The organism is Microbacterium aurantiacum (assembly GCF_040532595.1).
GTDB classification, from domain to species: Bacteria; Actinomycetota; Actinomycetes; order Actinomycetales; family Microbacteriaceae; genus Microbacterium; species Microbacterium chocolatum_B.
Genome location: NZ_JBEVYX010000002.1, coordinates 452,571 through 508,563, shown reverse-complemented (window position 1 = coordinate 508,563; position 55,993 = coordinate 452,571). Strand labels below are relative to the sequence as shown.

At 70.6% G+C, this 55,993-nt stretch carries 54 protein-coding genes and 1 tRNA gene (2 of these 55 only partly in view); 35 read left to right on the top strand and 20 right to left on the bottom strand.

Going from position 1 to position 55,993, the window contains the following annotated elements:
* The 3 genes in view from ABXJ56_RS14660 to tkt are tightly spaced (each overlapping or abutting the next) and all read right to left on the bottom strand, a layout consistent with a single transcriptional unit that may run on beyond the window.
* Positions 1–831, bottom strand: partial view of a glucose-6-phosphate isomerase gene (locus tag ABXJ56_RS14660; protein WP_354000454.1) — the 5' portion only. Its footprint begins 792 nt before the window's first position; the window shows 831 of its 1,623 coding nt (coding positions 1–831); it begins with the start codon at positions 829–831; its stop codon lies off the left edge, out of view.
* Entirely contained in the window at positions 828–1,943 is a 1,116-nt protein-coding gene (gene tal, locus ABXJ56_RS14655; RefSeq protein WP_354000453.1) for a transaldolase, read from the bottom strand. The genes ABXJ56_RS14660 and tal overlap by 4 nt, the downstream gene beginning before the upstream one ends.
* Positions 1,940–4,036 (bottom strand): transketolase, encoded by a 2,097-nt coding sequence (tkt, locus tag ABXJ56_RS14650; RefSeq protein ID WP_354000452.1) that lies wholly within the window; start codon positions 4,034–4,036, stop codon positions 1,940–1,942. The genes tal and tkt overlap by 4 nt, the downstream gene beginning before the upstream one ends.
* A 224-nt stretch (positions 4,037–4,260) precedes the next feature.
* Between tkt and ABXJ56_RS14645 the strand changes: the two genes are divergently transcribed.
* The gene (locus ABXJ56_RS14645) at positions 4,261–5,193 is read left to right on the top strand and encodes a heme o synthase (RefSeq protein WP_354000605.1); all 933 of its coding nucleotides are present in this window, start codon (positions 4,261–4,263) and stop codon (positions 5,191–5,193) included.
* An 86-nt stretch (positions 5,194–5,279) separates the two neighbouring features.
* Here ABXJ56_RS14645 and ABXJ56_RS14640 read toward each other — a convergent pair whose 3' ends face one another.
* Positions 5,280–5,750 (bottom strand): dinucleotide-utilizing enzyme, encoded by a 471-nt coding sequence (locus ABXJ56_RS14640; protein ID WP_354000451.1) that lies wholly within the window; start codon positions 5,748–5,750, stop codon positions 5,280–5,282.
* A 114-nt stretch (positions 5,751–5,864) separates the two neighbouring features.
* The gene (locus ABXJ56_RS14635; protein ID WP_354000450.1) at positions 5,865–7,013 is read right to left on the bottom strand and encodes a COX15/CtaA family protein; all 1,149 of its coding nucleotides are present in this window, start codon (positions 7,011–7,013) and stop codon (positions 5,865–5,867) included.
* Between the two features lie 239 nt (positions 7,014–7,252).
* Here ABXJ56_RS14635 and sufB point away from each other — a divergent pair, with 239 nt between their 5' ends.
* The 12 genes from sufB to ABXJ56_RS14575 all read left to right on the top strand — a co-directional run bounded on the left by sufB (position 7,253) and on the right by ABXJ56_RS14575 (position 18,872).
* Positions 7,253–8,671, top strand: a complete 1,419-nt coding sequence (gene sufB, locus ABXJ56_RS14630; protein ID WP_354000449.1) for a Fe-S cluster assembly protein SufB — start codon at positions 7,253–7,255, stop codon at positions 8,669–8,671.
* Complete coding sequence (sufD, locus tag ABXJ56_RS14625; RefSeq protein ID WP_354000448.1) at positions 8,671–9,852, top strand: Fe-S cluster assembly protein SufD; 1,182 nt, start codon at positions 8,671–8,673, stop codon at positions 9,850–9,852. Before sufB ends, sufD begins: the two co-directional genes overlap by 1 nt.
* Positions 9,849–10,178: a non-heme iron oxygenase ferredoxin subunit gene (locus tag ABXJ56_RS14620; protein ID WP_354000447.1), complete on the top strand. Its 330-nt coding sequence runs from the start codon at positions 9,849–9,851 to the stop codon at positions 10,176–10,178. The genes sufD and ABXJ56_RS14620 overlap by 4 nt, the downstream gene beginning before the upstream one ends.
* A 14-nt stretch (positions 10,179–10,192) precedes the next feature.
* Entirely contained in the window at positions 10,193–10,987 is a 795-nt protein-coding gene (gene sufC, locus ABXJ56_RS14615; protein WP_354000446.1) for a Fe-S cluster assembly ATPase SufC, read from the top strand.
* A 9-nt stretch (positions 10,988–10,996) separates the two neighbouring features.
* Complete coding sequence (locus ABXJ56_RS14610) at positions 10,997–11,326, top strand: metal-sulfur cluster assembly factor (RefSeq protein ID WP_053547341.1); 330 nt, start codon at positions 10,997–10,999, stop codon at positions 11,324–11,326.
* A gap of 95 nt (positions 11,327–11,421) precedes the next feature.
* Positions 11,422–12,582 carry a MalY/PatB family protein gene (locus tag ABXJ56_RS14605; protein WP_354000445.1) on the top strand — a complete coding sequence of 387 codons (1,161 nt, stop codon included), beginning with the start codon at positions 11,422–11,424 and terminating at the stop codon, positions 12,580–12,582.
* On the top strand, positions 12,579–13,955 hold the full coding sequence (locus tag ABXJ56_RS14600) for an MFS transporter (RefSeq protein ID WP_354000444.1): 1,377 nt from the start codon (positions 12,579–12,581) through the stop codon (positions 13,953–13,955). The genes ABXJ56_RS14605 and ABXJ56_RS14600 overlap by 4 nt, the downstream gene beginning before the upstream one ends.
* Positions 13,956–14,007: 52 nt before the next feature.
* On the top strand, positions 14,008–14,937 hold the full coding sequence (locus tag ABXJ56_RS14595) for a siderophore-interacting protein (protein ID WP_354000443.1): 930 nt from the start codon (positions 14,008–14,010) through the stop codon (positions 14,935–14,937).
* Positions 14,934–15,956, top strand: a complete 1,023-nt coding sequence (locus ABXJ56_RS14590) for a FecCD family ABC transporter permease (RefSeq protein WP_354000442.1) — start codon at positions 14,934–14,936, stop codon at positions 15,954–15,956. The genes ABXJ56_RS14595 and ABXJ56_RS14590 overlap by 4 nt, the downstream gene beginning before the upstream one ends.
* Positions 15,953–16,966, top strand: coding sequence for a FecCD family ABC transporter permease (locus ABXJ56_RS14585; protein WP_354000441.1), 1,014 nt, complete (start codon positions 15,953–15,955; stop codon positions 16,964–16,966). Before ABXJ56_RS14590 ends, ABXJ56_RS14585 begins: the two co-directional genes overlap by 4 nt.
* Entirely contained in the window at positions 16,963–17,805 is an 843-nt protein-coding gene (locus tag ABXJ56_RS14580; protein ID WP_354000440.1) for an ABC transporter ATP-binding protein, read from the top strand. The genes ABXJ56_RS14585 and ABXJ56_RS14580 overlap by 4 nt, the downstream gene beginning before the upstream one ends.
* A 38-nt stretch (positions 17,806–17,843) precedes the next feature.
* Positions 17,844–18,872, top strand: a complete 1,029-nt coding sequence (locus ABXJ56_RS14575; protein WP_354000439.1) for an ABC transporter substrate-binding protein — start codon at positions 17,844–17,846, stop codon at positions 18,870–18,872.
* A 68-nt stretch (positions 18,873–18,940) separates the two neighbouring features.
* On the opposite strand, the gene ABXJ56_RS14570 is transcribed toward ABXJ56_RS14575, so the two are convergent.
* Complete coding sequence (locus ABXJ56_RS14570; protein WP_354000438.1) at positions 18,941–19,576, bottom strand: biotin transporter BioY; 636 nt, start codon at positions 19,574–19,576, stop codon at positions 18,941–18,943.
* Positions 19,577–19,770: 194 nt separating this feature from the next.
* Between ABXJ56_RS14570 and ABXJ56_RS14565 the strand changes: the two genes are divergently transcribed.
* Positions 19,771–21,369, top strand: coding sequence for an ABC-F family ATP-binding cassette domain-containing protein (locus tag ABXJ56_RS14565; RefSeq protein ID WP_310891658.1), 1,599 nt, complete (start codon positions 19,771–19,773; stop codon positions 21,367–21,369).
* Here ABXJ56_RS14565 and ABXJ56_RS14560 read toward each other — a convergent pair.
* From ABXJ56_RS14560 to ABXJ56_RS14545, 4 genes are all read right to left on the bottom strand, one after another.
* Positions 21,342–22,262, bottom strand: a complete 921-nt coding sequence (locus tag ABXJ56_RS14560; RefSeq protein WP_354000437.1) for an SURF1 family cytochrome oxidase biogenesis protein — start codon at positions 22,260–22,262, stop codon at positions 21,342–21,344. The genes ABXJ56_RS14565 and ABXJ56_RS14560 overlap by 28 nt on opposite strands.
* Entirely contained in the window at positions 22,259–22,486 is a 228-nt protein-coding gene (locus ABXJ56_RS14555; RefSeq protein WP_435405008.1) for a hypothetical protein, read from the bottom strand. The genes ABXJ56_RS14560 and ABXJ56_RS14555 overlap by 4 nt, the downstream gene beginning before the upstream one ends.
* Positions 22,483–22,878, bottom strand: a complete 396-nt coding sequence (locus tag ABXJ56_RS14550) for a DUF3099 domain-containing protein (RefSeq protein ID WP_354000436.1) — start codon at positions 22,876–22,878, stop codon at positions 22,483–22,485. The genes ABXJ56_RS14555 and ABXJ56_RS14550 overlap by 4 nt, the downstream gene beginning before the upstream one ends.
* Before the next feature lie 66 nt (positions 22,879–22,944).
* Positions 22,945–23,424, bottom strand: coding sequence for a DUF4190 domain-containing protein (locus tag ABXJ56_RS14545; RefSeq protein ID WP_354000435.1), 480 nt, complete (start codon positions 23,422–23,424; stop codon positions 22,945–22,947).
* 110 nt (positions 23,425–23,534) lie between these two features.
* Between ABXJ56_RS14545 and fabG the strand changes: the two genes are divergently transcribed.
* A complete protein-coding gene (gene fabG / locus ABXJ56_RS14540) occupies positions 23,535–24,245 on the top strand; it encodes a 3-oxoacyl-ACP reductase FabG (protein ID WP_354000434.1) in 711 nt (236 codons plus the stop codon).
* Positions 24,246–24,266: 21 nt separating this feature from the next.
* Here fabG and serB read toward each other — a convergent pair whose 3' ends face one another.
* Positions 24,267–24,911 carry a phosphoserine phosphatase SerB gene (serB, locus tag ABXJ56_RS14535; protein ID WP_354000433.1) on the bottom strand — a complete coding sequence of 215 codons (645 nt, stop codon included), beginning with the start codon at positions 24,909–24,911 and terminating at the stop codon, positions 24,267–24,269.
* Between the two features lie 34 nt (positions 24,912–24,945).
* Entirely contained in the window at positions 24,946–26,190 is a 1,245-nt protein-coding gene (gene glgC / locus ABXJ56_RS14530) for a glucose-1-phosphate adenylyltransferase (protein WP_354000432.1), read from the bottom strand.
* A gap of 45 nt (positions 26,191–26,235) precedes the next feature.
* On the opposite strand from glgC, the gene glgA reads away from it, so the two are divergent.
* The 3 genes from glgA (at position 26,236) to ABXJ56_RS14515 (ending at position 28,567) form a co-directional block, all read left to right on the top strand.
* On the top strand, positions 26,236–27,429 hold the full coding sequence (gene glgA / locus ABXJ56_RS14525; protein WP_354000431.1) for a glycogen synthase: 1,194 nt from the start codon (positions 26,236–26,238) through the stop codon (positions 27,427–27,429).
* A gap of 10 nt (positions 27,430–27,439) precedes the next feature.
* Complete coding sequence (locus ABXJ56_RS14520; RefSeq protein ID WP_354000430.1) at positions 27,440–28,246, top strand: ABC transporter ATP-binding protein; 807 nt, start codon at positions 27,440–27,442, stop codon at positions 28,244–28,246.
* 69 nt (positions 28,247–28,315) lie between these two features.
* The gene (locus ABXJ56_RS14515; protein ID WP_053547359.1) at positions 28,316–28,567 is read left to right on the top strand and encodes a type B 50S ribosomal protein L31; all 252 of its coding nucleotides are present in this window, start codon (positions 28,316–28,318) and stop codon (positions 28,565–28,567) included.
* A gap of 58 nt (positions 28,568–28,625) precedes the next feature.
* Here the strand turns inward: ABXJ56_RS14515 and ABXJ56_RS14510 are convergent, their stop codons facing one another.
* Positions 28,626–29,345 carry an exonuclease domain-containing protein gene (locus ABXJ56_RS14510; protein WP_354000429.1) on the bottom strand — a complete coding sequence of 240 codons (720 nt, stop codon included), beginning with the start codon at positions 29,343–29,345 and terminating at the stop codon, positions 28,626–28,628.
* Between the two features lie 166 nt (positions 29,346–29,511).
* Here ABXJ56_RS14510 and ABXJ56_RS14505 point away from each other — a divergent pair, with 166 nt between their 5' ends.
* Positions 29,512–30,411: an alpha/beta fold hydrolase gene (locus ABXJ56_RS14505; RefSeq protein WP_354000428.1), complete on the top strand. Its 900-nt coding sequence runs from the start codon at positions 29,512–29,514 to the stop codon at positions 30,409–30,411.
* Here the strand turns inward: ABXJ56_RS14505 and ABXJ56_RS14500 are convergent.
* On the bottom strand, positions 30,371–30,925 hold the full coding sequence (locus ABXJ56_RS14500; protein ID WP_354000427.1) for a CGNR zinc finger domain-containing protein: 555 nt from the start codon (positions 30,923–30,925) through the stop codon (positions 30,371–30,373). The genes ABXJ56_RS14505 and ABXJ56_RS14500 overlap by 41 nt on opposite strands.
* A 72-nt stretch (positions 30,926–30,997) precedes the next feature.
* On the opposite strand from ABXJ56_RS14500, the gene ABXJ56_RS14495 reads away from it, so the two are divergent.
* A complete protein-coding gene (locus ABXJ56_RS14495) occupies positions 30,998–31,996 on the top strand; it encodes an EamA family transporter (protein WP_354000426.1) in 999 nt (332 codons plus the stop codon).
* Here ABXJ56_RS14495 and ABXJ56_RS14490 read toward each other — a convergent pair.
* Positions 31,968–32,441: an Lrp/AsnC family transcriptional regulator gene (locus tag ABXJ56_RS14490; RefSeq protein ID WP_354000425.1), complete on the bottom strand. Its 474-nt coding sequence runs from the start codon at positions 32,439–32,441 to the stop codon at positions 31,968–31,970. The two genes, ABXJ56_RS14495 and ABXJ56_RS14490, sit on opposite strands and share 29 nt — an antisense overlap.
* 166 nt (positions 32,442–32,607) lie before the next feature.
* Here ABXJ56_RS14490 and pdhA point away from each other — a divergent pair, with 166 nt between their 5' ends.
* From pdhA to ABXJ56_RS14475, 3 genes are read left to right on the top strand one after another with little or no spacing between them, the layout of a single operon-like run.
* Complete coding sequence (pdhA, locus tag ABXJ56_RS14485; protein ID WP_435405007.1) at positions 32,608–33,735, top strand: pyruvate dehydrogenase (acetyl-transferring) E1 component subunit alpha; 1,128 nt, start codon at positions 32,608–32,610, stop codon at positions 33,733–33,735.
* On the top strand, positions 33,732–34,745 hold the full coding sequence (locus ABXJ56_RS14480) for an alpha-ketoacid dehydrogenase subunit beta (protein WP_354000423.1): 1,014 nt from the start codon (positions 33,732–33,734) through the stop codon (positions 34,743–34,745). Before pdhA ends, ABXJ56_RS14480 begins: the two co-directional genes overlap by 4 nt.
* A complete protein-coding gene (locus tag ABXJ56_RS14475) occupies positions 34,742–36,121 on the top strand; it encodes a dihydrolipoamide acetyltransferase family protein (protein WP_354000422.1) in 1,380 nt (459 codons plus the stop codon). The genes ABXJ56_RS14480 and ABXJ56_RS14475 overlap by 4 nt, the downstream gene beginning before the upstream one ends.
* Positions 36,122–36,125: 4 nt before the next feature.
* Here the strand turns inward: ABXJ56_RS14475 and ABXJ56_RS14470 are convergent, their stop codons facing one another.
* Both ABXJ56_RS14470 and ABXJ56_RS14465 read right to left on the bottom strand, forming a co-directional pair.
* Positions 36,126–37,907, bottom strand: coding sequence for an alkaline phosphatase family protein (locus ABXJ56_RS14470; RefSeq protein ID WP_354000421.1), 1,782 nt, complete (start codon positions 37,905–37,907; stop codon positions 36,126–36,128).
* Positions 37,908–37,920: 13 nt separating this feature from the next.
* A complete protein-coding gene (locus tag ABXJ56_RS14465) occupies positions 37,921–38,535 on the bottom strand; it encodes an SACE_7040 family transcriptional regulator (RefSeq protein WP_354000420.1) in 615 nt (204 codons plus the stop codon).
* Positions 38,536–38,639: 104 nt separating this feature from the next.
* Here ABXJ56_RS14465 and ABXJ56_RS14460 point away from each other — a divergent pair, with 104 nt between their 5' ends.
* From ABXJ56_RS14460 to ABXJ56_RS14440, 5 genes are read left to right on the top strand one after another with little or no spacing between them, the layout of a single operon-like run.
* On the top strand, positions 38,640–40,244 hold the full coding sequence (locus tag ABXJ56_RS14460; protein WP_354000419.1) for a carboxyl transferase domain-containing protein: 1,605 nt from the start codon (positions 38,640–38,642) through the stop codon (positions 40,242–40,244).
* A 5-nt stretch (positions 40,245–40,249) separates the two neighbouring features.
* Entirely contained in the window at positions 40,250–42,205 is a 1,956-nt protein-coding gene (locus ABXJ56_RS14455; protein WP_354000418.1) for an acetyl/propionyl/methylcrotonyl-CoA carboxylase subunit alpha, read from the top strand.
* Between the two features lie 15 nt (positions 42,206–42,220).
* The gene (locus ABXJ56_RS14450; protein WP_354000417.1) at positions 42,221–43,387 is read left to right on the top strand and encodes an acyl-CoA dehydrogenase family protein; all 1,167 of its coding nucleotides are present in this window, start codon (positions 42,221–42,223) and stop codon (positions 43,385–43,387) included.
* Positions 43,388–43,406: 19 nt separating this feature from the next.
* Positions 43,407–43,916, top strand: coding sequence for a MaoC family dehydratase (locus tag ABXJ56_RS14445; RefSeq protein WP_354000416.1), 510 nt, complete (start codon positions 43,407–43,409; stop codon positions 43,914–43,916).
* Entirely contained in the window at positions 43,913–44,737 is an 825-nt protein-coding gene (locus ABXJ56_RS14440; protein ID WP_354000415.1) for an HpcH/HpaI aldolase/citrate lyase family protein, read from the top strand. Before ABXJ56_RS14445 ends, ABXJ56_RS14440 begins: the two co-directional genes overlap by 4 nt.
* Here the strand turns inward: ABXJ56_RS14440 and ABXJ56_RS14435 are convergent.
* The gene (locus ABXJ56_RS14435) at positions 44,722–45,315 is read right to left on the bottom strand and encodes a histidine phosphatase family protein (protein WP_354000414.1); all 594 of its coding nucleotides are present in this window, start codon (positions 45,313–45,315) and stop codon (positions 44,722–44,724) included. The two genes, ABXJ56_RS14440 and ABXJ56_RS14435, sit on opposite strands and share 16 nt — an antisense overlap.
* Before the next feature lie 21 nt (positions 45,316–45,336).
* On the bottom strand, positions 45,337–46,191 hold the full coding sequence (locus ABXJ56_RS14430; RefSeq protein ID WP_435405006.1) for a Sir2 family NAD-dependent protein deacetylase: 855 nt from the start codon (positions 46,189–46,191) through the stop codon (positions 45,337–45,339).
* Positions 46,192–46,265: 74 nt separating this feature from the next.
* On the opposite strand from ABXJ56_RS14430, the gene ABXJ56_RS14425 reads away from it, so the two are divergent.
* Complete coding sequence (locus ABXJ56_RS14425; protein WP_354000413.1) at positions 46,266–47,075, top strand: TrmH family RNA methyltransferase; 810 nt, start codon at positions 46,266–46,268, stop codon at positions 47,073–47,075.
* On the opposite strand, the gene ABXJ56_RS14420 is transcribed toward ABXJ56_RS14425, so the two are convergent.
* A complete protein-coding gene (locus ABXJ56_RS14420; RefSeq protein WP_354000412.1) occupies positions 47,044–47,901 on the bottom strand; it encodes an SGNH/GDSL hydrolase family protein in 858 nt (285 codons plus the stop codon). The two genes, ABXJ56_RS14425 and ABXJ56_RS14420, sit on opposite strands and share 32 nt — an antisense overlap.
* Positions 47,902–48,023: 122 nt before the next feature.
* On the opposite strand from ABXJ56_RS14420, the gene ABXJ56_RS14415 reads away from it, so the two are divergent.
* From ABXJ56_RS14415 to ABXJ56_RS14390, 6 genes are all read left to right on the top strand, one after another.
* Complete coding sequence (locus ABXJ56_RS14415; RefSeq protein WP_354000602.1) at positions 48,024–49,850, top strand: DEAD/DEAH box helicase; 1,827 nt, start codon at positions 48,024–48,026, stop codon at positions 49,848–49,850.
* A gap of 119 nt (positions 49,851–49,969) precedes the next feature.
* Positions 49,970–52,495 (top strand): rhamnogalacturonan lyase, encoded by a 2,526-nt coding sequence (locus tag ABXJ56_RS14410; protein ID WP_354000411.1) that lies wholly within the window; start codon positions 49,970–49,972, stop codon positions 52,493–52,495.
* 174 nt (positions 52,496–52,669) lie between these two features.
* Complete coding sequence (locus ABXJ56_RS14405; RefSeq protein WP_354000410.1) at positions 52,670–53,776, top strand: VIT1/CCC1 transporter family protein; 1,107 nt, start codon at positions 52,670–52,672, stop codon at positions 53,774–53,776.
* A gap of 70 nt (positions 53,777–53,846) precedes the next feature.
* Positions 53,847–53,931, top strand: a tRNA-Leu gene (locus tag ABXJ56_RS14400).
* A gap of 79 nt (positions 53,932–54,010) precedes the next feature.
* The gene (locus ABXJ56_RS14395; RefSeq protein ID WP_354000409.1) at positions 54,011–55,312 is read left to right on the top strand and encodes a M20/M25/M40 family metallo-hydrolase; all 1,302 of its coding nucleotides are present in this window, start codon (positions 54,011–54,013) and stop codon (positions 55,310–55,312) included.
* Positions 55,313–55,356: 44 nt separating this feature from the next.
* Positions 55,357–55,993, top strand: partial view of an undecaprenyl-diphosphate phosphatase gene (locus tag ABXJ56_RS14390; RefSeq protein WP_354000408.1) — the 5' portion only. It continues 188 nt past the right edge of the window; 637 of the gene's 825 nt are visible here — the first part of the coding sequence; the start codon lies at positions 55,357–55,359; the stop codon falls past the right edge of the window.

The following is a 55,993-nucleotide window of genomic DNA, read 5'->3' as shown; positions in this document are numbered from 1 at the left end:
GAGCTGTTCGATCCAGTCGGGCAATCCCACGATGTGCGTGCCGTCGGTGACGAGGCCGAGCTTGTCGCGCCGCGGGTCGCCGCCTGCCAGGGCTGCGGCGAGGACGAGTGCGGGGTTGTCCGGGCTGTCGATCGCCACTTCCAGAAGCGTCGCCTCGGCCTCATCCAGGAGGCCGGCGATGTCGGCGCCCGCGAGCCCCGCCGGGACGAGCCCGAAGGCGGTGAGCGCCGAGTACCGTCCTCCGACCGTCGGGTCCGCGTGGAAGACGGTGTAGCCGTCGGCCTGCGCTGCGGCATCCAACGGGGAACCCGGGTCGGTGACCACGACGATGCGTTCGGCGGGGTCGATCCCGAGGTCGCGGAACGACGCCTCGGAGGCGCGCTTCGCGGCGTCCGTCTCCACGGTTCCTCCCGACTTCGACGACACGACGAGCACCGTGTGCTCGAGGCCGCCGGATTCGGCGTCGCCGTCGATGGCGGACAGGACCTGCGCCGGTGAGGTCGAGTCGAGGACGACCAGGGGAACGTGCGCGGTGCGCGTGATGACCTCGGGTGCGAGCGAGGAGCCCCCCATGCCGGCGAGGACGACGCGCGTGACGCCGCGGGCGATCAGGCCCTCGCGCAGGGCGCGGATCTCACCGACGAGCGGGCGGGAGACCGAGACCGCCTGCAGCCAGCCGAGGCGATCGGATGCCTCGGCCTCGGCCGCCGGGCCCCACAGCGAGGTGTCGCCCGCGGTGAGGCCCGACGCCACCAGATCGGACACGAGGGTCGGCAGAGTCGCGTCGACGACCGCCTTCACGTGTCCGCTGAGGTGGATGTCGAAGGTCATGCCGATGTCTCCTGGGCGGCGCGCAGCGCCTCCGTGACCGTCTCCTGAAGCTCGTGCCAGGACGCGATGAACTTCTCCACGCCCTCGTCCTCGAGCAGCTGGGTGACCTCCACGAGATCGATCCCGGCGTCGGCGAGGCGATCGAACACCTCGTGCGCGTCGCCGTAGTTGCCGGTGATGGTGTCACCGGTGATCTCGCCGTGGTCGAACGTCGCCTCGAGCGTCTTCTCGGGCATGGTGTTGACCGTGCCCGGCGCCACCAGCTCGGTCACGTAGAGGGTGTCCGGCAGGGCCGGGTCCTTCACGCCGGTGGAGGCCCAGAGCGGGCGCTGCAGATTCGCGCCGGCGTTCACCAGTGCCTGCGCGCGGCTGGACGCGAACTCCTTCTGGAACAGCTCGAACGCCAGGCGGGCGTTGGCGACGCCGGCCCGGGACTTCAGCTGCTCGGCGTCGCCGCCGATCGCGCTGAGGCGCTTGTCCACCTCGGTGTCCACGCGCGAGACGAAGAACGATGCGACGGAGTGGATGCCGGACAGGTCGTGCCCGGCGGCCTGGGCCTGCTCGAGACCGGACAGGTAGGCCTCGATCACCTCGGCGTACCGTTCCAGGCTGAAGATCAGCGTGACGTTCACCGAGATGCCCTTGGCGATCACCGCGGTGATCGCGGGCAGGCCGGCCTTCGTCGCGGGGATCTTGATCAGCGCATTGGGGCGGTCGACGCGCGCCCACAACTGGACGGCCTGGTCGACCGTGGCGGAGGTGTCGTGCGCGAGATCGGGGGAGACCTCGATCGACACGCGCCCGTCGACACCGCCCGTGGCGTCGTACACGGGCCGGAAGATGTCCGCCGCCTCCCGCACGTCGTCGGTCGTGATCTCGAAGATGGCCTGGTCCGCCACGGCGCCGCGGGCGGCGAGCGACGCCACCTGCTCCTCGTAGGCCTCGCCCTTGGACAGGGCCGTTGCGAAGATCGTCGGGTTGGTCGTGACTCCGCTGACGTTGCGGGTGGTGATCAGCTCGGTCAGATTCCCGGACGTGATGCGCTCACGCGAGAGGTCGTCGAGCCAGATGCTGACGCCGGCGGCGGCGAGCTGTTCGGTGGGGGTGCTCATGCGTTCTCCTGGATCGTTTCGCGAGCCGCCGCGACGACGGCCTCGGCGGTGATGCCGAACTTCTGGAAGAGGGTCTTGTAGTCGGCGCTGGCCCCGAAGTGCTCGATCGAGACCGAGCGTCCGGTGTCTCCGACGATGTCACGCCAGCCGAGGGCGAGTCCCGCCTCGACCGACACGCGCGCCTTCACGGCGCGGGGCAGAACGCTCTCGCGATACGCCTCGTCCTGCTCGGCGAACCATTCGAGCGACGGAGCGGACACGACGCGTGCGTTCACGCCCTCGTCGGCCAGAGTCGCGCGGGCCTCGACGGCCAGCTGCACCTCGGACCCGGTCGCGATGAGGATGACGTCGGGGGAGCCGTTCGGGGCTTCGGCGAGGATGTAGGCGCCCTTCGCCGTCAGCTCCGCCGCGGCGAACACGTCGCCCGAGGCGGCGCCCTCGCCACGCTCGAAGACGGGGATGTTCTGGCGCGTGAGCGCGAGACCCCCGGGACCCTCGTGGCGCCGCAGCAGCTCGAGCCACGCCACCGCGGTCTCGTTGGCGTCCGCGGGGCGCACCACCGTGAAGTTCGGGATGGCGCGGAGCGAGGCCAGCTGCTCGATCGGCTGGTGGGTCGGGCCGTCCTCGCCCAGCGCGACGGAGTCGTGCGTCCAGACGAAGAGGCTCGGGATGTTCATCAGGGCGGCCAGGCGCACTGCGGGGCGCATGTAGTCGCTGAAGATGAGGAACGTGCCGCCGAACGCCCGCGTCGGTCCGTGCAGGACGATGCCGTTGACGATCGCACCCATCGCGTGCTCACGGATGCCGAAGTGCAGCACCCGGCCGTAGGGGTCGCCGGACCACTCGTGGGTCGACCACTCGGCGGGGATGAACGATTTCGCGGACTTGATCGTGGTGAGGTTCGACTCGGCCAGGTCTGCCGAGCCGCCCCAGAGCTCGGGCAGGACGTCTGCCAAGGCATTGAGGACGACGCCGGACGCGGCGCGGGTCGAGACGTCCTTGCCCGACTCGAAGGTCGGGAGCGCGTCGGCGACGTCTGCGGGCAGCTCCTGAGCCTCCAGGCGATCCCACAGCGCCTTGCGCTCGGGGTTGGCAGCGGCCCAGGCGTCCCACTTCTGCTGCCATGCCGTGCGCGCCTCCGCGGCACGGTCGGCGAGGGCGCGCGTGTGAGCGATCACATCATCGGCCACGACGAAGGACTGCTCGGGATCGAAGCCGAGCACCTCCTTGGTCGCCTTCAGCTCGTCCGCTCCCAGTGCCGAGCCGTGGATCTTCCCGGTGTTCTGCTTGCCGGGGGACGGCCAGCCGATGATCGTGCGCAGGATGATGAGGGAGGGCTTGTCGGTCTCGCCCTTGGCCGCCTCGATCGCGGCGTGCAGCTCGGCGACGTCCTCGACGTACTCGCCCGTGCGCTTCCAGTCGACGGTCTGCACGTGCCAGCCGTACGCCTCGTATCGGGCGGCGACGTCCTCGGTGTAGGCGACGTTCGTGTCGTCCTCGATCGAGATCTGGTTGGAGTCGTAGATCGCCACGAGGTTGCCGAGCTGCTGGTGGCCGGCGAGGCTTGACGCCTCGCTCGTCACGCCCTCCTGCAGATCGCCGTCACCGGCGATCACGAAGATGTGGTGGTCGAAGGGCGACGTGCCGGCTGCGGCATCCGGGTCGAACAGTCCACGCTCGAAGCGGGCCGCGTAGGCGAACCCGACCGCCGAGGCGAGACCCTGCCCGAGCGGACCCGTGGTGATCTCCACCCCGTCGGTGTGCCCGAACTCCGGGTGTCCGGGAGTCTTGGATCCCCAGGTGCGCAGCGACTTCAGGTCGTCCAGCTCGAGGCCGAAGCCGCCGAGGTACAGCTGCACGTACTGCGTCAGCGACGAGTGGCCCACCGAGAGGATGAACCGGTCGCGACCGGCCCAGTGCACGTCCTTCGGGTCGTGGTTCATCACCCGCTGATACAGCAGATAGGCCGCGGGGGCGAGGCTCATCGCCGTCCCCGGGTGCCCGTTGCCCACCTTCTCGACTGCATCCGCAGCGAGGACGCGGGCGGTGTCCACCGCGCGCCGATCGATCTCATCCCAACGCAGTTCCGACACCGGGCCGCCTTTCTCGAGAGCCGCGCCCGGACGTGGTCGATCCCCGATGGCAATTCCGTGAGGAGAAGGAGGATTCGGCGCTGGGCGCGCGTGTGGTCCTCAGCATAGCGAAGGGGTATGCGCCCACCGTCATGCATGCCTCCGTATGACGACCGGGCCCGCCGGTCCCCTCGGCGGCATGCCATAGACTTGGGAGGATTGGACATGCGGTGATTGCGGGGGAGATGGACATCACGACGACGCTCGGGACCGACGCCACGGTTCGCTCGCCGCGACCCTCCTTCGGACGCACGGTGCGCGCCTACGTGGCCCTGATGAAGCCGCGCGTGCTCGAGCTGCTTCTCGTGACGACGGTGCCCGTGATGATCCTGGCCCAGGGTGGTCTACCGAACATCTGGCTGGTCCTCGCGACCGTGATCGGCGGAACCGCCAGTGCGGGGTCCGCGGCCGCGTTCAACATGTACCTCGATCGCGATATCGACGCCCACATGCAGCGGACGGTGAACCGCCCGCTCGTGACGGGCGAGGTCTCGCCCCGCGCGGCGTTGATCTTCGCGTGGTCGCTCGCGGTGTTCTCGACGGTGTGGCTCTGGGCGACGACCAACACCCTCGCTGCCGCGCTGTCCGCCGGCGCCATCTTCTTCTACGTCGTGATCTACACGATGATCCTCAAGCGCCGCACCGAGCAGAACATCGTCTGGGGCGGGATCGCGGGGTGCTTCCCGGTCGTGATCGGCTGGAGCGCCGTCACCGGTTCGCTGGCGTGGCCGCCGGTCATCCTCTTCGCCCTCGTCTTCCTCTGGACTCCGCCGCACTACTGGCCGCTGTCGATGAAGTACAAGGACCAGTACGAAGCGGTCGAGGTCCCCATGCTCGGTGCGACGCGGGCCGGGTCTCAGGTGGGCCTCCAGGTCATCTTGTACGCCTGGGCGACGGTCGCCTGCTCGCTGCTGCTCATTCCGGTCGCGGGCATGGGAGTCGTGTACACGGTGTCCGCGCTCGTCTTCGGCGGCTGGTTCATCTACGAGTCCCACCGCCTCTACACGCGCGCGGTCCGCGGGACGGAGCCGCGCCCCATGCGCGTCTTCCATGCGTCGATCACCTACTTGACCCTGCTGTTCGTCGCGATCGCCGTGGATCCGCTTCTGCCCTGGTGATCCCGCTCGGAGACAGAGGAGAGAGGGCCGGCCATCCGTTCAGGATGACCGGCCCTCTCTCCTCTGCGGCGTCGTGACGAAGGGCGTCAGCGCGTCGCGGGGGCCTTCGTCAGGTCGGTGTCCTCCGCGGGCGCGGTCTGCGCGTCCGCGTCACGGGGAGCATCCTCCAGGTCACGGCGAGCATCGTTCGGCTCGGCATCCGTCGTCGCCGGTGCGTCGAGGTCCTCCGCCGCCGGGACGGCCGAGGTCGCTGCGGTCGGCGCGGTGTACGCCGGCGGTGAGGAGACCGCCGTACGCGGGCGGAGCGACGCGGCGGTCGCCACGGCGAGCGTCAGCAGGAGGCCGACGACGCCGGCGCCGACGAGGATCGCGCCGAGGACGGCCACGGACTGTCCGACGTAGACTTCGACGCCGGTCGCGGTGCCGTCGTTGAGAGTGGCGGTCATGATGCCGAGGCGGTCCGAGACCAGCCACGCACCGACGGCCGCCGTCGCGACCGATCCGACGAGGAGCACCCAGAAGGGGATGCTGCGGGAGAGCGGGGGTCTGGTGGTCATGCGTCATCCTCCTGATCGGGCCGTGAGGGGATCACGGCGACGTTCAGTGTGAAGGACGCCCTTCCACCGTTCGTGTGCGTCGCCGATGAATCGGCTGTGAGGGGCGGTGACGGCTCAGGCGTGGATGTCGGCGCGATCGGCCTCCGCGGCACGCGCGTCGATGTCCTCGCGGCCGGACGCCGGCCGCGAGAGGTGCAGCACCACCGCCGTCATCGCGGCCGCCGTGAGAGCGGCGAGGACCATGTGGATGCCCACGGCGAGGATCGGCAGACCGTTCCGCGCCTGGAACAGCCCGACGGCGATCTGCACCAGTTCCGCCGCCAGGAGGGTGATGCTCCATCCCGCGAGGAGCGGAGTCCGATCGCGCTGACGCCACGCGCCGATCACGAGAGCGAGCGTCAGGGCGAACAGGGCGTAGCTGGGCCAGGCGTGGATGTGCTCCAGGAGCTCGGCGTCGAATCCGCTCCGACCGGCGTCGGCGTCGCCCGAATGAGGGCCGGCGCCGGTGGTCAGGATACCGAAGACGATCGTGACGACGAGGGCGACGACCGCGCCCCGGGCCGTCCACCGCAGCCACGGCGCGACGGCGGACTCGCGGGGCAGGTCCGGGCGGTTCATCCGGACGAGGAAGGCGGCGGTGACGCACACGAGGATCACCGAGACGACGTAATGGAAGCCGACGATGAAGGGGTTCAGTCCCGTCAGCACCGTGATGCCGCCGACGAGGGCCTGCGCGACGACCCCGACGAGGACGAGCCAGGCCAGCAGCACGAGGTCGCGTCGCGTCGAGGTGGTGCGGACCGAGCGGACGGCTGCCGCGATCACCGCGGCGAGCAGGATGCCGTTGGCGACGGGCCCCGCCGGGAAGTCCAGCGCCGCGCCGAGAGCGACGGCGGCACCGGCCGCAGCGATTCCGCCGGCAGCGAACCACAGGGTCGGCGGCAGAGCCCGGCGACCGCCGGTGTGGACGATGATCCCGATCACGACGGCGAGCGCGAGGATGCCCACGAGACCGGTGAGAGTCCTGTTCCCGAACTCGATGACGCCGTGGATCCCCATCTCCGGGGTGGGCACGATCGAATCGGCCGTGCATCGCGGCCACGTGGGGCATCCGAGGCCCGATCCGGTCAGCCGGACGGCTCCGCCCGTGCCGATGATGAGCACCTCGGCGAGGAATGACAGCCAGGCGAAGACGCGCAGCGGACGACCGATCCGCCCCGGCAGCCGACGCGGACGAGAGGGGACGGTCGCGGGCGCGGACATGAGGAGACCTCCTGGGTCGGATGCCGCCCGGGCGCCGACGCGGGCCGGAGGGAAGGCGGAACCTGTAGAATCGAGGGGTTCGGTCGCGCGCCTTCGGGCGCAACCCCTTCCGAACAGTTTAGGCGCCGATTCCGACGCCAGGAGAGGGTCCACCCAGCGGCTTTCCCCGCCGGTAACTCCACCGGCGGATCAGGGGGGCCGGAGCGGATGACACCGCCAGACCCGGAGGAGACGAGACGATGTCCGATGTGCTGATCGACCGCCCAGAGCTTGACGGTCTGGGGGTCTACGAATTCGGCTGGCATGACACCGACGCGGCCGGCGCGGTGGCCCAGCGAGGAATCAACGAGGACGTGGTCCGGGGGATCTCGTCGCTCAAGTCCGAACCCGAATGGATGCTGAAGACCCGACTCAAGGGCTACCAGCTGTTCGGCCGCAAGCCGATGCCGACGTGGGGGGCCGACCTCTCCGCCATCGACTTCGACAACATCAAGTACTTCGTGCGTTCCACGGAGAAGCAGGCCCAGACCTGGGAAGACCTGCCCGAGGACATCAAGAACACCTACGAGCGGCTCGGCATCCCCGAGGCGGAGCGTCAGCGCCTCGTCGCCGGTGTCGCCGCCCAGTACGAGTCCGAGGTCGTCTATCACCAGATCCGCGAAGACCTCGAGGCCCAGGGCGTCATCTTCATGGACACCGACACCGCCCTGCGCGAGCACCCCGAGTTCTTCGAGGAGTACTTCGGCACGGTGATCCCCGCGGGAGACAACAAGTTCGCGGCTCTCAACACCGCGGTCTGGTCCGGCGGATCGTTCGTCTACGTCCCGCCCGGCGTCCACGTGGACATCCCGCTCCAGGCGTACTTCCGGATCAACACCGAGAACATGGGGCAGTTCGAGCGGACGCTCATCATCGCCGACGAGGGCTCCTACGTCCACTACATCGAAGGCTGCACCGCACCGATCTACAAGTCGGACTCGCTGCACTCGGCGGTCGTGGAGATCATCGTCAAGAAGAACGCCCGCGTGCGTTACACGACCATCCAGAACTGGTCGAACAACGTCTACAACCTGGTCACCAAGCGTGCCGTCGCCCATGAAGGCGCGACGATGGAGTGGGTCGACGGGAACATCGGCTCCAAGGTGACGATGAAGTACCCGTCGATCTTCCTGATGGGCGAGCACGCGAAGGGCGAGACCCTGTCTGTCGCCTTCGCCGGCCCCGGTCAGCACCAGGACGCCGGAGCCAAGATGATCCACATGGCGCCCTACACGCAGTCCTCGATCGTGTCGAAGTCCATCGCCCGCGGCGGCGGTCGCGCCGGCTACCGCGGCGAGGTCCGCGTCGATGCGAACGCGCACCACAGCGCCAACACGGTGCGGTGCGATGCGCTACTGGTCGACACGATCTCCCGCTCGGACACGTACCCCGCGATCGACATCCGCGTCGACGACGTGCAGCTCGGCCACGAGGCCACGGTGTCGAAGGTCAGCGAGGAGCAGCTCTTCTACCTCATGAGTCGGGGCCTCCCCGAGGACGAGGCGATGGCGATGATCGTGCGCGGCTTCATCGAGCCGATCGCGCGCGAGCTGCCCATGGAATACGCCCTCGAACTCAACAAGCTCATCGAGATGGGCATGGAAGGATCCGTCGGCTGATGACGACAGCGACCCAGGCCCCCGCCACGGCGGAGGGCCACATCGACCCTGCCGCCGCGTTCGTGCCGGTGCAGACGCGCTCGGAGCGCCTGACCTCCTTCGACCCCGAGGACTTCGGCGTCCCCACCGGGCGCGAGGTCAACTGGAAGCACACGCCGATCCGCGTCCTCGAAGCCCTCTTCGCCGACAGCGCGGGAGACGACGGCGCGATCCGCGTCGACGCCACGCTGCCCGCCGGGGTCGAGACGGCGGAGCTCGCCCCGGGAGAGGCGCCGCGCGGCGACGTCTTCCGTCCGGAGGATCGCATCGCCGCGGTGGCGTGGTCGCAGGAGCAGAGCGCTCACCTCGTCCGCATCCCCGCGGACACCGTCATCGACACCCCCGTCGTCCTGGACATCGAGGGACGCGGAGGTCGCGCCCACGCACACATCGTGCTGGAGGCGCTGCCGCACTCCCGCGCCACGGTGCTCCTCCGGCACCGCGGGTCGGCGACGCTCGCGCAGAACGTCGAGATCATCGTCCGAGACGGCGCCGCCCTCGATGTGGTGTCCGTCCAGCAGTGGGCCGACGACGCGGTGCACGCCGCATCGCATCAGGCGCGCGTCGACCGCGACGCCACGCTCCGCCACACCGTCGTGAGCCTCGGCGGTGCGCTCGTGAGGGTCAACCCCTCTGTCGAGCTCTCCGGCGCCGGTGCGGACGGGCGCCTGTACGGCCTGTCCTTCGCCGACGCCGAGCAGCACCTGGAGAGCCAGGTCTATCTCCACCACAAGGGCCCTCACACCGTCGGCGACGTCCTGTACAAGGGCGCCCTCCAGGGGGCGAGTGCGCACACGGTCTGGATCGGCGACGTCCTGATCGGTCGCGACGCGGTCGGCACCGACTCCTACGAGGCGAACCGGAACCTCGTCCTCACCGACGGCGCGCGCGCGGACTCCATCCCGAACCTCGAGATCGAGACCGGCGACATCGTCGGCGCCGGCCACGCCAGCGCCACCGGACGTTTCGACGACGAGCAGCTGTTCTACCTGCAGGCGCGCGGGATCCGCGAAGAGGAGGCCCGTCGCCTCGTCGTCCTCGGCTTCCTCGCCGAGATCGTCCAGAAGACCGGCATCCCCGCGCTCGAGGAAGAGCTGATGGCCGCGATCGAGGCGGAGCTGGCCGCGGAGGAGCAGGGATGAGCGCGCAGAAGGTGCTGAACCTCAGCGACCTCGAGCAGGACACCGCGGTGCGGGTCGAGGTCGACGGTGTTCCGATGGCCGTGGTCCTGGACGGCGACGGCGTCGTCCACGCCATCGGCGACACGTGCACCCACGGCGACATCTCGCTCTCGGACGGCTTCGTCGAAGGCGAGACCCTGGAGTGCTGGGCTCACGGATCGGCGTTCTCGCTCCGCACAGGGCGCCCCTTGAATCTGCCGGCGTACGAGCCGGTTCCCGTTTACGAGGTCACGATCGACGGCGACGATGTGCTCATCGATCCCACCGTGACCAAAGCAGTCGACTGAAGAAGGTAGCCACTATGTCTGTTCTCGAGATCCGCGACCTCCACGTGACCGTGGAGACGGATGCCGGAACCACGCCGATCCTCAACGGGGTCACGCTGACGATCAGCACCGGTCAGACGCACGCCATCATGGGCCCCAACGGCTCGGGCAAGTCGACCCTCGCGTACACCATCGCGGGCCACCCGAAGTACACCGTCACGAGCGGTTCGATCACGCTCGACGGCGAGGACGTGCTGGAGATGTCCGTCGACGAGCGGGCCCGCGCAGGCCTGTTCCTGGCGATGCAGTACCCCGTGGAGATCCCGGGTGTCACGGTGACGAACTTCCTCCGCACCGCCAAGACCGCCGTCGACGGAGAGGCGCCGTCCATCCGCACCTGGACGAAGGACGTCAAGGGAGCGATGAAGGATCTGCGCATGGACGCGAAGTTCGCCCAGCGCAATGTCAACGAGGGCTTCTCCGGTGGTGAGAAGAAGCGGCACGAGATCCTGCAGCTCGAGCTCCTGAAGCCCCGCATCGCCGTCCTCGACGAGACCGACTCCGGCCTGGATGTGGATGCGCTCAAGGTGGTCTCGGAGGGGGTCAACCGTGCCAAGGAGGCCACCGACCTCGGCGTCCTCCTGATCACGCACTACACCCGCATCCTCCGCTACATCCGTCCCGACCACGTGCACGTCATGGTCGCCGGCCGTATCGCGGAGGAGGGCGGCCCGGAGCTGGCCGATCGTCTGGAAGCCGAGGGGTACGACCGCTACCTCCCGACCGGTGATTCGGAGCCCGCCGACGCGCCCGCCGCGGCCGGCGCGTAGGATCGTTACATGACCGCAACCCTCTCGCCCGAGAAGTTCGACGAGGTCACCGAGGCCCTGAAGGACGTCATGGACCCCGAACTGGGGATCAACGTCGTCGATCTGGGACTCATCTACGACCTCGGCTGGGACGACGAGAACGACGCCCTGGTCATCCACATGACTCTGACGTCCGCCGGGTGCCCGCTCACCGATGTCCTCGAGGAGCAGACCGCGCAGTCCCTCGACAACGTCGTGGACCGCTTCCGCATCAACTGGGTGTGGATGCCGCCGTGGGGTCCCGAGCGGATCACGGACGACGGGCGCGACATGATGCGCGCGCTCGGCTTCGCCATCTGAGGGCCGTCTCGTAGGGCGCGGTGCGCGGTGCGCGATGCGTTTCGCCCCGTGACGGCTCACTCGAGCCTGCCGGGCGGGCGCTCTAGGCTCGAGCGATGGGTGTCGTTCCGCTGCAGGCTCTTCCTCTCGACCAGCTCCGTCGGCGCAGCAGCACCAAGTGGCGGAGCTATCCGGAAGACGTCCTGCCGCTGTTCGTGGCCGAGACCGACTACCCGTTGGCGCCGGCCATCACCGAGGCGCTGTCTCGCGCGGTGAGTCTCGGTGACACCGGGTACACCCCGCCCGACCCCGGTCTGGCGGAGGCGTTCGCAGGATTCGCCGGGCGCCGCTTCGGCTGGACCGTGGACCCGGCGTCCGTGTCGTCGACGTGCGACGTGATGATGGGGGTCGTCGAGATCCTGCGCCGGGTCATCGCACCGGGCGAGCGCGTGGTGGTGATGCCTCCGGTCTATCCGCCGTTCTACGACTGCGTGGAGGAGGCGGGGGGAGTCGTCGAGCGCGTTCCGCTCGCAGCACACCCCGACGGGTGGCGGATGGATCTCGACGGGGTGGGTCGCGCGCTCCGCGCGGGAGCGCGCGCTGTGCTCCTGTGCAACCCCCAGAACCCCACCGGCACCGTCCACACACGGGATGATCTGGCGGCGCTCGCTTCGCTCGCGGCCGATCACGGCGCGGTCGTCGTCAGCGACGAGATCCACGCGCCCCTCACGCATGCGCCTGCCCGGTTCACGCCGTTCCTCTCGGTCTCGGAGGAAGCGGCATCCGTCGGCTACTGCGTCACCAGCGCGAGCAAGACCTTCAACCTCGCCGGGCTCAAGTGCGCCCTCATGATCGGCGGCGCCGAACGGCAGCGCGTGCTGCTGCGGGGGCTTCCCCCGGAGGTCGGCTGGCGTACGGGCCTGTTCGGGGTGCTGGCGGGTGTCGCGGCGATGTCGCCCGAGAGCGACGCGTGGCTCGACGCGCTCCTGGCGGCGTTGGACCGTCAGCGTCACCTGCTCACCGATCTGCTGGCGACGCATCTCCCCGACGCTCGGTATCTCGAGCCGGATGCCGGGTATCTCGCGTGGGTGGATGTCTCCGCCTACGGCTGGGGCGAGAACCCCGCGCCCCGGATCCGTCGCGACGCGCGCGTCGCGCTCCATCACGGCCCGCTGTTCGGATCGGAGGGTCGCGGTCACGTCCGCATCAACGTCGGATGCGCCCCCGAGGTGCTGACCGAGGCCGTGGAGAGGATGGGTACACTGGCGAGGCGATGACCACCTCTTCCCGCTCCTCCGGCATCTGGAGCGGGCAGTACCTCTGGGTCACCCTCGGGGCCGTCGCGATGATCTTTCTGGCCGCGACCCAGGCGCTGGCCGTGACGACCGTCATGCCCCTGGTCAGTGCGGACCTCGACGGCGGGGCGCTCTACGCGGTGGCCTTCTCGGCCACCGTCGCCACGAGCGTGATCGGCATGGTCGCAGCCGGTGCGTGGTGCGACCGCGGCGGCGTGCTGGCGCCGCTGACGACCTCGGTGGTCCTGTTCGTCCTCGGACTCGTCGTGGCGGGCGCTGCCGCGAGCATGGAATGGGTCGTCATCGGCCGCCTCATCCAGGGGCTCGGTACCGGTGGGCAGACGGTGTCGCTCTACGTCGTGGTTGCTCGGGTGTATCCCGCGGTGGTGCACGGGCGGGTGTTCGCCGCCTTCTCCGCCGCGTGGGTGATCCCCTCCCTCGTCGGTCCGCTCCTCGCGGGCGCCGTCGCCGAGTTCTTCCACTGGCGGTGGGTGTTCCTCGGGGTGGCGGGACTGACCCTGTCGGCCTTCGCCCTCGTCGTCGTCCGTCTGCACGGGCTGCCACTGGACGCCCCGGAGCGCGGGGCGACGGATGTCGCTCGGAGACTGGCCTGGGCGACGGCCCTGGCGGTCTCGGCGGTCGCGCTAAGTCTCGCCGGTGAGGCGGGACCTGCGCGCGTGGTGATCATCATCGTCGCGGTGCTCGCGATCGCGGTGACGGTTCGGCCGCTGCTGCCCTCGGGAGCTCTTCGCGCACAGCGGGGGCTGCCGAGCGTCATCCTCATGCGCGGTGTCATCGCGGGCGCGCTCTTCGGCGCGGAGATCTACGTCCCGTATCTCCTCATCGACGAATACGGGTTCAGCGCGACCTGGGCGGGCCTCGGCCTCACCGCGGCCGCGCTCGCATGGGCCGCCGCCGCCGAGATCCAGGGGCGCGTCGGCGATCGGCTGGGCAACCGTCGCATCACCCTGATCGGTGTCTCCTTCCTCGCGTCGTCGATGGCGATCGTGGGGCTCGCCGCGGTGACCCACGCCCACCCCGCGTTCCTCATCGCCGGGTGGGGGCTCTCCGGCGCCGGAATGGGATTGATGTATCCCCGACTGACCGTCCTCACGCTGGCGTACTCCACGACGCAGAATCAGGGATTCAACTCCGCGGCCCTCTCCATCTCGGATGCCGTCGGCGCGGCGACGATCATCGCGGCGATGGGTCTCGTCTACACGGGGCTCGGGGGCGGGATCTCCGCGTTCGCGTGGGTCTTCGCCCTCGGCACCGTCGTCGCTCTCGCCGCCCTGATCCCCGGCCTCCGTCTCGGACACGGAGCGGAGGTGCGCACCGACGCCGTGTCGACGTGAGCGTGTCCGATGCGCGTTTGGTCATTCGGGAAGGTGAGGCTACCCTTACTTCGTGCCCGCCATCGCTACCGACGTCCGACCCGCCTACCGCCCGTACATCGTGCAGGTCGCCGGCGTCCAACGGCTATCGCCCCACTTCGCGCGCGTGCGCCTCACGGGCGAGGACCTGGAGCACTTCGGGACGGCGGGGCTCGACCAGCGCGTGAAGATCGTCTTCCCCGATGCGCGCGGCGGCTTCGCCGATGTCGGCCAGGACGAGGGCGCGGGGGACTGGTACGACCGCTGGCGCGCGTTGCCCGACGCATCGCGGAACCCGTTCCGGACGTACACCGTCCGCCGCATCGATCCCGACCGGCGCGTCCTGGAGATCGACTTCGTCGTCCACGAGGACCCGGGGCCCGCGGGAGCGTGGGTCGGAGCCGCCTCGGTGGGTGACCCGCTGATCGTCGTCGGGCCGGACGAGCGGAGCCCGCACTCGCGTGCCGGACTCGACTGGCACCCGGGGACGGCGACGCGTGTCCTACTCGCCGGAGACGAGACGGCGGTGCCAGCGGTCAGCGGCATCCTGGAGGCACTCCCCGCGGGATGCGTCGCCGAGGTGTTCCTCGAGGTTCCGACCGCCGCCGACGCGCAGGACATCGCCGTCGGCGCAGGCACGCGCGTGCATTGGATCGCCCGAGACGGTGCACCCCACGGAGCTCTCCTGCTGGCGGCGCTCCACCGGTGGACGCAGGATGCGCCCGAACTCCTTGCCCGCGCCTCGGCACCCCGACCGCAGCCGCTGGCTGACGTCGACGTCGACGCGGAGCTGCTGTGGGATTCCCCGCTCGACTCCGAGGGCGAGTTCTACGCATGGATCGCCGGCGAGGCGGCGATGGTCAAGACCGCGCGACGCCTCCTGGTTTCGGAGTGCGGTGTGGACCGCAAACGCGTCGCCTTCATGGGGTACTGGCGCCTCGGACAGTCAGAGCGCACCGGATGACGCGCGCCCCGCGGCCGGCGGGGCATCGTCGCATCGCCGTCGTGGCCGTCATCGCGGCGGTGCTGACGCTGGTCGCCGTCGTCCTGAGCCTCGCGGTCGGCGCGCGCCCGATCGCCCCCGCCGTCGTGATCGATGCGCTCTTCGCCTACAACCCGACCATCAACGACCACGTCGTGGTCATCACGCAGCGCGTACCCCGCACCCTCATCGGGCTCCTCGCGGGTGCGGCGTTGGCGCTCGCGGGGACGACGATGCAGGGCCTGACACGGAACCCCTTCGCCGATCCCGGCCTCCTGGGCGTCAACGCCGGGGCGTCGGTCGGCGTTCTCGCCGCCATCACGTTCGCGGGGATCCGTCAGCCCGCGGGCTTCGTCTGGTTCGCGTTCGCCGGGGCGGCCGTCGCTGCGGTCTTCGTGGCCGTCATCGGGTCCCGCGGCCCGGACGCCGCGTCGCCGGCGAAGCTGGCCCTCACGGGAGCCGCGGTGACCGCCGGGCTCACCTCGATCACGCTGCTCATCCTCACCACGCAGTCCGCAGCGCTCGACGTGTACCGGTACTGGTCGGTGGGCGCGCTCACCGCCCGGGGCCTCGACACCGTCGCGCTCGTGGTCCTCCCGCTCGCGGTGGGGGCTGTTCTCGCTCTCGCCTCCGCGCGAGGCCTCGACCTTCTGGCGCTCGGGGAGCAGACGGCGACCGGCCTCGGTCACAGCGTCCCGCGCACGCGCGCGATCGGCATCCTCGCAGCGGTCCTCCTCGCCGGGGGCGCGACGGCGATCGCCGGGCCCCTCGTCTTCCTCGGGCTCGTCGTGCCCCATCTCCTCCGCGTCGTCGTCGGCGGCGGCTACACCGCGCTCCTGTGGATCGGGATGCCGGTGGGGGCGACGCTGCTGCTCGCGGCCGACGTCCTCGGCCGCGTCGCGGCGCCTCCCGGCGAGGTCCAGGCCGGTGTGGTCCTCGCCATCATCGGCGCGCCGGTTCTCATCGCGCTGGTCGTGCGCGGAGAGCGGGTGTCGCTGTGATCGCCGTCGCCGACGTCCGGCGCGCCGCACGACGTCGCTGGGGGATCGTGCTGGTCGCCCTCGGCGCACTCGCCGTGGTCGCGGCCGGCGCAGCGCTCATGATCGGCGACTATCCGCTCGGGGTCGGACAGGTGGTCGCCGTCCTGATCGGCGGCGGCGAGCCCGTGGAACAGTACGTCGTCCTGCAGTCCCGCCTTCCGCGGCTGGCCATGGCCCTGCTGGTCGGTTCCGCGCTCGGGGTCGCGGGTGCGCTCCTGCAGGCCCTCCTGCGCAATCCGCTCGCGAGCCCGGATCTCCTGGGCATTTCGGGCGGGAGCACGCTCGCCGCGGTGTTCTGCCTGCTGATCCTCGGACTGACGGGCCCGGTCCTCGCCGCCTTCGCCCTGGTCGGCGGACTCGCGGCATCCGCCCTGCTCCTCGCCGTGGCGCGCGGGCGGGCCGCGGGATACCGCCTCATCCTCGCCGGGATCGGGGTGTCCTTCTTCTGCGCCGCCGTCGTCGGCTTCCTCATGACCCGGGCGCAGCTGCAGCAGACGCAGGCGGCCCTCGTCTGGCTGACGGGGAGCCTCGCCAGCACACCGTGGTGGCAGGTGATCGTGCTCGCCGCGGTGTGGGTGCTCGTGCTGCCCCTCCTCCTTCCCCTCTCGCGTCGTCTGCCGGTCCTGATGCTCGGCGAGCAGACCGCGACGGGGCTCGGGGAGCACCCGGGCCGGGTCCGTACGGCCGGGGTCGTCGTCGCGGTGGTCCTCACGGCGGTGACCTGCGCGTTCGCGGGACCGATCTCGTTCGTCGCGCTGTGCGCACCGGCGATCGCCCGGCCCCTCACGGGCTACGGGTCGGTCGCCCTCGCCCCGAGCGCGCTGGTCGGGGCGGCCCTGCTGGCGCTGTCGGACCTCGTGGCGCAGTACGCGCTGCCCAACGTGTCGATGCCGGTCGGCGTGGTCACCGGAGCGTTCGGCGCCGTGTTCCTTCTCTGGCTGCTCGCGACGTCGAAAGGACGCGCACTATGACGACTACGGTCCGCACCGACACCCGCGTCGAGGCCCGACGGCTCACCGCGCGCGCGCTGTGCGCCGGCTACCCGGGACGCACGGTGATCGACGGCCTCGATCTGACGCTGGCCCCCGGCAAGATCACCATGATCATCGGAGCGAACGCGTGCGGCAAGTCGACGCTGCTGGGAGCCCTCGCGCGCCTGCGTGCGCCGCTTTCCGGGACGGTCGAGCTGGACGGCGAGGACGTCGCCCGGATCCCGCGCACCGACTACGCCCGCGCGGTCGGACTCCTGCCCCAGCATCCGATCGCACCGGAGGGCATCACGGTGGCGGAGCTGGTGTCCCGCGGACGGCACCCGCACAGGGGTCTGTTCCGCCGGTGGAGCGCCGAGGACTCCGCGGTCGTGGACGACGCCCTCCACCGCACCGGCACGGCGGAGCTGGCGGCGCGTCCGGTCGGCGACCTGTCCGGCGGCCAGCGGCAGCGGGTCTGGATCGCCATGGCACTCGCTCAGGATCCCGGCATCCTCCTCCTGGACGAGCCGACCACCTTCCTCGACCTCAGCCACCAGATCGAGGTCCTCGATCTGCTGCGCGAGCTCAACACCACCCGCGGCACCACCATCGTCGCGGTGCTCCACGATCTCAATCTCGCGGCTCGCTATGCCGACGAGCTCGTGGTCCTGGCCGGGGGGCGGCTCATCGCCCAGGGCGCGCCCGTCGACGTCCTGACGGCGGCTGTCGTGTCCGAGGCCTTCGCGCTCGACGCCCTCGTGATCCCCGATCCGCTCACGGCGACTCCGCTCGTCGTCCCCGTTCCCGGCGGTGCGCACGTCACCGCCGACCCCGCCTGATCCCGGCATCCGTGGATCACCTTCAGAAAGGAAACCCGATGACCCGCCTGCGCTCGGTCCTCGCCATCGCCGCCGCCACCACGGTGGCCCTGTCCCTCGCCGGCTGCGCCTCCGCCGCCGAGGAGCCCGACACCTCCGCCCCCGCCGCCGGCGACAGCGCCGCCTTCCCGGTGACGATCCCCTCGGCGCTCGGGGACGCCGTCCTGGAGTCCGCCCCGGAGCGGGTCGCGACCTGGGGCTGGGGCGCCACGGACGCGGTCCTCGCCCTCGGCGTGGTCCCCGTCGCCATCCCGTCGGACGACTACTCCGGCGGCGAGTCGCGGATCTCCCCGTGGATCGAGGACAAGCTCGAGGAGATGGATGCCGAGACGCCGGTGATCCTGGACAACTCGGCGTACGAGCTGCAGGTCGAAGAGCTGCTGGCCGCCGATCCCGACGTGCTCATCGCCCCCTACTCCGGGCTCACGCAGGAGGAGTTCGACGCGGTGACCGGGGCGGGCATCCCGGTCGTCGCGTACCCCGACGCTCCGTGGACGACCCCGTGGCGCGACGTGGTGACCATCACGGGCGAGGCGCTCGGACTGGAGGCAGAGGCCGATCAGGTGCTCCAGTCGCTCGACGCCGACGTCGCGGAGGCGGCGGCCGCGCACCCCGAGTTCGAGGGCGTCTCGATCTCGGTGCCGAGCGATTCCGCGGGAACGTGGTACCTCTACCTGCCGGCGGACCCGCGGGTGGAGATCCTCGAGGACCTCGGTTTCGTCACGCCGCCGAGCGTGACGAACCTCGACAGCGGTGAGGCGACGTTCTACACGACCGTGAGCCCCGAGAACCTCGACCAGGTGGACTCCGAGGTCGTGCTGACCTTCGTGGACAGCGAGGAGGCGTTCGAGGGCTTCCTCGAGTCATCGACGGCGCAGCTCATGCCCGCCGTCTCGAAGGGCGCGGTAGCCGGACTCATCGGCGTGGAGGAGATCTCCGCGCTCACCCCCACGCCTCTGACCCTCCCGTGGATCCTCCCGACGCTGACCGAGAAGCTCGCCGCGGCGACGGCGGTCGCGCAGGGCTGACGTCACCGTCCGACATGAGGAGAGCCCCCGACCGAGCGGTCGGGGGCTCTCCTCATTCCGTCAGGCGATCACGTGTCGCGACGGCGGTCGACCGCGCGGACCCCGGCCCACGCGAGGGGCACGAGGACGGCGGCTGCGGCGGCCTTGATCAGACCGGGCACGATGAAGGGTGCGACTCCGGCCGCGAGGACGGACGCGACACCGACCTGCTGGCCGAGCACCGTGCCGAGGATCAGCGCCATGTAGGGCACCCCGACCAGGAAGGGGACGATGCTGGCGGCCACGAAGCCCACGAAGGCCAGCCACGGCTTCCGATCCCACGCGCGCTCAGCGAACCAGCCCGCGAGGAACGCTGCCGGGATGAAACCGACGAGGAAGCCGAACGACGGCGACAGGACGTAGGCGGGCCCTGCGACGGGGCCCGCGAACACCGGGAGACCGGCGAGGCCGACCAGAAGATAGGTCGTCAGCGCCGCAGCGCCGCGGCGCGCGCCCAGTGCGGCGCCGACGACGATGACGCCGAGCGTCTGACCGGTGATCGGGATCGGTCCGATGAAGAAGGACACCTTCGCCAGCAGGGCGACGAGCGCGACGCCGGACAGGACGAGGGCGGCATCCACCGCGAATGCGCGGGAGCGGGTCGCGGGGCGCCCGAGCGCGTCGGCGAGGACGCGTCGAGGGCGTGGAGCGGCGATCGAGGACATGGGTCTCCTTCGGCGTCAGGGATGGACACCGCGCCGGCGGCGGCATCCTGGATCTCACTCTAGAGCGGCCCGTCCGGGGGGTCCTGTCGGGTTGCGACGGAGGAACGGACGAATCTATGTATGGGCGGTCAGGCGGTAGACTGGGCGGCTGGCCGGTCGGCCACCCCTCACCCTCGATCGAACGGACCTCCGCTGTGCTCGCCGTGCACGAACTCGAGATCCGCGTGGGCGCCCGCGTGCTCATGTCGGATGTGTCCTTCCGCGTATCCGGGGGCGACAAGATCGGACTCGTCGGCCGCAACGGCGCCGGCAAGACCACGCTGACGAAGGTTCTCGCGGGCGACCTCCTGCCCGCGGGCGGGTCGGTGGACCGCATCGGGGAGATGGGCTACCTTCCGCAGGATCCCCGTTCGGGCGATCCGGAGATGCTCGCGCGCACGAGAATCCTCGATGCCCGGGGCCTCGGCACCCTCGCGCTCGGAATGCACGAGGCGTCCCTGGCGATGGGCGACGACGACCCCGCCGTCGCCGCGAAGGCGATGAAGCGCTACGGTTCGCTCACCGAGCGCTTCGAGGCGCAGGGCGGATACGCGGCCGAGGCGGAGGCGGCCTCGATCGCCCACAACCTCTCGCTGCCGGACCGCATCCTCGATCAGCCCCTCAAGACGCTCTCGGGCGGACAGCGTCGTCGCATCGAGCTCGCCCGCATCCTGTTCTCCGATGCCCAGACGATGATCCTCGACGAGCCGACCAACCACCTCGACGCCGACAGCGTCGTGTGGCTGCGCGAGTTCCTGAAGGGGTACAAGGGCGGACTGATCGTCATCTCCCACGACGTGGAGCTCGTCGGCGAGACCGTGAACCGCGTGTTCTACCTCGACGCCAACCGCCAGGTGATCGACGTCTACAACATGAACTGGAAGAACTACCTGCGTCAGCGGGTGGCGGACGAAGAGCGCCGGAAGAAGGAGCGCGCCAACGTCGAGAAGAAGGCCACCGCGCTGCAGCAACAGGCTGCGCGCTTCGGAGCGAAGGCGTCCAAGGCCGCCGCCGCGCACCAGATGGTCGCGCGCGCCGAGAAGCTCCTGTCCGGTCTCGAGGAGGTGCGTCAGGAGGACCGGGTCGCGAAGCTCCGGTTCCCCAAGCCCGCTCCGTGCGGCAAGACGCCGCTGATGGCGTCGGGACTGTCGAAGTCCTACGGGTCGCTGGAGATCTTCACCGACGTCGACCTCGCGATCGACCGCGGGTCGCGCGTGGTCATCCTGGGACTCAACGGCGCCGGCAAGACCACGCTGCTGCGCATCCTCGCGGGCGTCGACCAGCCGGACACCGGCCAGCTCGAGCCGGGCCACGGCCTCAAGATCGGCTACTACGCGCAGGAGCACGAAAACCTCGATGTCTCGCGGTCGGTTCTGGACAACATGATGTCGGCGGCGCCGGACATCACGGCGACCGAGGCCCGGAAGGTGCTCGGCTCGTTCCTCTTCACCGGCGACGATGTCCTCAAGCCGGCGGGGGTGCTCTCCGGCGGCGAGAAGACGCGCCTGTCGTTGGCGACCCTCGTGGTGTCCTCGGCGAACATGCTGCTGCTGGACGAGCCCACCAACAACCTGGATCCCGCCTCGCGCGAGGAGATCCTCGGTGCCCTCGCGCACTACGAGGGGGCGGTCGTCCTGGTCTCGCACGACGAGGGCGCGGTCGAGGCGCTGAACCCGGAACGCGTCCTCATCCTCCCCGACGGGGTCGAGGACATCTGGGGTCGCGACTACGCCGAGCTCATCTCGCTGGCCTGAGGGTCGCGGGTACCTGTCGGCGTGCTCGCGTCGAGGAGAGCGTCCTCGTCGTCGGCGTCGCGATCGCGGCGGCGACGACGCCTCGGGGCCGGTGCGACGGCATCCGCGTCGGCATCCTCCGCGTCCTCGAGGCGGTGACGGCGTTCGGTGCGTATGACGTAGCCGATGAAGATGAAGCCCATCAGCGCGAAGAGGATCCACTGGATCGCATAGGACAGGTGCGGGCCGGGATCCTGCGACGGCGACGGGAGCGCCGCCGGGGTGTCGGAGACCGCCGGAGACTCGGACACCAGGATGCCGTACACGCCGTCGATCAGCGCATCCGCGGTCGACGGGGGGAGTTCATCGCCGATCAAGCCGACGTTGATCGTGGGGACCTGATCCTCCGGCGCCGACCGTCCGGACGTGGGAGCCGCCTCCTCGGGACGGAGGCGCGCGATGACGGTGGAGTCACCGGCCGGTGGCGCGGGGACGACAGCGGGTCCCTCGCCCTGTTCCGCGGGCGGGACCCATCCGCGGTCGACGATCAGGACACGGCCGTCGGACAGGCGGAACGGAGCGAGTACCTCGAAGGCCGACGTCCCGCCGTGGGGCCGATTGCGCACGGTGATCTGCTCGTCTGCGAGGTACTCGCCCTCGAGCACCACCGGGCGCCACTCCTCGTCGGCGGCGAGACCGTCGCCGGGCGGGATGACCTCCGCCAGGGGGATCGGCGCGGCGTCGTAGTTCTGCTCCACCAGGGCGAGCTGCGCGGCCCGGTCGTCGTTGCGGGAGAACTGCCAGTTCGAGAGCCAGACGCAGGCGATCGCGAAGACGACGGCGAGTCCGATGTAGATGCTCCAGCGGCCGGCACGGGGGAGCGACTGCATGCTCACCCCGCGGTCGCCGCTCATACCGGCCTCGTCTCGTCGACGTCGTCCACGCCGAGCGCCGAGACCGACACCGGGAAGTCGCGGGCCGCGAGGAAATCGCGGAGGTAGTCGCGGTGCTCGTCGCACGCGACCCAGGTCTTGCGGCGTTCCGCGTCGTGGATGCGCGGGTTCCGCCAGTCGATCCGCCAGCGCGCCGCTGTGCGGCATCCTGCGCGGGAGCAGTCCGCGGCAGTCGCCGCGATCACAGACGCGTCGGCGGCTCGGGCGGCGGATTCTCGTGGACGCGGAACACGTCCGTCGACCCGTGCGTCTCCTCGAGCCGGATCACGATCGGTCCCTCCGGACGCTCGGGACGCTCCGAGGGGGCGGCGGGGAGCGCTCGCTCCGGGTCCACCCGGGCTTCGGTCAGCGGCTTGTCGTCCACGTTCGCATCGACCACCGCGAAGTACGGCAGCAGAACCGCGGCCGCGCCGAGAACCCACGTGTACCAGCCGTACGGCGTGATGACGACCATCAAGATGAAGCACAGGATGCGTGCCGCCATCATGATGAGGTACCGCGTCGAACGCGCGTCCGCCGCGTCCCGCGGCGATCGCGGCAGGGACGTCGTGGAGGGGGCGTGGTGACGGTTTCTCACGGTGGTACAAGGGTACGCCCGTGAGGTGGGGGCGGCTCCGGATGAGCACGTCGATTTCGCGCGCGCTCAGCTGTAGGAAGTGGTGCCGCTGACCAGGATCGCGGGGAGCAGGAGAAGCAGGAACAGGAGGAGGCCGAGGACGATGAATCCGAGACCCACCCAGCCGACGATCGTGCCGGCGAGCGCGAGGCCGCGGCCGTTCTCCCCGGTGCGCTTGATCTGGGACAGCGACATGTGGCCGGTGATGACCCCGACCAGCGAGCCGACGAAGGGGAGGATGACCAGAGCCGCGAGGGAAGACACCAGGGAGACGATGGCCAGGGTGTTCGTCTTCGGCGCCGACGGGTATCCGTACCCCTGCGCACCTCCGTATCCCCCCGGGGCGGGATAGGCCGGCGCGGCGTATCCCGGCGCGGCGGGGTAGCCGGCAGGGGAGCTCTCCGCGGGCGGCGCATAGGCCGGAGGCGGTGCGTATCCGGGTGCGGGGGGCGGGGTCGGCGCCGATCCGGCGGCGTCGGGGGTCGAACCCGGGGAATTGTCGCTCACGGTCAGCCTTTCGTCGAGTGTGCCTCCAGCGTTCCAGCGGCGGGTAGGCGTGTCAAACCGCCCGCCGCTAGGCTGGGGCGGTTCCCCCGCAACCTGCTCCAGGAGTGTGCATGTCCACTGACCGCGTCGTCCTCGTCACCGGCGGAAACCGCGGCATCGGCCGCGCCATCGCCGAGCGCTTCGTGCGCCTCGGATACCGCGTCGCCGTCACCGCGCGTTCCGGTGAAGGACCGGAGGGGACGCTCACGGTGCGCGCGGACGTCACCGACGCCGCCGCGGTGGATGCCGCGTTCTCGGAGGTCGAGGCCGCGCTCGGTCCGGTCGAGATCGTTGTGGCCAACGCGGGGATCACCAAGGACACGCTCCTCATGCGCATGACCGAGGAGGACTTCGACAGTGTCGTGGCCACGAACCTCGGCGGCGCGTTCCGCGTCGTCAAGCGCGCGTCGAAGAACATGTTGCGCGCCCGCTGGGGGCGCGTCGTCCTCATCTCCAGCGTGGTCGGCTTGTACGGCTCCGCCGGTCAGGTCAACTACGCCGCTTCGAAGAGCGCCCTCGTCGGCTTCGCCCGATCGCTCACTCGGGAGCTCGGCGCCCGCGGACTCACCGCCAACGTCGTGGCGCCGGGGTTCATCGAGACGGACATGACGGCGGAGCTTCCCGAGGCGACGCAGACGGAGTACAAGAAGAACATCCCCGCGGGACGCTTCGCCACCGCCGACGAAGTGGCGGGGGTCGTGGCGTGGATCGCCTCCGACGACGCCGCCTACATCAGCGGCGCGGTGATCCCGGTCGACGGCGGCCTCGGAATGGGCCACTGAACCGCTGTCCGTCACCGACGATCACCGGGGGAGCAGCGGGATGACCTCGCGGAGGTCCGTGGGACCGATCACGAGGTCGGCGAGCGCGCGGACCTTCGGCTTGGCGTTGAAGGCGAGGCCGAGCGCGGCCACCCCCATCATCTCCAGGTCGTTCGCGCCATCGCCGATGGCGATGGTCCGCCCGTAGGGCACGCCGAGCTCGTCCGCCCACCCTGACAGCGTGCGCGCCTTCGCGGTCGCATCGACGATCTCGCCGGTGACCGTGCCGTCGAGTGTCCCCGCGCGCTCGCCCAGGCGGTTGGCGCGCCACCGGTCGACGCCCAGATCGGGCGCGATGTGATCGAGGATCTCGTGGAAGCCCCCGGACACGACGCCGACGACGCCGTCGCGCGCGTGGACGGCGTCGATCAGTTCGCGCACACCCGGCGTCGGCTCGACGCGGGAACGGACGCGACCGAACGCCTCCACGGGCACCCCCTGCAGTGCGGCGACGCGCGACCGGAGGCTCGTGGCGAAATCCACGTCGCCGCGCATCGCCGCCTCGGTGGCGGCGGCCACCTCCGCGCCGCGACCGGCCTCGTCTGCGAGAAGCTCGATGACCTCGTTGCGGATCAGGGTGGAGTCGGCGTCCAGGACGACGAGGAGGCGCGCGCGGGCGTCAGGCATCCTCCGAGGCTATCGTCCGCTTGTGCGGCGCCCGTCACCGTTCGACGTGGACGCCCTTCCCGACGATCGTGATGCCGGTCTCGGTGACGGTGAATCCGCGCTGCAGGTCGCGCTCGCGGTCGACGCCGACGGTGGCGCCCTCGCCGAGGACGACGTTCTTGTCGAGGATCGCGCGATGGATGCGCGCCCCCGCGCCCACGCGCACGTGGTCGAACAGGACCGAATCGGTGATCGTCGATCCCCCGTCGGCGAGCGTCCAGGGACCGACGACGCTGCGCTCCAGATGGGTGCCGGACAGCACCGATCCGAGCGAGACGATCGAGTCGATGGCGTTGCCGATCCGCCCCACCGAGTCCCGGACGAACTTCGCCGGCGGCGAGTTCACGGCCTGCGAGTGGATGGGCCACTCGGTGTTGTAGAGGTTGAACACCGGGAGCGTCGAGATCAGGTCCATGTGCGCATCGAAGAAGGACTCGATCGTCCCCACGTCCCGCCAGTAGGAGCGATCGCGGTCCGTGGACCCGGGCACCTCGTTGCGCTTCATGTCGTAGACGCCGGCCTCGCCACGCCCGACGAAGTACGGCACGATGTCGCCACCCATGTCGTGGTTGGAGGTGGGAAGCTCCCCGTCGCTCTCGACGGCGGCGATGAGCGCGTCGGCGTCGAAGATGTAGTTGCCCATCGACGCCAGCACCTCGCCGGGAGAGTCGGCGAGTCCGGTCGGATTCTGCGGCTTCTCGAGGAAGTCCTTGATGCGCGTGGGATCGTCGGCGTCGACGTCGATGACGCCGAACTGATTCGCGAGCGAGATCGGCTGACGGATGCCGGCGACCGTCGCCTTCGCTCCCGAAGCGATGTGGGCGTCCAGCATCTGCTGGAAGTCCATCCGATAGACGTGGTCCGCGCCGATGACGATGACGATGTCGGGCTGCTCGTCGTTGATGAGATTGAGGCTCTGCAGGATCGCGTCGGCGGAGCCGGAGAACCACCGCTTGCCGAGGCGCTGCTGAGCGGGCACCGAAGCGACGTAGGAGTTCAGCAGCGCCGACATCCGCCACGTCTGCGAGATGTGGCGGTCGAGGCTGTGCGACTTGTACTGGGTGAGGACGACGACCTGTCGCAGACCCGAGTTGATGAGATTCGAGATGGCGAAGTCGATGAGTCTGTATTGGCCCCCGAACGGAACGGCGGGCTTCGCGCGATCCGCCGTGAGGGGCATCAGACGCTTGCCCTCGCCGCCGGCGAGGATGATGGCGAAGACCTTCGGCGCTGCAGGCATGGGAACACACTATGGCGCGTTGGGCCGGTGTACTAGCGTTCGATCATGCGCGTCGACATCATCACGAAGGAATACCCGCCCGAGATCTACGGCGGAGCGGGAGTCCACGTGACCGAGCTGGTCCGCGCGCTGCGCGAGGACGTGGACGTGCGCGTCCGGGCCTTCGGAGCGCCGCGCGACGAGGCGGGCACGTCCTCCTACGCCGTGCCCGACGGACTCCGGGACGCGAACGCCGCGCTTCAGACGCTCGGCACCGACCTCGAGATCGTCGGAGACGTCGCCGGTGCCGACATCGTCCACTCCCACACCTGGTACGCCAACTTCGCGGGGCACCTCGCGGCGCTCCTGCACGGCATCCCCCACGTCGTCACCGCGCACAGTCTCGAGCCGCTCCGGCCCTGGAAGGCGGAGCAGCTCGGGGGCGGATACGCCGTGTCGAGCTACATCGAGAAGACGGCCTACGAGGGGGCGGCGGCGGTGGTCGCGGTGAGCGAGGGGATGCGGGCGGACATCCTCCGCAGCTACCCGGCCCTGGATCCGGCCAAGGTGCGGGTCATCTACAACGGGATCGACACCGACAGCTGGCATCCGGTGGAGGATCCCGATCTGCTCCACGGACTCGGCATCGATCCCGCGCGGCCGTCCGTCGTCTTCGTCGGGCGCATCACGCGGCAGAAGGGGCTGCCGTACCTCCTGCGTGCCGTCGAGTCCCTCCCGCCGGAGGTCCAGGTGGTGCTGTGCGCCGGCGCCCCGGACACCCCGCAGATCCTCGCGGAGGTCGAAGGCCTCGTCCGCGGGCTTCAGGCCACGCGGGACGGCGTCGTCTGGATCGACCGGCTCCTGCCACGCCCCGAACTGTGCGCGATCCTGACGGCGGCGACCACGTTCGTCTGCCCCTCCGTCTACGAGCCGCTCGGCATCGTCAACCTCGAGGCGATGGCCTGCGGTGCCGCGGTCGTCGGCACGGGAACCGGAGGCATCCCCGAGGTGGTCGTCGACGGTGTCACAGGCAGGATCGTCCCGATCGATCAGGAGCAGGACGGCACCGGAACCCCCACGGATCCCGAGGCGTTCGTGGCCGACCTCGCCCGCGTGCTCACCGAGGTGGTGAGCGATCCCGAGCGTGCGCGCGCCTACGGCGAGGCCGGGCGCGCCAGGGCGCGCCAGGACTTCAGCTGGGCGTCGATCGCCGCGCAGACCGAGGCGCTCTACACCGAGTTGCGCGCCACCGGCAGATAGGCTGGGCGGCATGCCGCAGGTGCTCGAGTTCTCCGATGTCGTCGTCCGCCGAAACGCCCGCAACATCGTCGATCACCTCGACTGGTCCGTCGAGGACGACCAGCGCTGGGTGATCCTCGGCCCGAACGGCGCCGGGAAGACGACGCTTCTCCAGCTCGCCGATACGCTGCTGCACCCCACCTCGGGGCGAGTGTCGATCCTCGGCGAGCAGCTCGGCCGAACGGACGTGTTCGAGCTGCGCCCCCGGATCGGCTTCGCCTCCTCGGCGATGGCGCGACGCGTGCCGCCGGAGGAGACGGTGCTCGATGTCGTCCTGACGGCTGCGTTCTCCGTCGTCGGTCGATGGCGCGAGGACTACGAGGACATCGACGAGCGGCGCGCGCTTCGCGTCCTGGCCGAGTGGCATCTCGATCACCTGGCCGACCGCACGTTCGGCACCCTCAGCGACGGCGAGCAGAAGCGCGTGCAGATCGCCCGAGCCGTCATGACCGACCCGGAACTCCTCCTCCTCGACGAGCCCACCGCGAGTCTCGACCTCGGGGCGCGAGAGGAGCTCCTGTCGCTGCTCAGCGGATACGCGCAGGCGCCGAGCACGCCGGCGATGGTGATGGTCACCCACCACGTCGAGGAGATCCCCATCGGGTTCACGCACGTCCTGCTGCTCGCCGAGGGGCGCGCGGTTGCGGCCGGACCGATCGCCGAGACCCTCACGGCGGAGGCGCTCACCGAGGCCTTCGGGGTGCCGATCACCCTCACCGAGGCGGAGGGGCGGTTCGCCGCGCGAGCCTCGCGCGCGCCCGGTTCGGCGAACTCCTGACCTCCTGATAGACTCGTCCCTTGGTGCACGCGCACCGCAGACTTTCCGAAGCCTCCCGCAAGGATCATCATGAAGACTGACATCCACCCCGACTACAAGGCCGTCGTGTTCCGCGACCTCGGTTCGGGCGACACCTTCCTCACGCGCTCGACCGTGTCCAGCGACAAGACCATCGAGCTGGACGGTGTGGAGTACCCCGTCATCGACGTCGAGATCTCCTCCGCCTCGCACCCGTTCTACACGGGCAAGCAGCGCATCATGGACTCGGCCGGCCGCGTCGAGAAGTTCAACCAGCGCTTCAAGAACTTCGGCTCCAAGTAAGCCGTACGACGGACGAAGACCCCGCTGCGGCGGGGTCTTCGTCCGTTTCCGGGGCGACTCAGCGGATGGGCCAGCTGCCGTCGATGCGGTCGTCGGGGTCGAGCCGCCCGATCGAGATGAAGTACTCGGTCAGGCTGTCCGCCTGGGCGCGCGCCCAGGCGATCTGACGCGTGTGCAATTCGGTCGCCGTCGTGGGCAGCCAGGGGGCGAAGCGCTCGGCAAGCGCCTGCGCGACGCGGCCCGCCGCTGTCGCGTCGGCGGCCGCCTCGTGCGCGCCGTCCAATCGCACCGCGTAGTGCGCGGCCACAGCCGACAGTGTGCGCTTACCTCGCCGCCAGCGGTCATAGGTCTTGTCGACGACGAGCGGGTCGATCACCGGCGCGGGGGCGTCGATGGGGACGAGTCCGTGCCGCAGCGCCTCGTTCTTCAGGAGCGAGAAGTCATAGGGCGCGTTGTAGGCGACGACGGGGATGCCCGCGGCGAAGAGCGACCGGAGCGCCTCGAGCACTTCGCCCACGACCTCCTGCGCCGGTCGCCCGTCCGCACGCGCCCGCGCCGTGGTGACCCCGTGGATGGCGGCGGCGCCCTCGGGGATCGGAACGCCGGGGTCGGCGAGCCAGTCGCGCGCCTCCAGGGCTCGACCGTCCGCGTCGAGGACGCCCACGTGGGCTGTCACGATGCGATCGGAACGGACGTCGACCCCGGTCGTCTCGAGGTCGAACACGCCGATGACCCGCATCCAGTCGGGGGCGTCGAACAGGGCGAGCTGCGAGTCCATGGCGCTCAGGGTAGGCCGGTCCTCCGACACCAGCGGGGAGGCCGCGCAGGATGACGGAGATGTGCACGATGCCGGAGCCCCAGGGGTCCCGGCATCCGTGATCCTGCACATCGACGCGATCGTGCCGACGCCGGGCGCGCGCGGAGCGGCCTCGTAGACTCGGGGAGTGGCCGCATCCAACCCCTATTCCGCGCTCCTCGATGCGATTCCGGTCGATCGGCACGAGGTCGAGGTGCAGGGCGGGACGACGGCGTACTGGGTCTACGGGCCCGCCGACGCGGCGACGACGATCATCGCGGTGCACGGCTTCCGCGGCGAGCACCACGGTCTCGAGCCGGTCGTCGCGCACCTCGACGGCGTCCGGGTCATATCACCCGACCTTCCCGGGTTCGGGGAGACGCCGCCGATACCCGGCGCACGGCACGATCTGCGGACCTACGCGGGGTGGCTGCGCGCGTTCGCGGGCGTCGTGGCCCCGGGTGCGGTGATCCTCGGCCACTCGTTCGGCTCGATCGTCGTGGCCGCCGCCGTCGCGGATGGGCTCGAAACTCCCCGCGTGATCCTCGTGAACCCGATCGGCGCTCCCGCCCTGGAGGGGCCGCGCGGCATCCTCACCCGGCTCGCGGTGTTCTACTACCGGAGTGGGGCGCGCCTTCCGCAGCCGGTCGGCGACGCCCTCCTGCGCAACGGTGCGATCGTCCGCGTCATGAGCGTGTCGATGGCCAAGACCCGGGACCCCGACCTGCGGCGCTTCATCCACGACCAGCACGACACGTATTTCTCCCGGTTCGCCGACCGCGACGTGCTGTACGACGCGTTCCTCGCGTCGGTGTCGAACGACGTGCGCGCGTTCGCCCCGGCCATCGCGCAGCCGACGCTCCTCATTGCCGCGCAGAAGGACGACATCACGCCGATCGAGGCCGAGCGTCACCTCGCGACCCTCTTCCCGGACGCCACCCTGGTCGAGATCCCCGAGGTCGGACACCTCATCCACTACGAGACGCCCGGCCTGGCCGCCGAGGCCATCACCCGCTTTCTGACGCCCTCCGACGGCGGTAGGCGATGACGTTCATCCGGTTGCCGCAGTTGCCGGTGTCGCAGTAGCGCTTGGAACCGTTCTTCGAGTAGTCCACATAGGCGGCGTCGCAGTCGTCGGCGTCGCAGCGACGGATGCGGTCGTACTCGTCGCCGCGGATGACGTCGACGAAGGCCATCGCCGATTCGACCAGCATCCGCACATCCAGGGGGGAGTCGTCGGATGTCGCGTGGATGTGCCAGTCGTACTCGTCGTGGATGACGAGACGGGGCAGGGCGCCGCCGTCCGCGAGCATGGCGTTGACCAGCGGCACGGCTCCCGCGCGGTCCACGTCCCACAGGTCGCGCAGGCGCGTGCGCACCGTGCGCACCGCCGAGAGCTCGGCGTCGTCATGTCGCACGACACCGCTGTAGGGGTGTCGCGAGAGGAAAGCGCGGAGATCGTCGGTCGTGACCAGCCCGTCCTCCCGGTCGCCTTCCGGGAGCGTGTTCACCAGGTCGACGACCATCATGAGCGTTCGCTTCGTGTCATGGATGAATACCACGTTGACTCCTGACCTCGGCATCCCCTACTGTCACGAGTGTAAACAGAGTTCGCCCCTGACAGTCGGATGCCCATGACCGCCGCGACCGCGCCCATCCCCCTCATCGTCCCGGAACGCGGGGCTCCGCGACGAACGGCGGGCCTCGTCATGGCCGTCGCCTCGGCGCTCGCGTTCTCCTCCAGCGGTCCCTTCATCAAGCCTCTGCTGGAGGAGGGCTGGTCGCTCGGGTCGGCACTGCTCGTGCGCATGGCGCTCGCGGGGCTCGTCCTCTCGCCGGCGCTGTGGATCGCGATGCGTCGGCAGCGCGGATTCGTCCACCTGCACGGCCGCCTGATCGTCGGGTTCGGGCTCACGGCGGTGCTCGGCTGCCAGCTGTTCTTCTTCGCCGCGATGCAGCGGATGCCCGTCGCCGTGGCGCTGCTGATCCAGTACCTCGCGCCGGTGATGCTCGTGGCGCTGGTATGGGTGCGCACACGTCGCCGCCCGTCCCGACTGGTCCTCGTGGGCTCTGTGGTCGCCGTCGTGGGACTCGTGCTCGTCGTCGACATCTCCGGCGCGGGCTTCGACCTTCTCGGCACACTGCTCGCGCTGGGCGCGGCCGTGTGCGTCATGGCCTACTTCCTCATCGCGGAGCGGACGGGCGACGCCCTGCCGCCTCTCGCCCTCGCCTCCGGTGGGCTCCTCGTCGGCGCCGCGGTGATCGGGATGCTCCTCGCGGTGGGGGCGATGCCCTGGCGTGCGCCCGCGGTGACGGTCGTCCTCGCCGGTGCGGAGGTGCCGTGGTTCGTGCCGCTGCTGTTCGTGGCGCTCGTCGGGACGAGCGTCGGCTACGCCTTCGGGGTGATGGCCGTCCCGCGGATCGGTTCGCGGGTGGCCTCGTTCGTCGGTCTGTCGGAGGTGCTCTTCGCCCTCGGATTCGCGTGGATCTTCCTCGCCGAGGTGCCCGCGCCGGTCCAGTTCCTCGGCGGAGCGCTCATCCTCCTCGGCGTCGTCCTCGTCCGCGCCGACGCGGAGTCGGCCGCGGAGCCGAAGGGAGAGGCGACTATCGTTCCCGTCGTGCCAGCTCCATGAGGGGGAGGACCCGATGGGCGATGACCTCGCCCATCACGAGCGACGTCTCGGTGCGCTCCACACCTTCGATGGCGAGGATCCGGGCGTCGGTGTCGAACAGGTGCTGGGTGTCGCGGCAGGCGACCCGCACCAGCACGTCGACCTGCCCGGACAGCCCGTGGGCCTGGACGATCTCCGGCACCCGCGCCAGCTCCGCGGTGATCCTCGGCAGATCCGCCTGGCGCACCATCACGCTGATGAACGCCTCGATGGGAAACCCGAGCGCCTCAGCTGAGATGGCGCGCTCGAAGGAGAGGAACACCCCCGTCCGCTCGAGGCGGGCCATGCGTGCCTGGACCGTGTTGCGGGACAGGCCGAGGCGCTCCGCCAGTGCCACCACGGTCGCCCTGTGATCGGCGGACAGGGCGGCGAGAAGCTCGAGGTCGACGTGATCAAGCCCACTCATAGTGCTGAACATTAGCAGGTTCGCCGACCCTGTGTGAGGCATGATGCTCAATCGGATGCCGAATGCTTGAGCGTCGTGACGTCTGGACGTAGCGTGGCGGTGACCGGCGACGACGCCGGCCGACGCCACTGCGGGACGACTCACGAGGACGTCCCGCCGAGGAGGGATGACGATGACGCACACCCTGAACCCCACGGCCGAGATCGCGACCGACATCGATGATGTCGCGCGGCTGATCGGCCCCGACGGCACCCGCGTGGCGGACCCCGAGCTGGAGCGCTGGATCGCGGATGTCGACGCCGAGACCCTGCGCGGTCTCTATCGCGACATGGTCCTCGTCCGCCGTATCGACACCGAAGGCGTCGCGCTGCAGCGCCAGGGGCAGCTCGGTCTGTGGGCCCCGTGCCGCGGTCAGGAGGCGGCGCAGGTCGGCACCGCGCGCGCCCTCCGCGCGGACGACTTCGTCTTCCCGAGCTATCGCGAGGTGGGCGTCCACCATGTGCGCGGGGCGGTGCCCGAGGACTTCGTCCTGGCCTGGCGCGGCGTCACCCACTCCGCGAACGACCCGTACCGGACCAACACCGCCACCTCGCAGATCATCATCGGCGCACAGGCGCTGCACGCGGTCGGCTACGCGATGGGCATACAGCGCGACGGCGAAGACCAGGTCGCCGTCGCCTACTTCGGGGACGGAGCGACGAGCCAGGGTGATGTCAACGAGGCGATGGTCTTCGCCTCGTCCTTCGCGGCGCCGGTGGTCTTCGTCTGCTCGAACAATCAGTGGGCGATCTCGGAGCCCGTCTCGGTGCAGGCCGCGTTCCCCATCGCGGGTCGTGCGCCCGGCTTCGGCATCCCCAGCCTTCGCGTTGACGGCAACGATGTGCTGGCGTGCCTCGCGGCGATGCGGTGGGCCACGCATCGTGCGCGGACCGGGCAGGGGCCGGCGTACATCGAGGCCGTGACCTACCGCATGGGTCCGCACACCACTTCCGACGATCCCACCCGGTATCGTGACGAGGCGGAGGTCGAACGCTGGCGGCGCCGCGATCCGATCGCCCGGCTCGAGACTCTGCTGCGCGCGGAGGGGGAGCTGGACGACGCTGTCCTCCGATCCATCGCCGCAGACGCGGACAGCCTCGGCGCGGCGGTGCGCGCCGCCACGCTCGCAGCCCGCACGCCCGAGCCGATGGAGGTGTTCGACCACGTCTACGCCGAGCCGCACACCGGCCTCGACGAACAGCGCGGATGGTTCGCCGCCTATCTCGACGGCTTCGCGGGGGAGGAAGGGGAATGACCCAGCTCACGATGGCGAAGGCGATCACGGCGGGGCTCCGCCGCGCGATGGCCGATGATCCGAAAGTCCTCGTGATGGGCGAGGATGTCGGATCCCTCGGTGGCGTGTTCCGCGTCACCGACGGACTCCAGGCCGAGTTCGGCGCGCAGCGGGTGATCGACACTCCGCTGGCGGAAGCGGGGATCATGGGCACCGCGGTCGGGCTGGCGTTCCGGGGTTTCCGTCCCGTCGTGGAGATCCAGTTCGACGGCTTCGTCTATCCCGCGTTCGATCAGATCGTCTGCCAGGTCGCGAAGCTGCACTACCGCACCCGGGGAGCCGTCCGGATGCCGATCACGATCCGCATCCCGTGGGCCGGCGGCGTCGGCGCGGCCGAGCACCACTCGGAGTCGCCGGAGGCGTACTTCGTGCACACATCGGGACTGCGCGTGGTGGCCGTGTCCGATCCGCAGGACGCCTACGTGTCGCTGCGACAGGCGATCGCCTCCGATGATCCGGTCGTCTACTTCGAACCCAAGCGCCTCTATCACCTGAAAGGCGACGTCGACCTCTCGGCGGACCTGGCGGATGTCGCGCCGCTCGGGCTCGCCCGCGTCGTGCGAGAGGGGCGCGATGTCACGCTGCTCGCCTACGGTGCGATGGTGCGCACGGCGCTGGATGCCGCGGAGGCAGCGGAAGCGGAGGGGATCTCGATCGAGGTGATCGACCTGCGCTCGCTGTCCCCGGTGGATTACCGCACGCTCGACGCGTCGGTGCGCAAGACCGGCCGCGTGGTCATCGCGCACGAGGCCGCACGCGAGGCGGGTGTCGGCGCCGAAGTGATCGCGAGTCTCACCGAACGGTGCTTCCACTACCTCGAAGCGCCGCCCGTGCGCGTCACCGGACACGACATCCCCTACCCGCCGGCCAAGCTCGAGAAGCACCACATCCCCGATCTCGATCGGATCCTCGACGGCGTGGACCGCGTGCTGGACCGCCCGAACAGCCGGTCGGAGGTGGTGGGGTCATGATCGAGCGCTTCCTGCTGCCCGACCTCGGGGAAGGACTCCCCGAGGCGGAGATCGTCCAGTGGCTCGTCGAGGAGGGGGACGCGGTCGCCCTGAATCAGACGATCGCCGAGGTGGAGACCGCCAAGGCCATCGTGGAGATCCCCTCACCGCATGCCGGGGTGGTCCGCACGCTCCACGCCGCGGCCGGAGACGTCGTCGACGTCGGCGCGCCGCTCATATCGTTCGACGTCGACGTCGACGTCGACGTGGACGTCGAGGAGAGGGTCGAGGCCCCGATCGCCGCCCCCGCCGCGGCATCCGACGACGAGGAGTCCGGCCCCAACCTGGTGGGCTACGGCGCGGCCGCACGTCGCTCCGGGCCGCCCCGGCGTCGTCCCCGCACCCACGCGGGGCGGACGCGCGCGGTCGACACCGCCGTCCTCGAAGCGGCGCCCCACGATGCCCGGCCCCGCCCCGTACCGGCCGACGAGCCGGGGCGGGAGCGTCCCCGGTCGACGCCGCCGGTGCGCGCGCTGGCGAAACAGCTGGGGGTGGATCTCGCGCTCGTCGAGGCGTCCGGCGTCGCCGGCGTGATCACCCGCGGCGACGTCGAGGCGTACGCGACGGCGACGGCGCCGGCACGCACCGCCGAGGCGCAGCCTTCCGCACCGTCACCCGCCGACGGGGGCGTCGATGCGCGGACGACGCGCATCCCGATCCGGGGCGTGCGCAAGCACACCGCCGAGGCGATGGTGCGAAGCGCCTTCACCGCGCCGCACGTCACGACGTTCCTCACCGTCGATGTGACCGAGACGATGGATCTCCTCACCCGACTGCGGGAGGAGCGCGAGTATCGCGAGGAGAGGATCGGCATCCTCGCCGTCGTGGCGAAGGCGGTGTGCCTCGCCCTTCAGCGCCACCCGGAGCTGAATGCGCGGTGGGATCAGGATGCCGGCGAGATCGTGCAACACCACTACGTCAATCTGGGCATCGCCGCTGCGACGCCCCGGGGACTTCTGGTGCCGCACATCGCGGATGCCGACCGGATGTCGGCCGTCGCGCTGTCGCGGGCGATCCGCGACCTCGCCGACACCGCGCGTGCCGGACGCACGGCGCCTGGCGCGTTGGCGGGCGGGACCTTCTCGATCACCAACGTCGGTGTGTTCGGGATCGACGCCGGCACCCCGATCCTCAATCCGGGAGAGGCGGGCATCCTCGCCCTCGGCGCCGTGCAGCCTCGGCCGTGGGAGCATCGGGGAGCAGTCGCGCTCCGTCAGGTGACGACGCTGGCGCTGTCTTTCGATCACCGACTGGTCGACGGAGAGCAGGGTGCCCGGTTCCTCGCGTTCGTCGGAGAGCTCCTGCGCGATCCCGCACGAGCGCTACTGCTCGGCTGACGGGTCAGCGGATCTTCGGATAGAAGAGCCCGAGCCCGTGCGTGCGCAGGGTGTTGTACGCCTCCGCGTACGTCTCGGGTTCGGGCGTGCCGGGCGCATAGCGCGAAAGGAGGAGTCCGAGCAGGCCCCGGCCGGGGTTGCTGATCGGCTTGTGCCGGTGCTTGCCCTCGGCGAGGTCCTCGAAGTCGTCCTCGTGCGGGTTCGCCGGCACGTACATGGGGTGGACGCGAGGCCACTGCTGCGCGGGTCGCGGGGTGTCGAGATTCACGACGCCGAACAGGTCGTTCGCCTCGGCGTCGCGTCGGGTGAGGGGCTTGAGTCCGTGCAGGCGCGAGAGGGTGGCGATGACGGCGCCGTGGTGCATCTCGTCGTGCACGATCGTGCCCGCCCGCGTATACGCCGACACGGCGATCGCCGGGACGCGGCATCCCAGCCGGTCGAACGCGAACCCCATCTCTCCCGGCTCCGCATCGGCGACCGGGGGAGTGGCGGCGGGGGGCGGGACGTGGTCGTACGTGCCGCCGTGCTCGTCGAAGGTGATGAGCAGGAGCGTGTTCATGGCGTTCGAGCCGCCCGGGGTCGCGCTGGTGCGGATCGCGTCGTAGATGTCGGCGACGAGCTTCTCGCCGGCGCGCACGTCGGAGACCGCCGAGTCCACGACCTCCTCGCCGTCCACCTCGCTGGCACGGAGCACGCCGAACGGCGGGTGGAAGTCGTTGTGGTTGTACACCAGCCGGGGCTCGATGAAGGCGTAGGCGGGCAACGTCCCCGCCTTCGCCTCGGCGTAGAACTCGTCCATGTGGCCGAAGCGGTTCGTCCGCCAGAACTGCTGGAGCACCGGTGCGTGCATGATGCCGGTGAGCGACACCAGCTGCTGCTCGTCGAAGTAGATCTTCCACGAGATCCCCGCCTCTTCCAGGCGATTGAAGATGGTCGGGGTCGGCTCCGCCTCGAGCCACTTCTCGTAGCCGCCGCCGTGCTTGTTCGACACGTACCCGTGCGAGGTGGAGGCGTGGAAGAAGGACCGGTTGCAGTACGTCTGAGACGGAACAGCGGCGAACCACGCGTCGAAGACGGCGAACTCCCGTGCGAGCTCGGACAGGACGGGCAGCTGCTGCGGCGAGAAGCCGCCCATGATGTGGCGGATCTCTCCCGGCTCGGGGTCGGCGCCGCCCCGCAGCTCGCGGACGTTGTTCTCGTAGTCGCGGACGAATCCGGACATCGTGGGCGCAGTCCCGGGGGGAGGGGCGTTGAACGGCGCGGTCATCGCCCCGACGCCCACGGTGGCGTTCCCTGCCGGCTCCACGCGATCGAACAGCTGTGTGTTGACGTGGGGGAACTCCTCGCCGGGGTCGGGGTTCGGGCGGCCCATCAGCTCGTCGGTCGGCCCGTCGTACACGTGCGCGGGGATGCGCTCGCCGGTCGAATCGACGTTGGCGTAGTCGCCGAAGGCGAGACCGTCGAAGCGCTCGCCGGCGGGGAGGGTGTCGGGGGTGTAGAGCCAGCCGAGCATGTTGTCGAAGGAGCGGTTCTCGCCCATGAGCACCACGACATGATCGAAGCCGGGGGCGCTGCGCGGCGGGACGGCGCCGAAGTCGACCGAGCCCTCCTCGTAGCCGATGCGGTGGCCGATGCTCGCACCGACGGCGGCGCCGCCGCCTCCGGCGACGACCACGCCGGCCGCGGCGATCCCGCCGAGGGTGAGGAAGTCGCGTCGGGAGGTCGTCGTGTCCTCGGAGCGGGGAGTCGACGGGTCGGAGGGGGGCGTCGCGCGCGGCTTTCTCATGATCAGAAGCCGATTATGACACTTCGGCCTCGTCCACGCCCAGGGCCGCGAGGGCCATGCCCGTCAGGAGCCGCCGCACCGCCGCATCCGACGGTCTGCCGGCCCGTCTGCGGACGCTGTGCGGGGTCGAGTTGATGAGGCCGAAGCACGCGTAGGCGCGTGTGCGGAGCTCTTCGGGGTCCGCGTCCGGAGCATCCGCGGCGAGCGCGCCGACCCACAGCTCGGCGTACTCGCGCTGGAGTCGCCGCACGGTTCGGCGATCCGCGTCGCCGAGGCTCGCCAGATCGCGATCCTGCACGCGGATGACGTCGCTGTCGGCGAGGGCGAAGTCCACGTGGAAAGCGACCAGGCCGCGCAGCTGCTCGCGGGGGTCGGTGTGTGCGGCGACCACGGCGGAGCCGCCGGCGAGGAGGCGCTCGCTCACCGCGGTGAGGAGCGCGCCGAGGAGGGCCTGCTTGCCGGCGAAGTGCCGGTAGACGGCCGGTCCGCTGACACCGACCGCGGCGCCGATGTCTTCGAGACTGACCCCGTGGAAGCCCCGCTCGGCAAACAGGCGCGCCGCCTCCCGCAGCAGCGCGTCGTGTCGATCGGCCTTGGCCCGTCCGCGTTCCGTGGGGGGTCTTGTCATCTCAGTTAATCCTCGCTAACCTAAGATTCGGTTAACGAACACTAACCAAATCGGTCGAGTCCTGGCAACGGATGTGACCGGATCGTGACGTCGACGGAGATGACATGGGTGTCTTGCAGAGTGCGGTCGAGCGGGACGACGCGTTCGCGCAGGCCCACGACGCGCAGGCGGAACTCGCCGCGTCGCTGCGCGAGCGGCTCGCGGCGATCTCCCGCGGCGGACCGGAGGCCGCGAGGGAGCGCCATCGCTCGCGCGGCAAGCTGCTGCCTCGGGAGCGGGTGGACCGGCTTCTCGACGAGGGGAGCCCGTTCCTCGAGGTGGCGCCGCTCGCGGCGGAGGGGATGTACGACGGGCAGGCGCCCGGCGCCGGCGTGATCGCCGGGATCGGCCTCGTCCACGGACGTCACGTGATGGTGGTCTGCAACGACGCGACCGTGAAGGGCGGGACGTACTTCCCGCTCACCGTCAAGAAGCACCTGCGCGCCCAGGAGATCGCGGCCGAGAACGCGCTGCCGTGCGTGTACCTCGTCGACTCCGGTGGCGCCTTCCTCCCGCAACAGGACGAGGTCTTCCCGGACCGCGATCACTTCGGGCGCATCTTCTTCCAGCAGGCGCGGATGTCGGCGGCCGGCGTCCCGCAGATCGCCGCGGTGCTCGGCTCGTGCACGGCCGGCGGTGCGTACGTGCCCGCGATGAGCGACGAGACGGTGATCGTGCGCGGACAGGGCACCATCTTCCTCGGCGGGCCACCGCTGGTGAAGGCCGCGATCGGCGAGGACATCACGGCGGAGGACCTCGGCGGCGGCGAACTCCACGCCCGGCGATCCGGTGTCGTGGACCATCTCGCGGAGAACGACGAGCACGCCCTCGAGATCGTGCGGGACATCGTCGCGACCCTCCCGCCTCCGGCATCCCCCGCCTGGGAGGTCGTGCCGAGTCGTCCTCCGGTCGCCGATCCCGACGAGCTCTACGGAGTGGTGCCGGTCGACGTCAACCAGCCCTACGACGTCCGCCACGTCATCGCGCGGCTGGTGGACGGGAGCGACTTCCACGAGTTCAAGAGGTCGTACGGCGAGACCCTCGTCACCGGCTTCGCGCGCCTGCACGGTCATCCCGTCGGAATCGTTGCGAACAACGGCGTGCTCTTCAGCGAGTCGGCGCAGAAGGGCGCGCACTTCATCGAGCTCTGCGACCAGCGCGGCATCCCGCTGCTGTTCCTCCAGAACATCTCCGGGTTCATGGTGGGGCGCGATGCCGAGGCCGGAGGGATCGCCAAAGACGGCGCGAAGATGGTGACCGCGGTGGCCACGACCCGCGTCCCGAAGCTCACCGTGATCATCGGGGGATCCTTCGGCGCGGGCAACTACGCCATGTGCGGGCGCGCGTACGGTCCGCGGTTCCTCTGGAGCTGGCCGGGGAGCCGGATCTCGGTGATGGGGGGTGCGCAGGCCGCCTCCGTCCTCGCCACGGTGAAGGCCGACCAGATGGCCGCCCGCGGTGAGACGTTCGACTCCGCGGCACGGGGCGCGTTCGAGAAGCCCATCCGGGAGCAGTACGAACGCCAGGGGGATCCGGTCTACGCCAGTGCGCGGCTGTGGGACGACGGCATCATCGACCCGAAGGACACCCGTGACGTCCTCGGACTCGCCCTCGACGTCGTGTCCCGGACGCCTCTGTCCGAGCCGCGCTTCGGTCTGTTCCGGATGTGATCCCCATGACGACCCCGCTCTTCCCCACCGTCCTCGTCGCCAACCGCGGCGAGATCGCCCGGCGGATCATCCGCACGCTCCGTCGTCTCGGCATCCGTTCGGTCGCGGTGTACAGCGACGCGGATGCCGGTGCCCCGCACGTGCGGGACGCCGACCACGCGGTGCGGATCGGCCCGGCCCGCGCGGCCGAGTCGTATCTGTCCATCCCCGCCCTGATCGAGGCGGCCCACCTGGCCGGGGCGCGGGCCGTCCATCCCGGCTACGGGTTCCTCTCCGAGAACGTCGACTTCGCGCGCGCCTGCGACCGCGCGGGTCTCGTGTTCATCGGCCCCGGCATCCGCGCGCTCGAGGTGATGGGCGACAAGATCCGCGCCAAAGAGCACGTGGCCGCGCACGGGGTGCCGGTCGTGCCGGGATTCAGCGCGACCGGCAAGGACGACGCGGCGCTCGCCGCCGCCGCCCTCGAGGTCGGGTTCCCGCTCCTGGTGAAGCCCTCCGCCGGTGGTGGGGGGAAGGGCATGCAGATCGTCCGTGCGCTCGACGAATGGACACCTGCACTGGGGACGGCCCGCCGAGTGGCGCGGTCCGCCTTCGGGGACGACACGCTGCTCGTGGAACGGCTCATCGAGCGGCCGCGCCACATCGAGGTGCAGATCCTCGCCGACGGCGCCGGCAACGTCATCCATCTCGGCGAGCGCGAATGCACGCTGCAGCGTCGGCATCAGAAGGTGATCGAGGAGGCGCCGTCCGCCATCGTCGACGCCGCGGCGCGAGAGGCACTCGGGCGGGCGGCATGCGCCGCCGCCGCGTCCGTCGATTACCGCGGGGCGGGGACGGTGGAGTTCCTCGTCTCGGGGGATCGGGCGGATGACTTCTTCTTCATCGAGATGAACACCCGGCTGCAGGTCGAGCACCCGGTCACCGAGCTCGTGACGGGCGTCGACCTCGTCGAGCAGCAGATCCGCATCGCGGCGGGGGAGCAGCTCGTCCTGCGCCAGTCGGATGTCGAGATCCGCGGCCACGCGATCGAGGCACGCGTGTACGCGGAGACCCCCGCGCGCGGCTTCCTGCCCGCGACGGGCGACGTGCTGCTGTGGCGACCCGCGCCGGACGTTCGAACCGACGCGGCGGTGGAGACGGGATCGGTCGTCACCTCCGACTACGACCCCATGATCGCGAAGGTGATCGCGGGAGGCGACGACCGCGAGGGGGCGCTCGCGGCCCTCGATGCGGCGCTCGCCGCGACGATCGTCCTCGGAGTCGACACGAACATCGCGTTCCTGCGCTCCCTGCTGTCGGACCAGGACGTGCGGTCCGGTCGGGTCGACACGGCATGGATCGATCGTCTCCCGACGCCGACGCCGCCGGCGATGTCGCCCGAGATCCTCCGCGCGGGCGCGCGTGCGCTCGTCGGCGACGACGGCGGGCGCGAGCGGGACCCCGCACGCGCGTCGGAGCTGTGGCGATCGGGGTCGGGCTGGCGCGCGGGGGGAACGCGTCCGTCGCGCACCGCGACGTTCCGCAGTGACGACGACGTCATCCACGCCGTGACGCTCGGCGAGCCGGACGGGGAGACGGACCCCGGCGTCGGGCCCGTGGTCATCGGTCCCGACGGCGCCGTGTGGGTGCACACGCACTCCGGGGCCCGGCGCCTGCGTCCGCTCACACGTCGCGAGGTGACCCTCGCCCGCGTCCCGCTCGCCGCCGGGAGCGCGAGCGGCGCCGCCCCCGAGGTGCGTGCGCCGATGCCCGGAGCCGTCACCGCCGTGCACGCGTCCGACGGTGATCCGGTACAGGCGGGCGACCGCCTCATCACGATCGAGGCCATGAAGATGGAGCACCCCGTCCTCGCGCCGCACGCGGGCACGGTGCGCCTGAGGGTCGCCGCCGGAGACCAGGTGCGTCGAGACCAGATCATCGCCGTCGTCCGAAGCGCTCACGAGGCGCCCGGCGACCACTGAGGAACCAGGAGAACCATGTCCACGCCCACTCTGACCGACCACTCCCTGACCGACGAGGAGCGCGAGCTCGCCGGCATGCTCCGATCCTTCGCCGACGACGTCGTCGCGCCACGGTCGTACGAGGCCGATCGCACGCGTACGCTCCCGCTGGACGTCGTGGCGCAGATGGGGGAGCTCGGGCTGTTCGGTCTGCCGTTCCCCGAGGAGGTCGGCGGGCAGGGGGGTGACTACTTCTCGCTCTGCCTGGCCGTGGAGGCGCTGGGTCGCGTCGATCAGTCGATGGCGATCACGCTCGAGGCCGCGGTGAGCCTCGGAGCCATGCCGATCTTCCGCTTCGGCTCCGCCGGCCAGCGGGAGCGATGGCTGCCCGACCTCGTCGCCGGCCGTGCGCTCGCCGGATTCGGGCTGACCGAACCCGAGGCGGGGTCGGATGCCGGCGCGACGCGCACGACCGCGCGCGAGGACGACGGCACCTGGGTCGTCAACGGCACGAAGCAGTTCATCACCAACTCCGGCACGGACATCACGCGGTTCGTGACGGTCACGGCGGTCACGGGCGAGCGTGACGGGAGGAAGGAGATCTCCACGATCATCGTCCCCTCGGGCACTCCGGGCTTCCACGTCCTCCCGGCCTACGACAAGGTCGGCTGGCATGCCTCGGACACGCACCCGCTCGCCTTCGACGACGTGCGCGTCCCCGAGGACCACCTCCTCGGCGAACGCGGGCGGGGGTTCGCCGCGTTCCTGCACATCCTCGACGAGGGGCGCATCGCCATCGCCGCGCTCGCGACCGGCGCCGCCGAGGGCTGCCTGGAGGCCGCGGTCGACTACGCGCGGTCCCGGAACGTCTTCGGATCGCCGCTGTCGGGCCGGCAGAGCATGCAGTTCCTCCTCGCACGGATGCAGCTGCGCGTACACAACGCCCGGCTGGCGTGGCACCACGCGGCGCGTCTGCGCGACGCGGGGCGGCCGTTCAAGACCGAAGCCGCGATCGCGAAGCTGACCGCGAGCGACGCCGCCATGGACAACGCCCGCGACGCGACGCAGGTCTTCGGCGGGAACGGCTTCATGAACGAGTTCGCCGTGGCCCGTCACTACCGTGACTCCAAGATCCTCGAGATCGGCGAGGGCACGACCGAGGTGCAGCTCCTCGTCATCGCCCGCTCGCTCGGCCTGGTGTGAGCCCGGTAGCGTGAGCGGGATGGAGCCGATCGTCGAGCGCGGACGCTATGTCGAGGAACTGCCCGTCGGCGCGGTGTTCCTCCACCGGCCCGGTCGCACGGCGACCGAGGCCGACAACGTCCTGTTCTCGTCGCTGACGATGAACACGCAGGCCCTGCATCTCGACGCCGCCTTCGCGGCCACACAGCCGTTCGGCAGACCCCTGATGAACTCGATGTGGACGCTGTCCACCATGGTCGGGGCCTCGGTCGCCCAGATCACCCAGGGCACTCTGGTCGCGCAGCTCGGACTCTCCGACGTGACCTTCCCCGCGCCGCTGTTCGCGGGCGACACGCTGTACTGCGAGACCCGGGTCGTCGACAGCCGCCTCTCGTCATCACGGCCCGGACAGGGGGTGGTGACCCTCGCGCACGTCGGACGCAACCAGGATCATGACGTCGTCGCGACCGCGACACGCGTCGCGCTCCTGTGGTGCCGCCCGACCGGGGCAGGCGCGAACCCCACGCCCATCCCGAAGGAGACACCATGACCTTCACCCTCGGCCCCGCGCTCCTGTTCTGCCCCGCCGACCGTCCGGACCGCTTCGGCACCGCGCTCGCCCGCGCGGACGCGGTCATCCTCGACCTCGAGGACGCGGTGGCGGCCGGTTCGAAGGCGGATGCCCGCGGCGCGCTCATCGAGACCGACGTCGACCCGGACCGCGTGATCGTCCGGGTCAACCCGCTCGGAACGGCGGACCACGTCGCGGACATGGCGACCCTGTCCCAGACCGACTTCCGCCGCGTCATGGTCGCGAAAGCGGAGTCGCCCAAGAGATTGGCGAAGATCGACCCCCGGTTCCGCATCATCGCCCTGTGCGAGACGGCGCGTGGGGTCGCCCGGGCGGAGCGTATCGCCGAGGTGCCGCGCGTCGAAGCGCTGATGTGGGGTGCGGAGGACCTCGTCGCCTCCCTCGGGGGGACCTCGAGCAGGAAGCCGAACGGGCGCTACCGCGACATCGCACGGTACGCCCGGTCTCGCGTGCTGATGGCCGCGGGGGCGGCGGGGATCGCCGCCGTCGACGCGGTGCATCTCGACATCGGCGACACCAAGGGTCTCGCCCGAGAGGCGGCGGATGCCGCGGCCTCCGGATTCAGCGCCACCGCGTGCATCCACCCGTCGCAGGCACCCGTGATCCGCGAGGCCTACCGGCCGGACGCGGCGACCCTGCGATGGGCGCGCGGCGTCCTCACCGCCGCCGTCGGGAGCGGCGGCGTGTTCGCGTTCGAGGGGCGCATGGTCGACGAGCCGGTGCTGCGGCACGCCCGCGCGGTTCTGGCCCGTGGGGGCGGTGCTCAGGCGCCGGCGTAGGAGAGCAGACTGAGCCTCTCGCGCTCGTACCGCAGCTCGTAGGCGGAGGCGTTGGGCAGGCGCTGCCCCGGCGGGGGGAACGCACCGGCCGTGGCGTGGCGCAGCAGTTCCCGGATGAGCGCCCCGTGGCTGACGACGATGAGGGAAGCCGACGCGGGCGCCGTGTCGCGCCGGACGTCCGCCACCGCCTCCGCGAGCCCGCCGAGTGCCCGCGCGCGCAGCGTCGGCCATGGCTCGGCGTCGGGGATCTCGGCGGTGTGCCAGTCGCCGAACCTCCGGAAGAACTCCGCGGTCTCCAACCCTTCGGCCTCGCCGTAGGCGCGTTCGCGGAGGGCGGGATACACGCGGGGAGCCTCGAGTTCGAGGACGTCGGCGATGATCTCCGCGGTCTCGCGCGCCCGGGACAGATCGCTCGACACGACGCGCGTGGGCGCGTCGGGGCTCATCGCGAGGGCGTGGGCCGCCTCGCGGGCCTGAGCGCGTCCGGTGTCGTTGAGGGGGATGTCGGTGGAGCCCTGGATGCGGAGATCCCGGTTCCAGTCCGTCTGGCCGTGCCGGATCATCGTCAGGTGCGTCACGGAACGAGCCTACGGGGTCGGTCAGGAGGGCAGCGCCGGGAGGGCGTCGGCGAGTGCGCCGAGCACCTCACTCGTCCCGCCGTCGATCTTCACGGTGGCCTTCGTGTCGGCCCGGGTGGCTCCGCGGTTCACGATGACCACCGGCATCCGGCGCCGTCGCGCTCGCTCCAGCAGACGGATGCCGGAGTTCACGACGAGCGACGAGCCGGCGATCAGGAGGGCCTGGCTGGTGAGTACGAGCTGCTCCGCCTCGCGGAACTTCTCCGCGGGGATGTACTCGCCGAAGAAGACGACGTCCGGCTTCAGCATCCCCGCGCACACGGTGCACACCGGAATGCGGAAGCCCTCGGTGCTCTCGGGGAGGACGTCGCCGTCGGGGCCGAGCGCGACGTTCTCCGGCACGCGGATCCAGGGGTTCTCCTCCTCGACGCGGGCAGCGAGGTCCCGACGGTCGAAGACCTGTCCGCAGTGCACGCAGAACACCCGGCGCATCGTCCCGTGCAGCTCGACCACCCGTCGGCTCCCTGCCCGCACGTGCAGTCCGTCCACATTCTGGGTGACGACCCCGGTGAGCAGCCCTCGCGCTTCGAGGGCGGCGAGGGCCACGTGACCGGCGTTGGGGGCCGCGGCGGCGAAGGCGTTCCACCCGAGGTGGGAGCCGACCCAGTAGCGGCGACGGGCGCCGTCACTGGCGAGGAACTGCTCGACGGTCATCGGAGTGCGCACCGGCGCGCCCTGCCCGCGGTAATCCGGTATGCCGGAGTCGGTGGACACGCCCGCGCCGGTGAGCACGGCGATGCGTCGCCCGGCCAGCACCGAGGTCGCCGCCTCGATGGCGGCCTGCGTCTGCGGATCCCCGCCGGTCAGCGTCGTCACGCGCACCCCTTCCGAGTCTCGAGTGTAGGACGCCGGCTTTTCCGGCGCGTTACGTGAGGTGCCAGAGTGGACGGATGCCGATCCTCCGCGTCACGGACCCCGCCGATCCGCGCCTGCGCGACTACCGCGATCTCACCGATGTCGCGTTGCGTCGGGTCCGGGAACCCGAGGAGGGGCTGTACATCGCCGAGTCGGCCAAGGTGATCGCGCGGGCCATCGCAGCCGGTCATCGTCCGAGGTCCGTCCTCGTCCAGCAGAAGTGGCTCCTCGAGGTCGAGGCGCTGCTCGTCGACGCGCCCGAGGTGCCCATCCTCCTGGTCGAGGATGCCGTGGCCGAAGCCGTGACGGGATACGCGGTGCACCGTGGCGCCCTGGCCGCGGTGGAGCGTCCGGCGCCGGTCGACCCCCGCGCGCTCCTGTCACGCGCGCGCCGCGTGGTCGTGCTGGAGGACATCGTCGACCACACCAACGTGGGGGCCATCTTCCGCTCCGCGGCGGGGCTCGGCGCGGACGCCGTCCTGGTCAGCGCACGATGTGCCGACCCGCTGTATCGGCGGAGCGTGCGGGTCAGCATGGGCACCGTGTTCCAGGTGCCGTGGGCACGTATGCCGGAGTGGGATCAGGCGCGCGAGATGTTCCGCGAGGCGGGATTCACCCTCGCGGCCCTCGCGCTGCGCCAGGATGCGGTCGCGCTGGACGACTTCGCCGCGGCGGCGCCGGAGCGCGTCGCGGTCGCCTTCGGGGCAGAGGGGGACGGCCTGTCGTCGGCGGCGCTCGCTGCGGCGGACGCGATCGTGCGCATCCCCATGGCGGGGGGCGTGGACTCCCTCAACGTCGCGGCCGCGAGCGCCGTCACCCTCTGGGCTCTGCGCCCTCGTCCGTGATCGACTCCGAGGAGCGGATCACGGGCATCGCCTCGGGGCGCTTGGCGTGGATCGTGTCGCCGGAGGACTGCTGACGCAGCCGCCGGAGCACCCACGGGACGAGATGCGTGCGCGCCCACACGAGATCGTTCTGCCGAGCGGCCCGCCACGTCCGAGACGGCAGCGGATCCGGCTGCATCGGGGCGAGGTCGTTCGGCACGTTCAGCGCCCGCAGGACCATCCGCGCCACCTCATGGTGGCCGAGAGTGTTCAGGTGCAGCCTGTCGTCGTCGAAGAAGCGCATGTCCTGCACCTCCTTCAGCGCCCACTGATCGGCCACGATGCAGTCGTACTTGTCGGCGATCGCGCGGATGTTCTCGTTGTAGATGGCCACCCGTCCTCGGATGCCGCGGAAGACGGGCGTGAACCGGGTGTCGATGCCGGTGAACACCACGACGGTCGCGCCGTTGCTGCTCAGCCGCACCACCGCGTCCTCGAACAGCTCGGCGACCGCGTCGGGGTCCGCGCCGGGACGGATCACGTCGTTCCCGCCCGCGGAGAAGGTCACGAGGTCCGGCGTGAGGGCCAGAGCCGGCTCGACCTGCTCGGCCACGATCTGACCGATGAGGCGCCCGCGCACGGCGAGATTGGCGTAGGCGAAGTCGTCGACTTGAGAGCCCAGCACCTCCGCGACGCGATCGGCCCATCCGCGGAGTCCGTTGGGGAGGGAGGGCTCGGGGTCGCCCACGCCCTCCGTGAACGAGTCGCCGAGGGCGACGTAGCGCCGCCAGGGATGCGCGCCCGGATCGGACGTGTACGGGGCGGGCGTCTCGGCGGTGTCCGGCATGGCTCTCCTCGCGGTTCGTGACCGCTCCCCAGGGTAGCCCGGGTGTCCGCCGGCTCGTTTAGGGTGGTGAGTCGCCGTGCGTGTCGTGGGACCCGCGCGGGTGGAGCGAGCCGGGAGGTGTGATGGACGAGGCTGCAATCCTCGAAGAACCGCACTTCGGGAGCTTCGCCGCCGAGCACCTCTCCCCGACCTACCCGCAGCGCGCTCCTTGGGGCACCGCGCAGCGCCTCCGGGCGTGGCAGGCCGAGGCGCTCGACCTCTACTTCGGCATGGACGGCCCGGACGGGCCGGGCAAAGGTCCGCGCGACTTCCTCGCCGCCGCGACCCCCGGCGCCGGGAAGACGACGTTCGCGCTGCGACTGGCCAGCGAGCTGCTGCGCCGCGGCGTGGTGGACCGGATCGTCGTTGTCGCCCCGACCGAGCACCTCAAGACGCAGTGGGCCGATGCCGCCGCCCGCGTGTCGATCCGCCTCGATCCGGCGTTCAGCAATCGTCACGCCGCGCCCGCGCGGCAGTACCACGGGGTGGCGGTGACCTATGCCCAGGTGGCCGTCAAGGCGTCGGTGCATCAGAGGCTGGTCCTCGACGCGCGGACGCTGGTGATCCTCGACGAGGTCCATCACGGTGGAGACGCGCTGAGCTGGGGCGATGCGCTCCGCGAGGCCTACAGTCGGGCCACGCGTCGACTGCTGCTGTCGGGGACGCCGTTCCGCAGCGACACCGCCCCCATCCCGTTCGTGGAGTACCACCCCGACGCCAAGGGGATCCGGCTCTCACGCACCGACTACAGCTACGGCTACCGTCGCGCACTCGAGGATGGTGTCGTCCGCCCGGTGCTCTTCCTCGTCTACGCGGGCAGCATGCGCTGGCGCACCAAAGCGGGCGACGAGATGGAGGCCCAGCTCGGCCAGGACAACACGAAGGACATCACGTCCCAGGCGTGGCGCACCGCCCTCGACCCGCAGGGGGAGTGGATCCCGGCGGTTCTGCGATCGGCCGACCGTCGGCTCAGCGAGGTTCGCGAGCAGGTTCCGGATGCCGGGGGACTGGTCATCGCCACAGACCAGACCGCGGCGCGCGCCTACGCCGAGATCCTCGCCTCCCTCACGGGGGAGGCGCCCACGGTCGTCCTCTCCGATGAGGCCGAGGCGTCGTCGCGGATCGAGACGTTCTCGAAGGGCACCAGCCGGTGGATGGTCGCGGTTCGGATGGTGTCCGAGGGCGTCGACGTGCCCCGGCTCGCCGTCGGGGTGTACGCGACCTCGGCCTCCACCCCGCTCTTCTTCGCGCAGGCCATCGGCCGCTTCGTACGGGCGCGCAAGCGAGGCGAGACGGCGAGCGTGTTCCTTCCCAACGTCCCCGTGCTGCTGTCGCTCGCGGGTGAGCTCGAGCGACAGCGCGACCACGCCCTGGACCGCGAGTCGGACGGCGATGACTGGAACGCCGAGGAAGACCTGATGGACGCCGCGGAGCGCGAGGACTCCGCCTCGGACGCCTTGACCGAGGAGTTCACGTTCCAGGCGCTGGGGTCCCTCGCGCATTTCGACCGCGTCCTGTACGACGGACGCGAGTTCGGCCAGCTGGCCGTGCCGGGCACGCCCGAGGAGGAGGAGTTCCTGGGGCTCCCCGGACTCCTCGAGCCCGAGCACGTCCACGACCTGCTCATGCAGCGACAGGCGCGCCAGAGCCGGCACCGCAAGGATCGCGAGACCCAGGCCCCGGCCCAGGCGGACGACGACGGGCTCCCCGCGCCGCTGCATCGCACACTCAAGGAGCAGCGCCAGCTGCTGAACAGTCTCGTGGGGCTCTATGCCCGGCAGTCCGGCGAACCGCACGGCGCCGTGCACGCCGAACTCCGCCGCCTGTGCGGTGGCCCCGCGGTCTCCCACGCGACGGTCGCGCAACTGCAGTCGCGCATCGATCTGCTCCGCCGCCGCGTGCACTCCTGACCCCGGGTTGACCGCTCGGAGATGCGCGGCTACCGTGGCTTGCACGCACGGAAAGCGCTATCCAACCGAGGGTCGACGACCGACCGCTCGGGACACACATCTGTGACGAGGTTTCGAAGATGACTCCCCACGTTCGACCATTCCGTCTCCCTCTGGCCGCGCTCGCGGCGGGCTGTCTCGTGCTGGGCATGGCCCATCCGGCATCCGCGCGGGACGAACCGCGCGGTCCCTTCGTGCGCGAGCACACCCCGAAAGGACTGACGCAGCTCGAGGACCTGGATCGCGGGCTCGTCGCCCTCAGCACCTCCGACGGCACCTTCCTGTCCTGGCGACTCCTCGCCTCCGAGGTGACCGGAGCGACCGACACGGGCCAGGCGGGTCCGCAGTGGCGGATCACCCGCGACGGCGACGAGATCGCCACCGTCTCCGACGTCACCTCCTATCTGGACACGGACGGCGCGCCGGGCGCACAGTACACCGTGACCCCCGTGCGCGCGGGGGTAGCCGGGCAGGAGAGCGCGTCGGTCCCGGTCCACCGAGACGGCTTCTTCGACATCCCGCTCGTCCGACCCGCCGACGGCGTCACCCCGGTGGGCGAGGCGTACACGTACTCCGCCAACGACGCCTCGGTGGCCGACGTCGATGGCGACGGCCGCTACGAGCTGATCGTGAAGTGGGATCCGTCGAACTCCAAGGACGTCTCCCAGGTCGGCTACACCGGGGAGGTGTTCGTGGACACCTACACGCTCGAAGGCGAGCTCCTGAATCGGATCTCGCTCGGGAAGAACATCCGAGCCGGTGCCCACTACACGCAGTTCCTCGCGTATGACTTCGACGGCGACGGACGCAGCGAGCTGATGATGAAGACCGCCCCGGGGACCTCTTCGGCGACCTATCGCGACGGCGGCCTGGTCGAGGAGAGCACGATCACCCTGCCCCGTCGGGACGTCCGGGCCGGCGTGTCGCACGACGACGACTACCGCATGAGCAACGGCGACTTCCGAGCGCACCTGGCCGAGATGTTCCTGTCCTGGCACGAGCGGGACGAGGTCGTCTCGGGACAGTGGCCCGCCACGCTCGAGGAGGCCTGGGGAATCGAGGTGCGCCACGACTACCCGCTGTCGCCGGATGCCGCCGCCGAGCTCACCGACTACTTCATCGACGTGTACGCGCCCTCCCGCAGCGGGAACAATCGTCTCTGGAACTTCGAGGGCTTCATCGTGGACGGACCCGAGTACCTGACCGTGTTCGACGGCGAGACGGGCGCGGAGCTGGAGACGATCCCGTACAAGCCGGGCCGCGGTGACGACGGACTGCTCTGGGGCGACTACGCGATGTCGCGCATCGAACCGGGCAACCGCGTGGACCGGTTCCTCGCGGGCGTCGCATATCTGGACGGTGCGCAGCCCTCGGCGGTCTTCGCCCGCGGCTACTACACCCGCTCCACGCTCGTGGCGTACGACTGGGACGGCAAGCGGCTGAAGGAGCGCTGGTACGTCGACAGCGGCCACGCCCCGCTGACCAACCCCTTCAATGACGGACCGCACGGTCGCGACGGCACCGATCCGGAGTTCGGCTCGCTGACCACGCAGGGGTTCCATTCGCTGAGCGCGGCCGACGTCGACGCGGACGGCAAGCACGAGATCGTCTACGGCTCCGCGACCATCGACCACGACGGCAGCCTGCTGTACAGCTCCTTCGCCGAGATGCCCCCGCAGAGCGCTCAGCCGGGGGAGCAGGTCCGCCTCGGTCACGGTGACGCCATGCACGTCACGGACATCGACCCGTCGCGCCCGGGTCTGGAGATCTTCACGGTGCACGAAGGCGGGGCCTATGCGCCCTACGGGTACGTCCTGCGGGATGCGGCGGACGGTGAGATCCTCTACGGCGACTACACGGGGCGCGACACCGGGCGCGGCATGATCGGCGACGTCGACCCCGCGGTGCCGGGACTGGAGACATGGGCGACGCGCCTGCGCGCCGCGGACGGCACGGAGCTCGGAGCCGCGACCGGCCTCGGCACGAACATGTCCATCCGCTGGGCGGGCGACCTCACCACTCAGATCGTCAACGGCAGCGGCGACGCGGTCCCGACCATCGATGACCGTCGGCGAGGGACGCTCCTCACAGCGGAGGGGACCCGCACCAACAACGGGACGAAGGGCACCCCCGCCCTCGTCGCCGACATCCTCGGCGATTGGCGGGAGGAGCTCCTGGTGCGCACGGCCGACTCCACGGCGATGCGCGTCTACGTCTCGACGGAGGGGACCGACCACCAGCTGGCGACGCTGATGCATGACCCGCAGTACCGCGCGGAGGTCGCCCGCCAGCAGACCACCTACAACCAGCCGTCCTACACCGGGTGGCACCTCGGTTCGGGGATGGACTTCTCCGCCGTACCGGTGCTGACCCACGAGGTCGCCCCGCGCGCCCCCAAGGTGCACGATCGCCCGGGGCGCGGGAAGGACGAGGTGCAGGTGAAGGCGACGCCGGGGATCGCCTGGTACGTCGACGGTGAGCGCGTGACCCATCCGAGCGGCAGGGTCCGTGTCGACGGCACGGCCGAGATCGTCGCCGTCCCCACCGCCTGGTACCGCATCGCCGACGGCGCCGCATCGTCGTGGACGGTGAGCTTCACCCGGTGAGCATCATCGGGTGACACCCACGCCGCCCCGGCCGCTTCCGCTTTCCGTGCGGCGGTCGGGGCGGTCCGCTTCGGAGGCCCGAAATGCTGGCAATCCGCGGCTTTCGTCGGTGCGGGGGAGGGCGGCTCAGTAGCGTGGAGGGATCCCCCCCACCGTCGCCCGGAAGGCCTCTGCATGACCGCGCCCGCTCCCGCCCACCCCACCGCCCGGGACCGACGACGCTGGGCGCAGTACCTCGTCGACGAGCGCGCGGAAGCGCGTGTGTACCGGGATCTGTCCGCACGCCGCACCGGCGAGGAGCGCGCGATCCTGCTCGCCCTCGCCGAGGCCGAGGGACGCCACGAGGCGCACTGGCTCACCCTGCTCGGCGGTGAGCCCGCCCGGCTCCCGCGGCCCGATGCGCGGACGCGTCTGCTGTCGCTGCTCGCGCGGCGGTTCGGGTCGATCTTCGTCCTGGCGCTCGCCCAGCGCGCCGAGGCGCGCTCGCCCTACGAGTCCGAGCCCTTCGCGACGCCGGCCATGGCGGCGGACGAGAAGATCCACCACGAGGTCGTCCGGGGCCTCGCGGCGCGAGGCCGGCGTCGGCTGTCGGGTACCTTCCGCGCCGCGGTCTTCGGTGCCAACGACGGTCTGGTGTCGAACCTCGCGCTGGTCCTCGGCATCGGGGCGACCGGCGTCGGCAGCCAGGTCGTCCTCTTCAGCGGCATCGCCGGACTCCTGGCGGGCGCCCTGTCCATGGGAGCGGGGGAGTTCGTCTCTGTCCGCTCGCAGCGGGAGCTCCTGCGCGCCACGGAGTCCAACCAGGATGCCGACCACGTGATCCCCGACCTCGACCTCGACGCCAACGAGCTCGCCCTCGTCTACCGCACCCGCGGCATGTCGGAGGCGGACGCGCGCGCGCGTGCGGACGAGGTGGTCGCGGCGGCGCAGAGCGCCGATCGGACGCTGCCGTTCCGCGTCGAGGCCCATCGCCACGCGGTGGACGCCGACGAGCACGAGATCGTGGGCAGGGCGTGGGGGGCCGCGGTCTCGAGCTTCCTCTTCTTCGCGTCCGGTGCCATCATCCCGGTGCTGCCCTGGATCTTCGGGATGGCGGGACTCGCCGCCGTCGGCACCGCCCTGGCGCTCGTGGGCGTCGCCCTCCTGATCACCGGAGCCACCGTCGGCGTCCTGTCCGGGGCGTCGCCGCTGACCCGCGGCATCCGTCAGCTGCTCATCGGGTACGGCGCGGCGGCCATCACCTACGTCCTGGGCCTGCTGTTCGGAGTGACCCTCGGATGACGTCGGTTCGGAGGCGGACCGGAGTCGTGGTAGTGTCGATCCTCGGTTGCGAAACCGCAAAAAACCACTCGCGCGGGTGGCGGAATAGGTAGACGCGCTAGCTTGAGGTGCTAGTGCCCGTATAGGGCGTGGGGGTTCAAGTCCCCCCTCGCGCACAGAACGAGAAAGGCCCCCGGAGACGGGGGCCTTTCTCGTGTCACGGGGTCGAAACCTCCGGGGGGTAGGTTGGAGCGCATGCCCTCGCTCGAACCGGAGATCCCTCACGTCGCCGCCCTCGCCCGAGACCTCATCCGGTTCGATACGACGAATCACGGCGGCGGACGTGCGCGCGGTGAGAAGGAGGCCGCGGAGTACGCCGGGGCCTACCTGGAGGCGCTCGGCCTCGACGTCGAGTACTACGAGCCCATTCCTCGCCGGACGAACCTCACCACCCGCATCCCGGGGCGGAACCGCGAGAAGCCGGCCCTCATCCTGCACGGGCACCTCGACGTCGTGCCCGCCGTGGCGGGGGACTGGAGCGTCGACCCGTTCGCCGGCGAGATCCGGGACGGCATGCTCTGGGGACGCGGCGCGGTGGACATGAAGGACATGGACGCGATGATCCTCGCGGCCGTCGGCGATCTGCTGCGTGCCGGGGAGCAGCCGGAGCGCGACCTGATCGTCACCTTCTTCGCCGATGAGGAGAACGGCGGCGTCGAGGGCTCCGCACTCGTCGTGCGCGACCGGCCGGAGTGGTTCGCCGGCGCGACCGAGGCGATCAGCGAGGTGGGCGGATACTCGATCTCCGTCGATGACCGACGCGCGTACCTCCTGCAGGTCGGCGAGAAGGCACTGGTGTGGATCCGTCTCGTCGCGCGAGGACGCGCCGCTCACGGTTCGAGCTTCCATGCCGACAACGCCGTCACCGCCCTCGCCGAGGCCGTCGCCCGGCTCGGACGGACCGCCTGGCCGGTCGAGCTGACTCCGGCGACCGAGCGCATGGTCGCCGATCTCGCCCGACTCTCCGGCATGGATGCCGCGGATGCCGACGCGGTCGCCGCCGCCACCGGGGCGGCATCCGGCTTCCTCCGTTCCACGCTCCGCACGACGACCAACCCCACGGGGCTCTCCGCGGGGTACAAGCACAACGTGATCCCCGACCGGGCGGAGGCACTCATCGACGTCCGGGCGCTGCCGGGGACCGAAGACGCCGTCCTCGCCGCGATCCGGGAGATCGTCGGCGAGGATGTCGCCGTCGAGGTCGTCCACCGCGACATCGGGCTCGAGGTCCCCTTCGCGGGCGATCTCGTCGAGGCGATGGTCGGCGCCCTCGGCCGGCACGACCCCGGTGTTCCCGTCATCCCGTACCTGATGGGGGGCGGAACCGACAACAAAGCCCTCGCCGAGCTCGGCATCGCCGGCTTCGGGTTCGCCCCGCTCCGCCTGCCCGCCGACCTCGACTTCACCGGCATGTTCCACGGCGTGGACGAGCGCGTTCCCATCGACGCGCTCGTCTTCGGTCAGACCGTCCTGGCAGACCTCATCCGCACCTACTGACGCTTCCGGATGCCCCGGCATCCGCTTCCCCACGAAAGGCGCCCATGCTGTTCGAGGCGATCTTCCTCGGCCTGATCCAGGGGCTGACCGAATTCCTCCCCATCTCCTCCAGTGCGCACCTGCGGATCGTCGGGGAGTTCATGCCCTCCGCGCAGGACCCCGGTGCCGCCTTCACCGCGATCACGCAGATCGGCACCGAGGCCGCGGTGGTGGTGTTCTTCTGGCGCGACATCGTCCGCATCATCGGCGCGTGGTTCCGCTCCCTGGCGGGGAAGGTGCCGCGCAACGACCCCGATGCCCGCATGGGCTGGCTGATCATCATCGGGAGTCTCCCGATCGTCGTGCTCGGGCTCCTGTTCGAGGACCAGATCGAGACGACCTTCCGGTCGCTGTGGGTCATCGCGATCATGCTGATCGCGTTCGGCATCCTGCTCGGCATCGCCGACTACGTCGGCGCCAAGCGCCGCCGGCTCGATCAGCTGACGGTCGGTCACGGCGTGGTGTTCGGATTCGCCCAGGCGCTCGCCCTCATCCCGGGGGTGTCCCGCTCGGGCGGAACCATAACCGCGGGTCTGTTCCTCGGCTATGAGCGCGCCGCTGCGGCACGCTACGCCTTCCTCCTGGCGATCCCCGCCGTCTTCGGCAGCGGCTTCTACCAGCTCGGCAAGAGCTGGAACCAGC

Coding starts and splice junctions, on each gene's coding strand:
- ABXJ56_RS14445 (WP_354000416.1), top strand. CDS start 43,407: ATGGAGCCGATCGTCGAGCGCGGACGCTATGTCGAGGAACTGCCCGTC.
- pdhA (WP_435405007.1), top strand. CDS start 32,608: ATGACGATGACGCACACCCTGAACCCCACGGCCGAGATCGCGACCGAC.
- sufB (WP_354000449.1), top strand. CDS start 7,253: ATGTCCGATGTGCTGATCGACCGCCCAGAGCTTGACGGTCTGGGGGTC.
- glgA (WP_354000431.1), top strand. CDS start 26,236: ATGCGCGTCGACATCATCACGAAGGAATACCCGCCCGAGATCTACGGC.
- tal (WP_354000453.1), bottom strand. CDS start 1,943: ATGAGCACCCCCACCGAACAGCTCGCCGCCGCCGGCGTCAGCATCTGG.
- ABXJ56_RS14495 (WP_354000426.1), top strand. CDS start 30,998: ATGACCGCCGCGACCGCGCCCATCCCCCTCATCGTCCCGGAACGCGGG.
- ABXJ56_RS14450 (WP_354000417.1), top strand. CDS start 42,221: ATGTCCACGCCCACTCTGACCGACCACTCCCTGACCGACGAGGAGCGC.
- ABXJ56_RS14465 (WP_354000420.1), bottom strand. CDS start 38,535: ATGACAAGACCCCCCACGGAACGCGGACGGGCCAAGGCCGATCGACAC.
- ABXJ56_RS14410 (WP_354000411.1), top strand. CDS start 49,970: ATGACTCCCCACGTTCGACCATTCCGTCTCCCTCTGGCCGCGCTCGCG.
- ABXJ56_RS14470 (WP_354000421.1), bottom strand. CDS start 37,907: ATGAGAAAGCCGCGCGCGACGCCCCCCTCCGACCCGTCGACTCCCCGC.
- ABXJ56_RS14460 (WP_354000419.1), top strand. CDS start 38,640: ATGGGTGTCTTGCAGAGTGCGGTCGAGCGGGACGACGCGTTCGCGCAG.
- ABXJ56_RS14515 (WP_053547359.1), top strand. CDS start 28,316: ATGAAGACTGACATCCACCCCGACTACAAGGCCGTCGTGTTCCGCGAC.
- ABXJ56_RS14475 (WP_354000422.1), top strand. CDS start 34,742: ATGATCGAGCGCTTCCTGCTGCCCGACCTCGGGGAAGGACTCCCCGAG.
- serB (WP_354000433.1), bottom strand. CDS start 24,911: ATGCCTGACGCCCGCGCGCGCCTCCTCGTCGTCCTGGACGCCGACTCC.
- fabG (WP_354000434.1), top strand. CDS start 23,535: ATGTCCACTGACCGCGTCGTCCTCGTCACCGGCGGAAACCGCGGCATC.
- ABXJ56_RS14490 (WP_354000425.1), bottom strand. CDS start 32,441: ATGAGTGGGCTTGATCACGTCGACCTCGAGCTTCTCGCCGCCCTGTCC.
- ABXJ56_RS14520 (WP_354000430.1), top strand. CDS start 27,440: ATGCCGCAGGTGCTCGAGTTCTCCGATGTCGTCGTCCGCCGAAACGCC.
- ABXJ56_RS14570 (WP_354000438.1), bottom strand. CDS start 19,576: ATGTCCTCGATCGCCGCTCCACGCCCTCGACGCGTCCTCGCCGACGCG.
- ABXJ56_RS14600 (WP_354000444.1), top strand. CDS start 12,579: ATGACCACCTCTTCCCGCTCCTCCGGCATCTGGAGCGGGCAGTACCTC.
- ABXJ56_RS14480 (WP_354000423.1), top strand. CDS start 33,732: ATGACCCAGCTCACGATGGCGAAGGCGATCACGGCGGGGCTCCGCCGC.
- ABXJ56_RS14420 (WP_354000412.1), bottom strand. CDS start 47,901: ATGCCGGACACCGCCGAGACGCCCGCCCCGTACACGTCCGATCCGGGC.
- ABXJ56_RS14405 (WP_354000410.1), top strand. CDS start 52,670: ATGACCGCGCCCGCTCCCGCCCACCCCACCGCCCGGGACCGACGACGC.
- ABXJ56_RS14455 (WP_354000418.1), top strand. CDS start 40,250: ATGACGACCCCGCTCTTCCCCACCGTCCTCGTCGCCAACCGCGGCGAG.
- ABXJ56_RS14610 (WP_053547341.1), top strand. CDS start 10,997: ATGACCGCAACCCTCTCGCCCGAGAAGTTCGACGAGGTCACCGAGGCC.
- ABXJ56_RS14560 (WP_354000437.1), bottom strand. CDS start 22,262: ATGAGCGGCGACCGCGGGGTGAGCATGCAGTCGCTCCCCCGTGCCGGC.
- ABXJ56_RS14425 (WP_354000413.1), top strand. CDS start 46,266: ATGCCGATCCTCCGCGTCACGGACCCCGCCGATCCGCGCCTGCGCGAC.
- sufD (WP_354000448.1), top strand. CDS start 8,671: ATGACGACAGCGACCCAGGCCCCCGCCACGGCGGAGGGCCACATCGAC.
- ABXJ56_RS14415 (WP_354000602.1), top strand. CDS start 48,024: ATGGACGAGGCTGCAATCCTCGAAGAACCGCACTTCGGGAGCTTCGCC.
- ABXJ56_RS14635 (WP_354000450.1), bottom strand. CDS start 7,013: ATGTCCGCGCCCGCGACCGTCCCCTCTCGTCCGCGTCGGCTGCCGGGG.
- ABXJ56_RS14590 (WP_354000442.1), top strand. CDS start 14,934: ATGACGCGCGCCCCGCGGCCGGCGGGGCATCGTCGCATCGCCGTCGTG.
- ABXJ56_RS14640 (WP_354000451.1), bottom strand. CDS start 5,750: ATGACCACCAGACCCCCGCTCTCCCGCAGCATCCCCTTCTGGGTGCTC.
- ABXJ56_RS14510 (WP_354000429.1), bottom strand. CDS start 29,345: ATGGACTCGCAGCTCGCCCTGTTCGACGCCCCCGACTGGATGCGGGTC.
- ABXJ56_RS14605 (WP_354000445.1), top strand. CDS start 11,422: ATGGGTGTCGTTCCGCTGCAGGCTCTTCCTCTCGACCAGCTCCGTCGG.
- sufC (WP_354000446.1), top strand. CDS start 10,193: ATGTCTGTTCTCGAGATCCGCGACCTCCACGTGACCGTGGAGACGGAT.
- ABXJ56_RS14575 (WP_354000439.1), top strand. CDS start 17,844: ATGACCCGCCTGCGCTCGGTCCTCGCCATCGCCGCCGCCACCACGGTG.
- ABXJ56_RS14395 (WP_354000409.1), top strand. CDS start 54,011: ATGCCCTCGCTCGAACCGGAGATCCCTCACGTCGCCGCCCTCGCCCGA.
- ABXJ56_RS14440 (WP_354000415.1), top strand. CDS start 43,913: ATGACCTTCACCCTCGGCCCCGCGCTCCTGTTCTGCCCCGCCGACCGT.
- ABXJ56_RS14645 (WP_354000605.1), top strand. CDS start 4,261: ATGGACATCACGACGACGCTCGGGACCGACGCCACGGTTCGCTCGCCG.
- ABXJ56_RS14620 (WP_354000447.1), top strand. CDS start 9,849: ATGAGCGCGCAGAAGGTGCTGAACCTCAGCGACCTCGAGCAGGACACC.
- glgC (WP_354000432.1), bottom strand. CDS start 26,190: ATGCCTGCAGCGCCGAAGGTCTTCGCCATCATCCTCGCCGGCGGCGAG.
- ABXJ56_RS14580 (WP_354000440.1), top strand. CDS start 16,963: ATGACGACTACGGTCCGCACCGACACCCGCGTCGAGGCCCGACGGCTC.